Source organism: Maribacter aurantiacus (genome assembly GCF_005780245.1).
Taxonomy (GTDB): Bacteria; Bacteroidota; Bacteroidia; order Flavobacteriales; family Flavobacteriaceae; genus Maribacter; species Maribacter flavus.
Window position 1 is genome coordinate 1 of sequence record NZ_VBUK01000016.1, and the last position, 55340, is coordinate 55340.

The 55340-nt window shown below is 42.5% G+C and carries 52 protein-coding genes and 1 other RNA gene; 22 read left to right on the forward strand and 31 right to left on the reverse strand.

What is annotated here, in order from left to right:
- Positions 1 to 214: 214 nt before the first annotated feature.
- The 3 genes from FEK29_RS17185 to FEK29_RS17195 all read left to right on the forward strand — a co-directional run bounded on the left by FEK29_RS17185 (position 215) and on the right by FEK29_RS17195 (position 4469).
- A complete protein-coding gene (locus tag FEK29_RS17185) occupies positions 215 to 1552 on the forward strand; it encodes an amidohydrolase family protein (RefSeq protein ID WP_138259670.1) in 1338 nt (445 codons plus the stop codon).
- Positions 1549 to 2196, forward strand: a complete 648-nt coding sequence (gene trhA / locus FEK29_RS17190) for a PAQR family membrane homeostasis protein TrhA (protein ID WP_138259671.1) — start codon at positions 1549 to 1551, stop codon at positions 2194 to 2196. The genes FEK29_RS17185 and trhA overlap by 4 nt, the downstream gene beginning before the upstream one ends.
- Before the next feature lie 113 nt (positions 2197 to 2309).
- Positions 2310 to 4469 carry a DUF7133 domain-containing protein gene (locus tag FEK29_RS17195; protein ID WP_240042782.1) on the forward strand — a complete coding sequence of 720 codons (2160 nt, stop codon included), beginning with the start codon at positions 2310 to 2312 and terminating at the stop codon, positions 4467 to 4469.
- Positions 4470 to 4473: 4 nt separating this feature from the next.
- On the opposite strand, the gene FEK29_RS17200 is transcribed toward FEK29_RS17195, so the two are convergent.
- Positions 4474 to 5382: a ThuA domain-containing protein gene (locus FEK29_RS17200; RefSeq protein WP_138259672.1), complete on the reverse strand. Its 909-nt coding sequence runs from the start codon at positions 5380 to 5382 to the stop codon at positions 4474 to 4476.
- A gap of 272 nt (positions 5383 to 5654) precedes the next feature.
- Between FEK29_RS17200 and FEK29_RS17205 the strand changes: the two genes are divergently transcribed.
- Both FEK29_RS17205 and uxuA read left to right on the forward strand, forming a co-directional pair.
- Positions 5655 to 6473, forward strand: coding sequence for an SDR family oxidoreductase (locus FEK29_RS17205; RefSeq protein ID WP_138259673.1), 819 nt, complete (start codon positions 5655 to 5657; stop codon positions 6471 to 6473).
- Entirely contained in the window at positions 6473 to 7663 is a 1191-nt protein-coding gene (uxuA, locus tag FEK29_RS17210; protein WP_138259674.1) for a mannonate dehydratase, read from the forward strand. Before FEK29_RS17205 ends, uxuA begins: the two co-directional genes overlap by 1 nt.
- Positions 7664 to 7747: 84 nt before the next feature.
- On the opposite strand, the gene FEK29_RS17215 is transcribed toward uxuA, so the two are convergent.
- A complete protein-coding gene (locus FEK29_RS17215) occupies positions 7748 to 8173 on the reverse strand; it encodes a DUF4268 domain-containing protein (protein WP_138259675.1) in 426 nt (141 codons plus the stop codon).
- Positions 8173 to 8844 (reverse strand): ZIP family metal transporter, encoded by a 672-nt coding sequence (locus tag FEK29_RS17220; RefSeq protein ID WP_138259676.1) that lies wholly within the window; start codon positions 8842 to 8844, stop codon positions 8173 to 8175. The genes FEK29_RS17215 and FEK29_RS17220 overlap by 1 nt, the downstream gene beginning before the upstream one ends.
- A gap of 88 nt (positions 8845 to 8932) precedes the next feature.
- Here FEK29_RS17220 and FEK29_RS17225 point away from each other — a divergent pair, with 88 nt between their 5' ends.
- The gene (locus FEK29_RS17225) at positions 8933 to 10108 is read left to right on the forward strand and encodes a THUMP domain-containing class I SAM-dependent RNA methyltransferase (RefSeq protein WP_138259677.1); all 1176 of its coding nucleotides are present in this window, start codon (positions 8933 to 8935) and stop codon (positions 10106 to 10108) included.
- Positions 10105 to 10335 (forward strand): hypothetical protein, encoded by a 231-nt coding sequence (locus tag FEK29_RS17230; RefSeq protein WP_138259678.1) that lies wholly within the window; start codon positions 10105 to 10107, stop codon positions 10333 to 10335. The genes FEK29_RS17225 and FEK29_RS17230 overlap by 4 nt, the downstream gene beginning before the upstream one ends.
- Here the strand turns inward: FEK29_RS17230 and FEK29_RS17235 are convergent, their stop codons facing one another.
- The 3 genes from FEK29_RS17235 to rlmD are packed head-to-tail and all read right to left on the reverse strand — an operon-like array spanning position 10336 to position 12989.
- On the reverse strand, positions 10336 to 11088 hold the full coding sequence (locus tag FEK29_RS17235; RefSeq protein ID WP_138259679.1) for a DUF6048 family protein: 753 nt from the start codon (positions 11086 to 11088) through the stop codon (positions 10336 to 10338).
- Positions 11069 to 11575, reverse strand: coding sequence for a DUF6452 family protein (locus tag FEK29_RS17240; RefSeq protein ID WP_138259680.1), 507 nt, complete (start codon positions 11573 to 11575; stop codon positions 11069 to 11071). The genes FEK29_RS17235 and FEK29_RS17240 overlap by 20 nt, the downstream gene beginning before the upstream one ends.
- A 1-nt stretch (position 11576) precedes the next feature.
- Positions 11577 to 12989, reverse strand: a complete 1413-nt coding sequence (gene rlmD / locus FEK29_RS17245; protein WP_138259681.1) for a 23S rRNA (uracil(1939)-C(5))-methyltransferase RlmD — start codon at positions 12987 to 12989, stop codon at positions 11577 to 11579.
- Between the two features lie 232 nt (positions 12990 to 13221).
- Between rlmD and rocD the strand changes: the two genes are divergently transcribed.
- The gene (rocD, locus tag FEK29_RS17250) at positions 13222 to 14502 is read left to right on the forward strand and encodes an ornithine--oxo-acid transaminase (protein ID WP_138259682.1); all 1281 of its coding nucleotides are present in this window, start codon (positions 13222 to 13224) and stop codon (positions 14500 to 14502) included.
- A 49-nt stretch (positions 14503 to 14551) separates the two neighbouring features.
- Here rocD and FEK29_RS17255 read toward each other — a convergent pair whose 3' ends face one another.
- Genes FEK29_RS17255 through FEK29_RS17265 form a run of 3 tightly spaced genes read right to left on the reverse strand, consistent with a single transcriptional unit; the run spans position 14552 to position 15514 of the window.
- Positions 14552 to 14851 carry a CCC motif membrane protein gene (locus FEK29_RS17255; protein WP_317129193.1) on the reverse strand — a complete coding sequence of 100 codons (300 nt, stop codon included), beginning with the start codon at positions 14849 to 14851 and terminating at the stop codon, positions 14552 to 14554.
- Positions 14852 to 14863: 12 nt separating this feature from the next.
- Positions 14864 to 15190 carry a CCC motif membrane protein gene (locus tag FEK29_RS17260; protein WP_138259684.1) on the reverse strand — a complete coding sequence of 109 codons (327 nt, stop codon included), beginning with the start codon at positions 15188 to 15190 and terminating at the stop codon, positions 14864 to 14866.
- 18 nt (positions 15191 to 15208) lie between these two features.
- Positions 15209 to 15514 (reverse strand): DUF2752 domain-containing protein, encoded by a 306-nt coding sequence (locus FEK29_RS17265; protein ID WP_138259685.1) that lies wholly within the window; start codon positions 15512 to 15514, stop codon positions 15209 to 15211.
- A 58-nt stretch (positions 15515 to 15572) separates the two neighbouring features.
- Between FEK29_RS17265 and FEK29_RS17270 the strand changes: the two genes are divergently transcribed.
- Positions 15573 to 16115, forward strand: a complete 543-nt coding sequence (locus FEK29_RS17270) for a Smr/MutS family protein (protein WP_138259686.1) — start codon at positions 15573 to 15575, stop codon at positions 16113 to 16115.
- Positions 16116 to 16118: 3 nt separating this feature from the next.
- Here the strand turns inward: FEK29_RS17270 and FEK29_RS17275 are convergent, their stop codons facing one another.
- Positions 16119 to 16622 carry a hypothetical protein gene (locus FEK29_RS17275; protein WP_138259687.1) on the reverse strand — a complete coding sequence of 168 codons (504 nt, stop codon included), beginning with the start codon at positions 16620 to 16622 and terminating at the stop codon, positions 16119 to 16121.
- 204 nt (positions 16623 to 16826) lie between these two features.
- Between FEK29_RS17275 and FEK29_RS17280 the strand changes: the two genes are divergently transcribed.
- On the forward strand, positions 16827 to 17975 hold the full coding sequence (locus FEK29_RS17280; RefSeq protein WP_138259688.1) for a cysteine desulfurase family protein: 1149 nt from the start codon (positions 16827 to 16829) through the stop codon (positions 17973 to 17975).
- A gap of 11 nt (positions 17976 to 17986) precedes the next feature.
- Here the strand turns inward: FEK29_RS17280 and FEK29_RS17285 are convergent, their stop codons facing one another.
- Genes FEK29_RS17285 through FEK29_RS17295 form a run of 3 tightly spaced genes read right to left on the reverse strand, consistent with a single transcriptional unit; the run spans position 17987 to position 22809 of the window.
- The gene (locus FEK29_RS17285; protein WP_138259689.1) at positions 17987 to 18637 is read right to left on the reverse strand and encodes a hypothetical protein; all 651 of its coding nucleotides are present in this window, start codon (positions 18635 to 18637) and stop codon (positions 17987 to 17989) included.
- 9 nt (positions 18638 to 18646) lie between these two features.
- Complete coding sequence (locus tag FEK29_RS17290; protein ID WP_138259690.1) at positions 18647 to 21112, reverse strand: TonB-dependent receptor; 2466 nt, start codon at positions 21110 to 21112, stop codon at positions 18647 to 18649.
- 5 nt (positions 21113 to 21117) lie between these two features.
- Positions 21118 to 22809, reverse strand: a complete 1692-nt coding sequence (locus FEK29_RS17295; protein ID WP_138259691.1) for a M23 family metallopeptidase — start codon at positions 22807 to 22809, stop codon at positions 21118 to 21120.
- 190 nt (positions 22810 to 22999) lie between these two features.
- On the opposite strand from FEK29_RS17295, the gene FEK29_RS17300 reads away from it, so the two are divergent.
- From FEK29_RS17300 to rny, 4 genes are all read left to right on the forward strand, one after another.
- Positions 23000 to 23290: a hypothetical protein gene (locus tag FEK29_RS17300; RefSeq protein ID WP_138259692.1), complete on the forward strand. Its 291-nt coding sequence runs from the start codon at positions 23000 to 23002 to the stop codon at positions 23288 to 23290.
- Positions 23291 to 23301: 11 nt separating this feature from the next.
- Positions 23302 to 23598 (forward strand): cell division protein ZapA, encoded by a 297-nt coding sequence (locus tag FEK29_RS17305; RefSeq protein ID WP_138259693.1) that lies wholly within the window; start codon positions 23302 to 23304, stop codon positions 23596 to 23598.
- A 56-nt stretch (positions 23599 to 23654) separates the two neighbouring features.
- Positions 23655 to 23764, forward strand: a non-coding RNA gene (gene ssrS, locus FEK29_RS17310) — 6S RNA.
- A gap of 45 nt (positions 23765 to 23809) precedes the next feature.
- Positions 23810 to 25378 (forward strand): ribonuclease Y, encoded by a 1569-nt coding sequence (gene rny, locus FEK29_RS17315; RefSeq protein WP_138259694.1) that lies wholly within the window; start codon positions 23810 to 23812, stop codon positions 25376 to 25378.
- A 400-nt stretch (positions 25379 to 25778) separates the two neighbouring features.
- Here the strand turns inward: rny and FEK29_RS17320 are convergent, their stop codons facing one another.
- The 18 genes from FEK29_RS17320 to FEK29_RS17405 all read right to left on the reverse strand — a co-directional run bounded on the left by FEK29_RS17320 (position 25779) and on the right by FEK29_RS17405 (position 49443).
- Positions 25779 to 26384, reverse strand: coding sequence for a MarC family protein (locus FEK29_RS17320; protein ID WP_138259695.1), 606 nt, complete (start codon positions 26382 to 26384; stop codon positions 25779 to 25781).
- Position 26385: 1 nt separating this feature from the next.
- Positions 26386 to 26907 carry a DUF3124 domain-containing protein gene (locus FEK29_RS17325; RefSeq protein ID WP_138259696.1) on the reverse strand — a complete coding sequence of 174 codons (522 nt, stop codon included), beginning with the start codon at positions 26905 to 26907 and terminating at the stop codon, positions 26386 to 26388.
- Positions 26908 to 26976: 69 nt separating this feature from the next.
- Positions 26977 to 29022, reverse strand: coding sequence for a DUF349 domain-containing protein (locus tag FEK29_RS17330; RefSeq protein ID WP_138259721.1), 2046 nt, complete (start codon positions 29020 to 29022; stop codon positions 26977 to 26979).
- A gap of 150 nt (positions 29023 to 29172) precedes the next feature.
- Positions 29173 to 29934, reverse strand: a complete 762-nt coding sequence (locus FEK29_RS17335) for a shikimate dehydrogenase family protein (RefSeq protein WP_138259697.1) — start codon at positions 29932 to 29934, stop codon at positions 29173 to 29175.
- The gene (locus FEK29_RS17340) at positions 29906 to 30925 is read right to left on the reverse strand and encodes a DUF368 domain-containing protein (protein WP_138259698.1); all 1020 of its coding nucleotides are present in this window, start codon (positions 30923 to 30925) and stop codon (positions 29906 to 29908) included. Before FEK29_RS17340 ends, FEK29_RS17335 begins: the two co-directional genes overlap by 29 nt.
- A gap of 12 nt (positions 30926 to 30937) precedes the next feature.
- Positions 30938 to 31852: a DUF368 domain-containing protein gene (locus FEK29_RS17345; protein WP_138259699.1), complete on the reverse strand. Its 915-nt coding sequence runs from the start codon at positions 31850 to 31852 to the stop codon at positions 30938 to 30940.
- 19 nt (positions 31853 to 31871) lie between these two features.
- The gene (locus tag FEK29_RS17350; protein ID WP_138259700.1) at positions 31872 to 33275 is read right to left on the reverse strand and encodes a tetratricopeptide repeat protein; all 1404 of its coding nucleotides are present in this window, start codon (positions 33273 to 33275) and stop codon (positions 31872 to 31874) included.
- A 103-nt stretch (positions 33276 to 33378) separates the two neighbouring features.
- Positions 33379 to 34554, reverse strand: coding sequence for an aspartate aminotransferase family protein (locus FEK29_RS17355; protein WP_138259701.1), 1176 nt, complete (start codon positions 34552 to 34554; stop codon positions 33379 to 33381).
- Positions 34555 to 34566: 12 nt separating this feature from the next.
- Positions 34567 to 36255 carry an OstA-like protein gene (locus tag FEK29_RS17360; protein ID WP_138259702.1) on the reverse strand — a complete coding sequence of 563 codons (1689 nt, stop codon included), beginning with the start codon at positions 36253 to 36255 and terminating at the stop codon, positions 34567 to 34569.
- Positions 36256 to 36410: 155 nt separating this feature from the next.
- Positions 36411 to 37400 carry a ThuA domain-containing protein gene (locus FEK29_RS17365; protein WP_138259703.1) on the reverse strand — a complete coding sequence of 330 codons (990 nt, stop codon included), beginning with the start codon at positions 37398 to 37400 and terminating at the stop codon, positions 36411 to 36413.
- A gap of 110 nt (positions 37401 to 37510) precedes the next feature.
- The gene (locus FEK29_RS17370; RefSeq protein WP_138259704.1) at positions 37511 to 40654 is read right to left on the reverse strand and encodes a PVC-type heme-binding CxxCH protein; all 3144 of its coding nucleotides are present in this window, start codon (positions 40652 to 40654) and stop codon (positions 37511 to 37513) included.
- 165 nt (positions 40655 to 40819) lie between these two features.
- Positions 40820 to 42280 carry a Gfo/Idh/MocA family protein gene (locus tag FEK29_RS17375; RefSeq protein WP_138259705.1) on the reverse strand — a complete coding sequence of 487 codons (1461 nt, stop codon included), beginning with the start codon at positions 42278 to 42280 and terminating at the stop codon, positions 40820 to 40822.
- A 9-nt stretch (positions 42281 to 42289) separates the two neighbouring features.
- Positions 42290 to 43078, reverse strand: a complete 789-nt coding sequence (locus FEK29_RS17380; protein WP_138259706.1) for a 3-keto-disaccharide hydrolase — start codon at positions 43076 to 43078, stop codon at positions 42290 to 42292.
- Positions 43079 to 43186: 108 nt separating this feature from the next.
- Positions 43187 to 44458, reverse strand: coding sequence for an adenylosuccinate synthase (locus FEK29_RS17385; RefSeq protein WP_138259707.1), 1272 nt, complete (start codon positions 44456 to 44458; stop codon positions 43187 to 43189).
- 19 nt (positions 44459 to 44477) lie between these two features.
- Positions 44478 to 44933, reverse strand: a complete 456-nt coding sequence (locus tag FEK29_RS17390; RefSeq protein ID WP_138259708.1) for a Fur family transcriptional regulator — start codon at positions 44931 to 44933, stop codon at positions 44478 to 44480.
- A 187-nt stretch (positions 44934 to 45120) separates the two neighbouring features.
- Complete coding sequence (locus FEK29_RS17395) at positions 45121 to 47325, reverse strand: RelA/SpoT family protein (protein WP_138259709.1); 2205 nt, start codon at positions 47323 to 47325, stop codon at positions 45121 to 45123.
- Positions 47326 to 47369: 44 nt separating this feature from the next.
- Complete coding sequence (locus tag FEK29_RS17400) at positions 47370 to 48602, reverse strand: M48 family metallopeptidase (protein ID WP_138259710.1); 1233 nt, start codon at positions 48600 to 48602, stop codon at positions 47370 to 47372.
- Positions 48603 to 48639: 37 nt separating this feature from the next.
- A complete protein-coding gene (locus FEK29_RS17405; RefSeq protein ID WP_138259711.1) occupies positions 48640 to 49443 on the reverse strand; it encodes a TrmH family RNA methyltransferase in 804 nt (267 codons plus the stop codon).
- Positions 49444 to 49515: 72 nt separating this feature from the next.
- On the opposite strand from FEK29_RS17405, the gene FEK29_RS17410 reads away from it, so the two are divergent.
- The 8 genes from FEK29_RS17410 (at position 49516) to FEK29_RS17445 (ending at position 55050) form a co-directional block, all read left to right on the forward strand.
- On the forward strand, positions 49516 to 50331 hold the full coding sequence (locus FEK29_RS17410; protein ID WP_138259712.1) for a DUF6503 family protein: 816 nt from the start codon (positions 49516 to 49518) through the stop codon (positions 50329 to 50331).
- Positions 50332 to 50454: 123 nt separating this feature from the next.
- Complete coding sequence (locus FEK29_RS17415; protein ID WP_138259713.1) at positions 50455 to 50697, forward strand: MoaD/ThiS family protein; 243 nt, start codon at positions 50455 to 50457, stop codon at positions 50695 to 50697.
- The gene (locus tag FEK29_RS17420) at positions 50697 to 51113 is read left to right on the forward strand and encodes a molybdenum cofactor biosynthesis protein MoaE (RefSeq protein ID WP_138259714.1); all 417 of its coding nucleotides are present in this window, start codon (positions 50697 to 50699) and stop codon (positions 51111 to 51113) included. The genes FEK29_RS17415 and FEK29_RS17420 overlap by 1 nt, the downstream gene beginning before the upstream one ends.
- A 69-nt stretch (positions 51114 to 51182) precedes the next feature.
- Positions 51183 to 52166: a GTP 3',8-cyclase MoaA gene (moaA, locus tag FEK29_RS17425; RefSeq protein ID WP_138259715.1), complete on the forward strand. Its 984-nt coding sequence runs from the start codon at positions 51183 to 51185 to the stop codon at positions 52164 to 52166.
- A 3-nt stretch (positions 52167 to 52169) separates the two neighbouring features.
- Complete coding sequence (gene moaC, locus FEK29_RS17430; RefSeq protein ID WP_138259716.1) at positions 52170 to 52643, forward strand: cyclic pyranopterin monophosphate synthase MoaC; 474 nt, start codon at positions 52170 to 52172, stop codon at positions 52641 to 52643.
- The gene (gene mobA, locus FEK29_RS17435; protein ID WP_138259717.1) at positions 52627 to 53220 is read left to right on the forward strand and encodes a molybdenum cofactor guanylyltransferase; all 594 of its coding nucleotides are present in this window, start codon (positions 52627 to 52629) and stop codon (positions 53218 to 53220) included. The genes moaC and mobA overlap by 17 nt, the downstream gene beginning before the upstream one ends.
- Positions 53220 to 54290: a HesA/MoeB/ThiF family protein gene (locus FEK29_RS17440; RefSeq protein WP_138259718.1), complete on the forward strand. Its 1071-nt coding sequence runs from the start codon at positions 53220 to 53222 to the stop codon at positions 54288 to 54290. Before mobA ends, FEK29_RS17440 begins: the two co-directional genes overlap by 1 nt.
- The gene (locus FEK29_RS17445; RefSeq protein WP_138259719.1) at positions 54274 to 55050 is read left to right on the forward strand and encodes a sulfite exporter TauE/SafE family protein; all 777 of its coding nucleotides are present in this window, start codon (positions 54274 to 54276) and stop codon (positions 55048 to 55050) included. Before FEK29_RS17440 ends, FEK29_RS17445 begins: the two co-directional genes overlap by 17 nt.
- The last annotated feature ends 290 nt before the right edge of the window (positions 55051 to 55340 follow it).

A 55340-nucleotide genomic window follows, 5' to 3' on the forward strand; every position in this document is an offset into this window, starting at 1 on the left:
CGCCGATGGTACTGCTATACCAAGTGGGAGAGTAGGTAGCCGCCTTCCTCAAAGCCCCCTTACATAACGTAAGGGGGTTTTTTTTATGCCCAAAAATTTATACTATTTCCTAAGGTCATTACAAATTCTTTTACATTTTTGATTGAACAATCCTGTGTCTTGGATATATGTTTTATATTCCCTATTTAGTATCTTTCTTTTAAAATTAATATTCATGCGAAAATTTCAGTTTTTGTTCGTTGTCGTTCTGGTATTCATGAATTCCGTTAACGCTCAAAATACCAAGATTGCCCTAGTAGGAGGAACTCTTATAGATGGATTTGGGGGCATACCTATTAAGAACAGCGTAATCCTTATTGAAGGAGAATATATTAAGGAGATTGGCAGTGTTGCCACTTTAGAAATTCCTTCTGACTACACTGTGATATCTACTGAAGGAATGAGTGTATTACCAGGACTTTGGGATATGCATGTACATACCATGATCAATGGTCATGCAGATTACACCTATTGGGATAGAACATACCCGCCATTACTGGAGGATGTAATAATGCCTTCATCAGCAGAACAATTACTATTAGCCGGTGTGACAAGTGCCAGGGATTTAGGTGGTCCATTGCAAGAAAGTATTAATGTTAGGGATGCTATCAATAACGGAGAAATACCAGGTGCCACATTATATGTTTCAGGTCCTTTTATCCAGCATGAACCCTATCCCGGCACAGAAGCATTTCGATGGGGAGTAAATGGAATTGAGGATGGTAGAAAAAAGATCAAAAAATTGGCTGATGCCGGTGTGGATGTCATAAAGCTAATCGATCATGATAAAATGACGATGGAAGAAGTAAGGGCAATCGTTGATGAGGCACATAAGCAAGAACTTAAAGTAGTTGCACATGCCCACAGACCGGAAGAAATCAGGAGGGCACTTTTGGCTGGTGCAGATTGCTTTGAACACACTGGTTTATCCTCGGCCCCGGAATATCCGGATGATATCATGCAAATGATCAGGGAACGTACCGCAGATATGAGCCAAGGTCCTTTATTCTGGTGTCCAACTGTGGAAGGATTGTATAACTATGAATACGTCAGGGACAATCAGGAGGAACTTGATAATGACTCTTGGCACCGTGGTTTGCCTGACAGTGTAATTACCGATATCAGAAACAGTTTTGCACATCCCGATCGACTTCCCTATTTTCAATTGACGCCTTCCAGGAAGCCTACCTTGGAAACAAAAATCAAGCAACTCTTGGATGCAGGGGTCGTATTGTTAATAGGAACGGATAGTGGCATCCCCATGAAGTTCCATAGTCAATCAACATGGCATGAATTTGATGTTTGGGTAAATGAGTTTGGAATCGACCCAATGTATGCCATTAGGGCAGCTACCTATTGGCCCGCGTTATGGATGGGCGTTGCCGATAAGGTTGGGACCGTAACTCCTGGTAAATACGCTGATATCATTGCGGTAAAAGGTGATGTTCTTCGTCATATAAACATTTTGCAGGACGTTGACATCGTATTTAAAAAGGGCAAGCAGTACAAATGAATTTGAATCAACTCTTCAAAATAGGAAATCAAGTTACAGAAGAACGTTTAAACTCCTTGTCTCACTTTTGCGGTGTTATTGCCGCTTGTATAGGTCTTATTTTTTTATGGAAAGATAATAATCATAGGTCGGTCTATTCGGAATTTAGTATTGGGGTATATGGTATAAGTCTAATAGTACTTTTTGCGTCTTCGACATCGTATCATTTTGTTGACAATCCTAGTTGGAAAAAACGCCTTCGAATTCTTGACCACATCAATATCTATTATTTGATTGCTGGTACCTATACCCCGGTAGCCTTGATAACTTTGGTAAATGGAAACGGTTGGACCTTATTTTACATTGTATGGGCAATTGCAGCATTGGGAACAGCATTAAAAATTTTTTATACGGGGCGATTTGAATTTATTTCTCTGTTGCTATATCTGGTAATGGGATGGTTGATCGTCTTCGACCTTAAAAATCTTCTTGCAAATTCTACTTCCCTTGGTCTGACTCTTTTGTTTCTTGGAGGCATATTTTATAGTGTTGGAATTATATTTTACGCAATACAAAGAATTCCCTACAATCATTTTATTTGGCATTTGTTCGTTTTGGCTGGTGCCTTTTGTCATTGGTTCTTTTTATATACCGATGTAATCTAATTTTTTAAATAATTGTCTAACTTGAATATTCGATGATTATTCGAAACTATTTTATACTTCTCCTAATTCTTTTTGTCTCATGTAAGAAAGATTATCCTGAAACAGATGTCGACTTGACAGATTACATTTTACAGGATGGATTTAAATTAAAACCCATTGCCTCAGAACCTTTACTCATAGCCCCTGTAGCTATGGATTTTGACAATCGAGGAAGAATTTGGGTCGCCGAAATGAACGGTTATATGAATACTATGGAGGGCAAAGGGGAGGAGTTACCACTGGGAACGATTAAAATTTTGGAGGATAGGGATGGTGATGGCGTTATGGACCATGCCAAAAAGTTTTTGGATAGTTTGAGATTGCCCAGGGCCATCGCCCTTGTATACGGAGGCTTATTATATGCGGACCCCCCCAATCTTTGGTACGTTGAAATACAGAACGACAGACCGATAAATCGCATTTTGGTCGATTCTATGTATGCTCCGGATGGTAATCCGGAACATCAGCCCAATGGACTAATGATGAATGTGGATAACTGGATTTATAATGCTAAATCGCATTTTAGGTATCGTCAAAAAAATGGCAAATGGTTGAAGGAGCCCACTACATTCAGAGGGCAATGGGGAATTACCCATGACAACTTTGGGCGTTTATACTACAATGATAATTCCAGACAATTATTGGGGGATTATGTTTTGCCAAACAGAACTACCCGTAACAAGTTCTTGAAACCAGCCCATAGCGTACATAAATTGCTAACGGAAGACCAGAGGGTGTACCCATTACACGCCAGTTTGGTCAATAGGGGATATGCCGAAGGTATTTTGGATAAGGACAGTTTGTTGGTAGATGTAACCGCAGCTTGTGGACCACTGGTATACAGGGGAGGAATGTTTCCATTGGAATATGACCAGAACGTTTTTGTCTGCGTGCCCGAGGCAAACCTGGTCAAGCGTAATATTTTGGAACTTCATGGCGATAGTACTAGTGCCTATCAGGCTTGGCAAGGAAAGGAGTTTTTAGCGTCGACCGATGAAGGCTTTAGACCCGTAAGCCTATCCAATGGTCCGGATGGGTCTTTGTATATCGTGGATATGCACAGGGGCGTAATTGGTCATCATGCGTATTTGAGTCCATACTTCAAAAAGAAGGCTAAAGAAAAGTCCTTGGATACCATCATCAACAGGGGTAGGATCCTAAAAGTAGAAAGTGAAAATATTTCAATTGCAACCCCAGTAAACCTCGAGACAACTACAGATGAGCAGCTTTTAGAATTTCTAAATCATTCGAACGGTTGGGTCAGGAATCGTGCCCAGCAACTTTTAATAGACCGAAACAAGAAAGGATTGGTGAACTCTTTAGTCAATTTGGTGAAAGAAAAGGAACCCAGTATTTCGCAAATTCATGCCTTATATACGTTGGAAGGAATGGACGCCTTGGATTTTGATCTTTTACTTCAAGTTGCTAAAAATGGCGAAGAACAACTGGTTGCCCATGCTATTGTTTTGCTCGAATCATTCGTAAATAGCAATAATACTGCCGATTTCCTTGAATTGGGGAATGGGATAATCAAGGAAAAAAGTCTATTTAAAGATATGTATTTGGCCAGTTCATTGGGTATTTGGGCGCATGGATCCAAAGAATTGCTAGCGCCTTTGCTTGTGGAGTATAGTATTTTATATAAGGGAAATCCTATCATATCCGAGGCTTTGGTAAGCGGTGCCGAGACGATACTGGAAGATTATAAGGTGATTTTGGACCAAATTGACTTTGATAGGTCATCGGTTTTGTACGAAATGCTAATGGAAAGCATACAAAATAAAGCCGATGCTATTCTAAATCCAATTTACGTAAGTAAGGGATTGAAAGAAGATCCTAGAACCAAGGGTGCAAAAATCTTCAGGCAGATTTGCGCTGCATGTCATGGCATCAACGGAGAGGGAAATGAGGGGCTTGCTCCGCCATTGGTACATTCAGAGTATGTTTCCAAGCCTATTGAGCGCTTGGCATTGATAATTTTAAATGGATTGAAGGGACCCATCCATGTAAATGGAAATCGGTATGAGATGAATCAGGCTATGCCAGGGTTAAAGAATAACGAAACGTTATCGGATAAGGACATAGCAGATGTAATTACCTATGTGAGCAACGCATTTGCGGATAACCCTCAGTGGATTTCGGAAGAAAGTGTAGGTGAATTAAGGAAAATTGAATCCCAGGATGGGAATGAATTTACCGAGGCTGAACTGTTGGAACTCGATTTTGAAAATTAGATGGCTAGGACTTGATTGGACTATCGTCACATTCTAAATCTCCCGTTGCATATAACAATCCATTGAGCAGAAATGAAAGTATGCTAGGGTTTTCATAACTCTGTGGATTATGTGAAGGGGCGGAGTAAAAGACCCTTCCTTTTCCAAACTTTTTTATCCAAGCCAAATAACTTATGTTTTTGGAAACTTCTTTATTTTTTCCTTCTATTTTTTCCGCCTCCATATATAGCAAAGGCTTAAAATCATACTCAAAATAGGCGTTGTCAAAAAAATAGGGTTCGTCCACATGTGCAAAGCCTTCCCCATCAAAGGCTCTTAGAATAGGATGGTCTTTATCCGCCAGTTTGACTTGGATCAACTGCTGTTTGGGATGATAATCAAAACTTCCACCCACCAATTCACTGAATTTTTTGGATTTGTTCAGCATGGTAATGCCACCGTGAAGTACCACCAAACCGTTACCTTGCCGGATGTATTGCAGGAGATTGGTTTCATATTGCTCGGCTTTTGACCAAGCGGCATCGGCATTCAATTCTTTCTTAAAAACGTCGTAGAAAAGATTTCTAAAATCTCTTTCGGAACAATTGTTATTCAATACGATCGCATCAAATTGCTGGATATTTTCCTTGTTGAACATGGCAACATCCTTGGAAGTTGTGATATCAAAATTTTCACTTTTTTCCGCTATACCTTTGATTACGGCCTCGGTGTGTGGAACCGTCCAATGGTCAAACCCGGTGAATAGGCTAAAAATCAACACCTTTTTCCTTTCTTTCAATTTTGGATAATCATTCGGTAATTTGGATACGATGGAATTTGTCCATTCCTGGGTTAAATCGAAAGCTTCCAGATCTTGTGAAGAAACCTCAAGACACAGAAATAGCAAAATAAGGGAATAGACTAAAGTTCTCATACGTTTAAAACTAGGTTAATAACTTGATTCTTAAACATTTCCTATTGTAGAGGCATTTAACTTACCATAACAAATCCCTCTTTGAGGGTTTCATTTATTTATTTGAAATGTATTGGAATATACGTTTGTTTTTTACGAATGTAAGTAATTAAAATTTCTTTATTGAGGCCGCATGATGGGATATGAATTTCGAATATCTTATTTTTAGCGCGAAAAACGTTCGTCCCCGGATTACTGGATTCCGGTGTGTCGTTAAAACTTAATTTACTTAAATGACCGATTTATTTTCCCTAAAAAATAAGATTGTTGCACTTTCTGGAGGAACGGGAACCTTGGGCGGATCTATCGCCAAATACTTGATCGAGCAAGAGGCTCGGGTAATTTTACTGGGAAGGTCAACAAAAAAATTAAGGGATAAAAAAAATGAACTCGATAGCATTTCCCCGGATCGCACATTTACTTTTGAAGTGGATGTTTTAAATGAGGAAGCACTTAACGAAGTTCGGGAGGAGATTGCCCAAAAGTTCGAAACCTTGGATGGGTTGATTAATCTTGCCGGGGGAAATATCCCTGGAGCTACTTTAAGTGCCAATCAGAGTATCTACGACATCGCGATTTCGGATACACAAAAGGTCTTGGATATCAACCTGTTCGGAACGGTCATACCTACCATTGTGTTGAGCGGACTTATGGCTAGACAAGGATACGGTTCCATTATAAATATTTCTTCTATGGCCTCAAAGCAGGCTATTTCAAGGGTTTTGGGCTACTCGATGGCCAAAGCGGGCGTGGATACCTTTACCCAATGGATGGCCAATGAAATGGCTTCCAAATTCACGAACAGGATTCGCGTAAATGCCATCGCTCCTGGTTTTTTTATCGGAAATCAAAATAGAAGCCTTTTGACCAATGAAGATGGCACCTACACGGAGCGCGGAAACAAAATAATCAACAATACGCCCATGGCCCGTTTTGGGGATGCTTCGGAATTAAATGGTATGGTCCATTATTTATTGAGCGAGGCTTCCAGTTTTGTAACGGGTGTGTGTTATGATGTGGATGGTGGTTTTAATTCTTTTTCAGGAGTTTAATGGAATATTTAAAAAAGACATTTAGGTGGTTTGGACCCTCTTTTGGGGTTCGATTGAGCGATATTAGGCAAATAGGTGTAGAAGGTATTGTGGCTGCCTGTCAGGATATACCTTTGGGAGAGGTTTGGCCAATTGAAACCGTAGCATCCCTGAAATCTGAAATTGAAAGTGCCGGATTGGAATGGTCCGTGGTGGAAAGTGTGAACATCCATACTTCCATTAAATATGGTCTTCCGGATAGGGACCGATATATTTCCAATTACATTGAAACGCTTAAGAATTTGGCAAAGAACGATATAAAAGTCGTTTGCTATAATTTTATGCAACTGATCGATTGGACACGTACCAACTTGGATTATAAATTGCCCAATGGGGCATCGGCGTTGCAATACGATCCACTGGCCGCAGCAGCTTTCGATTTGTATATCCTTAAACGCGGAAATGCGGAAAAGGACTATGACGAAGGTTTTTTAAAGGAGGTAGCCTCCTTTTTCAAAAATTTATCGACCGAGGAGATTTCCAAACTCGAAAAGTCCATCCTCGCCGGAATGCCGGGTTCAAGAAAGCTTATCGATTTGAACGAGTTCAAAAAGAACCATGAAATCGTTTTGGGAATCAGTAAACAACAACTTCAGGATAATTTGGCCTATTTTCTAAAAGCTGTGATTCCCGAGGCAGAAAAATTGGGTGTAAAAATGGCCATCCATCCAGACGACCCACCATTTTCGGTATTTGGGGTTCCTAGGATAGTATCTAATTATGAGGAACTCAAGTTTTTGTTGGATGCCTGTCCATCGCCCAGTAATGGATTAACATTTTGTTCCGGTTCCTTGGGGGCCTCTTCCAATAATGATTTGGTGAAGATCATCAAGGATTTTGGGGATAAGATTCACTTTATCCATTTGAGAAACGTTCAAAGAAACGAGAATGGAAGCTTTTATGAGGCCGAACACCTAAACGGTTCCGTTCCTATGCAAAAGGTGATGAAAGCTATTGTTGAGGAACAGTTTAAAAGAAATGAAAAGGGTGGTATAGTTAATATTCCCATGCGACCCGATCACGGCCATGTGCTTTTGGACGATATCCAGAGACAGGACGAGTTTTATTCCGGATATTCCTTAATAGGAAGGGCTATGGGACTTGCCCAATTATCAGGACTTGAAATGGGTATTCGGGAAAGCCTTCTTTAACAAAGGGGTTTGTTTGGGCTAGGGAAACACGGGGTGCTACTTTTCTATCAATGCCTTTTCAAAATAGAACCCTAAAAAAGGAATTCAAGGTTTTAGTATATCCCTAAAATCTTCAAAAAATGCCTCCACATGATTCATGTTTTCATTAAAAAATAACATGGTCTGCAGCCAGGTATTTTTGTTGTGGATGGATACACCTTTAATTTCAACATAAATTCTGGAAATTTCCTTATGGTTTTCCAGCAAGTGGTATTCTTCGAATATTGCACTGGGCCAGTAGTCCTCCAAAAGAACGGATTTCAAGGATAGGAGTTTTTCCCATAACAATATACGTTGTTCAAGGCCTCCCTCTACATCAATGGATACCAAGGCTTTTTTGGAGTCAAAAGTGAATTTAAAGGTCAGCCCCTTTATTTTGGTTTTATAGAGTATCCATTTTTTGGGATATGATTTACCAAAGGAAATCCAGAATTCCTCCCTGAGTCTTCGTGATTCCTCTTTGCTGAACATTAAATAAAATAGGCTATGGTTATTCCAAGTACAATGACCAATAGTTTTCTTAGGTTGAATTTATGTCCTTCTGAACTTTCAAATAGGATTACCGTAGAAATATGGAGTAAAACCCCAATGACAATGGCATTAATGAACATCAGGTTGTCCATTATAAAACCAAAGGATTGCGATAGATAGGTTCCCAAAGGTGTCATCATCGAGAAAAGTAGTATGAACAATGCCGATGCAATTGTTTTCATTTTGGAGTTCAATAAAAAGAAGCTCAGAATTACGGCGATGGCTATCTTGTGGATCAGGATTCCATAGATAATACTGTTGTTTTCGGAAATGGGAATACCCTCCAACAACGAATGTATGGAGAGACTTCCAAAAAGCAACCATGGAAAGTTAGTATCGGTTTTGGACAAATGAACGTGTCCATGCTCCGCACCCTTGGAAAAGAACTCCAGGAATATCTGTAGTAATATCCCCAACATGATAAATATTCCTATACTTTTGGTATTGGAATGCTCGTACACTTCCGGCAGCAATTCAAAAATGGTCAATGCGAGCAAGAACGCCCCGCTAAAGGCCAGTAATAATCTAAAATGCTCCTTTTTTTTGGGTTTGGTAAAGAAAACAAAAACAAAACTTAGCAGTACACCAAGAATTGGCAGAATATAAATCATGTAAAGCAGGGTTTGTTGCCTAATTGAGAATGGCGAATCTTTGCTGCATCAAAATTAACGTATTTTTGTTGTATGCTAAACAATGGGTATGGGGAATAATTTTAGGATGGTAGCCAAAACACTTTTTGGCTTTGAAGAAATATTGGCCAAGGAACTTAGGAACCTTGGTGCAGGAAATGTTGAAATTGGGATTCGCAATGTGGCCTTTGACGGCGATACCGGATTCATGTACAAGGCCAATCTATGCTTGCGGACCGCTATTAAAATTATAAAACCCATCGCCACCTTCTCCGTATTAGGGGAGGATGATCTTTATAAAAAGATTTTTCGGATGGACTGGGCCGAATATTTGTCCGTGGACGATACGTTTGCCATTGATGCCACTGTTTTTTCCGATAATTTCACCCATTCGCTCTATGTTTCCCAAAAGACCAAGGATGCCATTGCCGATAAATTCCGAGAAACGGATGGCAAACGTCCCAATGTGGATGTCAAGAACCCGGACCTAAGAATCAACGTTCATATTCACAAAGATCAATGCAATGTTTCCTTGGATAGTTCCGGGGCCTCCCTGCACCATAGAGGCTACAGGACAGCGACCAATATAGCCCCCATTAATGAAGTCCTTGCTGCCGGAATTCTATTGTTGAGCGGGTGGGACGGCCAGTGTGATTTTATGGATCCTATGTGCGGCAGTGGAACCATGCTGGCGGAGGCGGCCATGATTGCCTGCAATATTCCGGCGAACATCAACCGGAAAGGTTTTGCATTTGAAAAATGGCCCGACTTTGATGCAGATCTTTATGAAAAAATTATCGAGGCAAGTCTCAAAAAGACCAGGGAATTCCATCATAAAATCATCGGAATGGACAAAGCTCCCTCAGCGGTAAGAAAGGCAACGGAGAATATTGAGAATGCAAACCTATCGGATTATATAGAAGTAAAAAGGGATAACTTTTTCAAGACGGAAAAGGAGACGGAAGGACCCTTACACATGTGTTTCAATCCGCCGTACGGCGAACGTTTGGACATCGACATGCAAAACTTTTATGCCTCCATTGGTGATACCTTAAAACAGGGATATCCCGGCACCAACGCATGGATGATTACTTCAAATCTGGATGCCCTGAAATTTGTTGGGCTAAGACCCTCACGCAAAATAAAGGTATTCAACAGTCATTTGGAGTCCCGTTTGGTACATTATGAAATGTATGAGGGAAGTAAGAAGGCGAAATATAATAAAACTGGAAATACAGAGGCATGAGTTTGAAGCAAAAGGCATTGTTGTTCAATTTTTTGGGATTTGCCGTTATTTTCCTCCTATTCCGGTTTGGACTTTCTTATTTATTGGCCATCAAACCGGTATACATTTCGGTACTTTCCGCAGTTTTGGCAATGGTTATTGCCCCAAAATTTGCCGTCGCTAGCATTGAGGGTGTTCCAAAATTGTTGATGAAGTGGATTTTCCTGAAGGGTTTTAAGGAATTGTGATTATTGCTCAGGCTCCAGTTCCTTGGGCTGTTTTTTCTTTTTGTAGAGGGGTAGGAAATAGGAAATGGAATAATTATAGCCTACACCAAACCGGGTACCGTCCGTGACCTTGTTAAAACCTGGAATCCAAAGGTTGGGAAACCGATCGTCCCCACCGTCAGAATTGGAAACCAAAATTCCCAAACGAACACTCGCTCCCAAAAATATATTTGCGAAAAGTTCCACTTTGGTACCAAAAAGTGCCTCTACCCATACGGCGGACCTTCCGGAAAATTCCTCCGCTATGTTGGAGCCTTCTGCAAAATCCGTCGGATTCCAGTACCTGTTGGAATTGAAATATTGATAGTTGTTCAAGGTCTGACTAAAACTGCTAAAAGCCAATCGGCCTCCATAATAGAGCAAATTTTGTTCCCCGTACCAGTTTTCATAGGTATTGTTGTCAAACCCCAATTTGAGGTAGCTTCCGGTTGTGGTGAAATTATATAGGTCTTCCTGTTTTGTCTTGTCTTCCGTACCTAGTTCAGCGGCCAGGTACAGTTTTTCCGTAAGTCTATAATCGGCTACAATTTCAAACCCCGTATAGTTCTCGTCCAAAGTGCTGATCAAGGGCCTACTAAGGTCGATTCCCGCACGCAGTCCGTAAGCCTGTTTATATTCCACGGTATCCTTGGGCTGGGTATCAATGGGTTTGCTTTGGGCAAAACCAAACATCAATCCGGATAGAAATAAGGTATTAATGAAATATTTTAACATGGGTGGAGTCTGAGTTTGTAATATTGGCCCTAACGATTTCTATATCCAAGATCCAATTACCGGAGCCGGATTGTAGGTTGGTCGTAAGACTGTCATAATTGACAATAAATCCGCAGGCACGGGATGTAAAGTCCTCTAGGCGTTCATAATTGAAGGTCAGGGTATCGATATTGCCAGTTTCTTGTCCGCCATCGTTGGTAGCGGAATTGGAAATAATTAAAAATGTGGTTGCATCCGTTTCCGTTCTTAGGGGAATTTGGACGTTGTTCACATTGGACCGATCTGTAAATGTATTTACCGCAGTACTTTGCCCTTCGCCCAAAATGCGCAGGGCGGTGACATTTTTGTTTGCGGTGGGGTTGGCCGCATCAAAAAATTCCAGAACAAGCAACGGGGTATCGCCCTCAACACAAATGTCATCCTTCTCACAGGAAGCCATAAAGACGATACACAATACCGCGAACAAGACCCAACATAACTTCTGCATGCTAATTTTTCTTTTTCAAAAGTACGACATTTTCAACGTGGTGCGTCTGTGGGAACATGTCCACGGGCTGAACCTTCACAACCTCATACCTATCTTTCATCAGCTCAAGGTCCCTGGCCTGGGTAGCACTGTTACAGCTTACATAAACAATACGTTGTGGGGAAATGTTGAGAATTTGTTGCACCACATCTTTGTGCATGCCGTCTCTTGGGGGGTCGGTTATGATGACATCCGGTTTTCCATGTTGTGCAATGAAACTATCGTTGAAGACATTTTTCATATCCCCCACGAAGAAAGCCACATTATCAATATTATTTCGTTTCGCATTTGCTTTGGCATCCAGAATAGCGTCCGGAACGGATTCGATCCCAACGACTTTTTTGGCCTTTTTGGCAACGAATTGGGCTATGGTTCCTGTTCCTGTATAAAGATCATACACAAGTTCGTCACCGGTAAGCATGGCGAAATCCCGGGTTACTTTATAAAGTTCGTAAGCCTGCTCAGAATTTGTCTGATAGAAGGATTTTGCCGTAATCTTAAAGGAAAGGCCTTCCATCTCTTCAAAAATATGGTCCCTTCCTGCAAAACAAATCACTTCTTGGTCGTAAATGGTGTCGTTTTGTTTTGTGTTGACTACGTAGAGCAAGGAAGTAATTTCAGGGAATGTTTCCTTTAAATGATTTAGCAGTAGTTCTGTTTTAGGTTTGTCTTCCTCAAAAAACTGTATCAATACCATCAATTCCCCCGTCGAAGCGGTGCGTATCATGAGGGTCCGCAGCAAACCATATTGATTTCTTGGATTGAAAAAAGTCAGTCCGTTTTTCTGGGCAAATCGTTTGGTTTCTAACCGTATGGCATTGGATGGATCTCGTTGTAGATGGCATTTTTTTATGTCCAGGATCTTGTCCCACATGCCCGGTATATGAAAACCCAGGGCGTTTTTGTTATCGATGTCCTTGTTGGATTGGATTTCATCCATGGTAAGCCACCTGCTGTCCGAAAATGAAAACTCCATTTTGTTCCTATAAAAATAGATGTCCTTGGAGCCTAGAATGGGTTGAATTTCGGGTAGATCCAAATGGCCTATTCGCTTTAAATTGTTCTCAACCTCTTTTTGTTTATAATAAAGCTGGTAATCATAGCCCATATTTTGCCACTTGCATCCGCCACAAACACCAAAATGTTCGCATTCAGGTGCGACCCGCTTTTCCGAGAGGGAGTGGAACGCAACGGCAGTACCCTCAAAATAGCTTTTTCGCTTCTTGTGCGTTTGCACGTCCACCACATCGCCCGGTACGGCGTTATCCAAAAATACGATTCTTCCATCTGAGGCCTTCCCCACGGTTTTCCCCTTGGCACCGGCGTCCACGACTGCTACATTTTCAAAAATGAGTCTCCTTCTGTTCTTTCGCATGCGGCAAAAATAATAGGTTTCTTTGGATTGAAGGTTAGGATAGGCATACTATTAACAAGTGTGTTGACACCCTTCAAAAAAGCTTTAAAATGAATTGGAATATTTGTACTTTTGGAGCTCTACAGGGATGATTTCTCTCCCACGCTGAATTTTCGTTCCGATGCCCATCGGGATAGCGAAAGGATAAAGGTACAGAAGGAATTGCTAAAGTCTTATTTAAAGTAATTTTATCATGTCAGTTTTAGAAAAAATCACTTCTGAAGATGCCATTGCATTGGAGGATAAGTACGGGGCCCACAATTACCATCCGTTACCCGTAGTTTTGAGCAAGGGAGCCGGTGTATATGTGTGGGATGTGGAAGGTAAAAAGTATTACGATTTTCTTTCGGCCTATTCTGCAGTAAACCAAGGGCATTGCCATCCCAAGATTGTTGGGGCCATGATGGAGCAGGCCCAAACCTTAACGCTCACTTCCAGGGCATTTTATAATGACAAATTGGGCGCGTTTGAAAAGTATGCAACGGAAACTTTTGGGTTTGATAAACTCCTGCCCATGAATACAGGTGCCGAAGCCGTAGAGACCGCCTTGAAGATCTCTAGAAAGTGGGGGTATGAGAAGAAACGGATTCCGGAGAACGAAGCTGAAATCATTGTGTGTGAAAACAATTTCCATGGACGGACCACCACGATCATTTCCTTTTCCAATGATCCTATTGCACGAAGGAACTTTGGACCTTATACCAAGGGCTTTCTAAAAATAGCATACGATAACCTGCAGGCCTTGGAGGAAGCTTTGAAAGACAACCCCAATGTAACCGGATTCTTGGTGGAACCTATCCAAGGTGAGGCCGGGGTGTATGTTCCGTCCGATGGGTATTTAAAAAAGGCGAAGGAACTTTGCGAAAGATATAATGTGCTTTTCATTGCCGATGAGGTACAGACAGGCATTGCGCGTACGGGCCGACTTTTGGCCACCTGCGGTAATTGCTCCTGTTCAGATAAGCATTGTAGCGGTACTCCAGAGGTAAAACCCGATATTTTAATTTTAGGGAAGGCATTGTCCGGTGGGGCCTATCCTGTTTCCGCTGTATTGGCTAATAACGATATTATGGAGGTCATTAGACCTGGTAATCATGGTAGTACCTTTGGGGGCAACCCAGTGGCCGCTTCCGTTGCCATGGCCGCATTAAATGTCATTAAAGAGGAGCGATTGGCAGAAAATGCCCAAGAACTTGGGGAACTGTTCCGTGCAAAACTGAATGAATTCATCCCCAATTGCGATTTGGTTACTGCGGTGCGGGGTAAGGGCCTTTTGAACGCTATTTTAATCAATGATACCGAAGAAAGCTCCACGGCATGGGATATTTGTATGGCCTTGAAGGAAAACGGTTTATTGGCGAAACCTACGCATGGTAACATCATCCGATTTGCGCCACCACTGGTAATGACCAAAGAACAGCTACTGGATTGTGTCGGCATAATCATCAGAACGTTGTCCGAGTTTAAGAAATAAAAAAATCCCCGAAATTCTTCGGGGATTTTTTTCTCTCGATTCCTATTATTTAAAAATTACCTGATGACATTACAAGGGCTATGATTGCCCCAAAATAAATAATGGTAAAAATCAAATAGATCAAGGCGAGGCCCAATCCAATATAGGAAAGGATCCTTCCTGTTTTTGCATTTTCATATCCGCTGTACGAATTGCCGACTTCAGACCGATATATGTTCTCGGCTTTTTTGGCATTGCTCAGTCCTATAAAACTGAAAATAGCACCAAAAGGACCACAACAGAAAATGGTCAAAACAATGGACAGAATGCCAAAAGTTAGGGCATTACTTGCGCCGGGTAGTGGTTGCATATTCATAGTTGACTACTCTTCAATTCCCCACTGTTCCATCATTTCCCTTTGTTGTTCCATAATGCCGTCCCAACCGATAGTGCTTATTTGGTATATCACGCTACCTATGTAATATACGCTTAAAACAATTCCTATAATGGCCAGAATCTTGCCAATGTTGATGGTCTTAAAGTTGGAGTACAGTTCAGGGTTTTCCTTATAAATCCTTTGTGATTTAAGGGCCAATACCAAGGCTATCACCGCTGGGATGATCCCAAGACCAAAACACCAGCAACAGATAATTCCAAAGATTGATAAAACGATGATCGCTATTTCATTAGGTAATTTTTGTTGTTCCATAATTTTTAAAAGGTTTGGTTAGATAAATTTAAAAAAAAAGTTAATGAATACGGCCGCAGTGCTTATAAACATGAGTGAAAACGTAATATTGGACTCGTGTTTAAAGTTAAACCTATTTCTCACTAGTAAAAACGCGAACAGGGCAATCAAAGGATATATGGCAGGATACATTTTAAAGGCCTCCACAAATTCGCCCTTAAACAAAAACAACAGGGACCGTTGTAATCCGCATCCCGGACAGTCCACACCCAGAAATTGCTTCGTAAAACAGGGAAGCATGTACTTCTCAATGTTGAGTATATATAACAATGCCGATAGTTGCATGGTACGCTTTATTCACAAGCAGAAAATTACCACTATTTTTGGGTAAACAAAATAAAAAATGACGCAATTTGAAATAGGGGATAGGGTAGAGGCAATTGACGATGTCATATCGGGAACCGTGACACAAGTAAGCGGTCATATGGTTACGCTCATGACCAAGGACGGATTCCCCATGCAATTTCAGGACACGGAATTGGTGCTGGTCTCCAATGACATAAGGGTAAGTAATTTTGAGGTGGCCCAGGTAAAGAAGGAAAAAGAGCTTCCCAAAAAAAGAACTAATAAAAAGGTCAAGCCCAAGGAAAGAAACCTACCAAAGATGGAAGTGGACCTACATATTAATCAGTTGGTGAAAAACCCAAAGCCCTTGAGCAATTTTGAAATGTTGAACCTACAACTGGACACTGCGAAAAGGCAGCTTGATTTTGCCATTGGCAAACGCATACAAAAAGTAGTGTTTATACACGGGGTGGGCGAGGGAGTCTTAAAGGAGGAATTGTACTCCTTATTTAGAAAATACGAAAATGTAAAATATTATGATGCCGACTACCAGAAATATGGATTAGGAGCCACCGAAGTATATATCTTTCAGAACTACTGAAAACTACAATTTGGTCGTAACCGTACCGAAATCATTGATGCGTAAGTCTGTAATCCTACTTTCATCTTCGGTTACCAAAGAAATGCCGCTTAGACGTATGGTGTGTTCAAAGGTAACGGAATCCACGGGCGCTGTAGTTATAAAAACGACCCCATCCTGAGCAATGATTTCCTTGGTGACCACAGGTTCAACAGGTGGCACATCGTCACAGAAATAGTTCGAGGAGACCGTGCCCGAGAAGATTCGGTAGGTCACGGAACCCGATTCCGTAATGTTCACGGTAATGTCCTCCGTAGTAGCCTCGTTTTTTATCGCCCCATTGGGCAATTCAAGAATCAGGGCCTCATCCCCATTGATCTTGAACAGCACATTGGCCGAAGTTACAGAGACCCCACCGCAACTTTGCACGGAAGTAATACTATCGAAATCCAGGGTTTCTATTTCCAAATCCCCATCGTCACACGAAAGGAAAAGCGCAAACAGCGCTAAGACAACATACTTTTTCATCCCTCAAATTTAATTGAATTATTGGATATGGCTCAATCGACCCAACACCAATTATGTTTAAATTAACAGGGCCAAGGTTTGGAACCTGGTGTAGAAATAGCATTGATATGATTTATAGTTTTGGCATATCCTCCCCTTATATCAAGGCATTTTCCTTTATTTCAATTATTTTTGCGGCTCTAAAGAAATCTGATTCAGGAAGTCATGAAGCACGTATATCTTGACAATGCCGCTACTACCAAGGTTCGGGACGAAGTAATATCTAAAATGCAGGATGCCTTGGCCAACAATTATGGTAATCCATCCTCTACGCACAGTTACGGTAGAACGGCGAAAACGGCTATTGAAAGCGCCCGTAAAACCATTGCCAAATATATGAATGCGCTACCTTCTGAAATTATATTTACGTCCGGGGGCACGGAGGCGGACAACATGATTTTACGAAGCGCCGTGAAGGACTGCGGGGTAAAGACCATTATCACCTCAAAAATTGAACACCATGCCGTACTGCATACCGTGGAGGAAATGGAACAGTCCGGCTTACTTGATGTTTTGTACGTTCGTTTGGACCAGGTTGGAAATCCAGATTTGGAACATCTACAGGAACTATTGCAAAAGGACTCGGGCAAAAAACTTGTAAGTCTTATGCATGTAAACAATGAAATAGGAAACTTGTTGAATATTAAACAGGTCGCCAAAATGTGTAAGGAACACGGGGCCTTGTTCCATTCGGATTCCGTGCAGTCCATTGGACATTACCCTTGGGATGTAAAAGAAGTCCCGGTCGATTTTCTAGCTGCCGCCGCGCATAAATTTCACGGCCCAAAAGGGATTGGTTTTGCCTTTATTCGCAAGAATTCTGGTCTTAAATGTTTGATATCCGGAGGTTCCCAAGAGCGGGGTTTTAGGGCGGGAACGGAATCCTTCCATAACATCGTAGGCTTGGAAGAGGCATTTGTTTTGGCCTATGATAATCTTGAAAAAGAGCAGTCGTACGTAAAGGAATTAAAAGGGTATTTTGTGGAAAAGATTAAAACCGAGATTCCGGGAGCCAAGTTCAATGGTCTTTCCGGAAGCCTGGAAGAAAGTACCTATACCCTTGCCAATGTCTGTTTGCCCGTATCTCCAGAAAAGGGTTTAATGCTTCTTTTTCATTTGGATATTAAGGGAATTGCCTGTTCCAAGGGAAGCGCTTGCCAGTCCGGAAGTGATTCCGGTTCCCATGTGCTCAACGAAATTTTAAGCGGCGAGGACCTAAAAAAACCTTCTCTAAGGTTCTCGTTTTCAAAGTACAACACCAAAGAGGAAATCGATTACACGATTGGGGTGCTTAAGGAATTTACCCTCCAATAGGCGAAAACCCTTTATTGGCCTCTGTCCCTTTTACGTTCCCGTTCGTACGGGAATTTTCGAATGGCAAGCTTCATCATCCGATCGATCAGGTCATCGGTATTTTTGCCGGTCTTTTTGTTGATTTCCTTTTCGTATTTCCAGAGAAGTTTGCCCGTATCGCCATCACTTATCTTAACTCCGATCCTTCCATAGTCCGCAGCTCCGGAGAAATAATCGGTTATGCTAAAATCCGTGGAAACTCCCTTGGACAATAATACGTTCAAGTCAAGCGTGCCACTGATTATGGCATCTACGCCCAGGATCTCGCTCAGTTGTTTGGTGGTATAGACATCGATATTGCGGTAATCAATATTGTGCTGGGCAAGAATCGCCTTGGTATCCTTAATATTCTGGAAGTCCACCGGAAATTTCTTTTTTTTCTTTCTTTTGGAGAAATAGGTTTCAAAGGCATCCTGAACGGCATATCCCTCTTTTTCCTCCAGGGATTGGATATCTTCTTCGGATGCGTTTTCCCTCAGGTCCAAATTGGTAAGGAAGGGTAGAATGGCCAGCATTTTATGGTCATCGCTCATTTCATCGAAACGAGGGTTTTCATAGATGTTTTTTTGGGCGTTTAAGGCAAAGGCGCAAAACAGGGAAACGTAAAGTATGAATTTCTGCATTTTTCTATATCACAGTCGCATTTGTAATTTCAAGTTAAGAACCCTGGATGTGAGATAGTTGGGTACGGCAAACTCATTTTTACTATCCACGTCCCTTACCCATGTATTGGTTATCGAATTTTGATTGTTGAACAGATTGAAAATTTCAAAACCGACACTCAAATTCTTGAAAGCGTGTAACCAATGGCTTTCGGAAAAGGATTTGTTCTTATCGGCAAAAATATAGGAAATTCCTAAATCGGCACGTTTATAATCTCTTAATCTATTCTGAAAAATATAGGGGTCCGCATAACTGGGGGAACCCCCTGGTACGCCCGTGCTGTACACCAGGTTCAAATACATTTTCAGCTCTGGAATGTTGGGAATGTAATCTTGGAACAGGATCCCCAGTTTCAGCCTTTGGTCCGTTGGTCTTGAAATATAGCCTCTATTGTTCCTATTTTCCTTGGTTTCCATATAGCCCAAGCTTACCCAGGATTCGGTTCCGGGAACAAAGGCGCCGTTGAGCCTTACTTCAGCTCCATACACATAGGCCTTCGCATCGTTATTTGCGCGATATCGAATACGAACATCCTCCAATGTGTAGGGATTCACATCGGTCAATTTTTTAAAATATCCCTCGCTGATCATGGTAAACGGCCGTTCCCAAAGCAAGAAACTATATTCATTCCCAGCAACGATATGAAAGGATTTCTGGGCTTCCACATAGGGATTGATAGTACCCGTGCTATCCCTTAACTCCCTGTAGAAAGGAGGTTGTTGGTAAAGGCCCGTGGCAATTCTGAACAGCATGTCTCGCTTCCAATTCGGTTTTATGGCAATTTGGGCCCTAGGGCTTACAACGGTATGCGATACTTTTTCTACATTCTGTCCACTGACCGTCCAGTGATGGGCGCGTATGCCTAGATTGTAATACAATACGTTGGAGTTCCACGCTGTTTGGGTGCCCATTTGTACAAAACCGGAAAACCGATTAGTCTTAACAAAATTTAGGGCATTAATACTTTGATAGGCCTCCAAAGGCACTAAAAACGGTTCCTCTGGTTGGTTGTTCACAAAAGATGGTCCGGGAGGTCGTACCGAAAACCCTAAGGAATCGATGAATTCAGATTCCCGCAGTTGGTCCCTGATATCCTCATGGGTATATTTTACGCCCCATTCCACATTTGTTTTATCCTTCCAATGGCTGCCCCTGTGGGAAAGATTGACTATGAGTGCGTCCAAATCGTTTCTGGCACGGTTAAACTGGGAACCCACACCGCGACTGTTGGTGGGCTGTCCAAAATTGTCGCTCCCCAAATTACTATCCACTTGGCCCAATAAATAACTCGCAATAACATCCGAGTATTCTTCCTCCGTGGTATGATAAATGGAGCCTAACAATTTTAAGGTGGTATTTTCATTTATAAAGTAGTTTCCCTTAAGGGCTCCCAATGCCGTTGCAAAGCGGTTGTTTTCCCTTCCTTCATAAAAAATGGTCAATGCCCGGGGGTCCGTAATGGTTCCAAAGTTGGTCTGTCTCTGTCTCGGTTCATTTCTATAATTGTTGACCGATATGTTTCCTAAAAAATTTATATTGAACTTGTTGGAAACCTGATAGGTGATAAAACTTTGTAAATCCGTAAAGTTGGGTTGAAGACTTGCCTGAGTCTGGAGACTGTTCAGTAATAGAGAATTGTTTCGATACCGGAAACCCGATGTGCTACTCAGTTTCTTGTTTTTGGAACGTGTGTCCATGGAAACATTGGCCCCTAAAAAGCTAAAGTCACCCGTGAGGTTAAAACTGGTTGGGATTTTGTATTTGATATCCAGTACGGAAGAGAGTTTGTCCCCATATTTCGCCTGAAAACCTCCAGCGGAAAACATGACCTCCTGCACAAGGTCGCTGTTTACAAAACTAAGTCCTTCCTGTTGTGCTGAACGAATTAAAAAAGGTCTATATACCTCAATATCATTGATGTAGACTAGATTCTCATCATAATTTCCCCCACGAACGGAATATTGGGTACTCAATTCATTGTTTGACGTTACGCCAGGCAACAGCTTTAGGATATTCTCCACGCCGGCATTGGCACCAGGTATTTTTCTGATCTTTTCGGGCGAGATGTTCAGGATTTCCATAGGCTTTCTATTGCCAGTGGAAGTAACGGTAACCTCGTCCACTTGCAGCACATCCATTTTTAGAACCGGGTGAAACTCAAAGGTCTCATTCGTATTCAACAATAAATTTTCAAGAATGACCTTTTGGTGGCCAATATGTGAAAAAGTTACGGACGTTTCTAAATCTGAAACCAGTTCCAGAAGATAGAAGCCCGTTTCGTCCGAGAAGGTTCTGGAACTGCCCGATGTAATCTCGACATTGGGCAAGGGGGTGTTCTCCTCATCCAACACAATTCCCGTTATGGAGGCAGTTTGGGCGGCCACAACAGTCCAAAAAAGGACTATTGGGACGAAAATGATGTTCCTAAGCTTCAAAGACTTTAATTTCTGTAAAAAGGTGTGGCCAAGGTACTGGTATTACCCACATTATCAGTAACGGTAACTTCCAGTACACATTGCTTTTTATCCAAAATTGTATCGTCAAAATTATAGGTAAGCGTATTCGTTTTTGGCTCATACTCCATCAATATCCATTCCCCGTTGAGCGTGGCGGAATAACTGTCCACCCCGCTGAGGTCGTCCGAAATATGGACACTGAGATATCTGTAATTGTTCAGCCATTGTTTTTCCTTGAAGTTCTTTGTACGTATGGTAGGAGGAACGGTATCCTTTGCCAAGGTATAGGTGCCCAGGTTTCTAGTCCTTGCCGTAAATGTATTTCCCCGTTTATAGGTGTTCAAATAACTGGGGTTCAACCGTTCATCCAATCTGGCTATGAACAATTGTTTTCGTTCTTCTTCCGGATATTTGTCCACGTCGAAAGTGATGGTAAAGTTTCTGTGCGCTGGAACGGTGTTTCTATGGATGGTAACCGTATCCTGGCCTTTTTTCAAGTCGATGTAAAAATCCTCGTAAAAAGTATTCTCGGGGAAATAGACTTTAGCCCCGCCAAGGTCATAGTTGTTGGGTTTCTTGGCGATAACATAATAATCCGTCCGGTCATCCTCCTTTTCAATTTTTATTTCTTCCTTTTTCCCTTCCACGGGAATGTTGAGGGTAACCTTGTTCCCTTTGAAGTCGGAAATCAGTAGTTGCAGGTTATAGCTCAAACCCTCGCCCACCTCAATAATGCCATTATTATAGAGTTCCTCGTAAATGCTAAGGTAATTTCCAGGCGATTTGAATAATTTTTGGATTCGCTCCCTATAGCGTCCAAGGTGGTCATAGTCGATGAGTGTATTGATATACCTAGTTTCGCCAAAGGAAAAGGATTCAAAATCGTAGGAGCAGTACGTTTTACCGTTTACCGAAAGCGATACGGCGTAGACCCCATTCTTGTTCGCGGCCATATCCAGACGGTCATATCCCACAAAACCGACGCCTATTTTTCCCAGGGCGTTTACGGTGCTCGCCAAAAAGGTGCCGTCCGGTTGCCGACTAAAATTGACCTGGACCTTTTCCCTACTCTGGTTCACTTGCGAATTATCGGAAAGTGGATAAACAAAAAGTTTTTCCAAGGTTGGGTTTGTGGCATCGGGAATATCGATTCCGTAAAGCATTGGATTGGTGGGTTTTTCCGAAATACTGCTGCGAATTTCAAAATGCAGGTGCGGACCAGCGGAACCTCCCGTATTTCCACTGTATGCGATAAGCTCTCCCTTTTCGATTTTTAGTTCGCCATAATCAGGGAAGGCCTCCACTTCAAAGGATTTTTTATCGTACTGTAGTTTTTTTACATATTCCTCTATTCTTGGGGAAAATTTCTGAAGGTGACCGTAAACCGAGGTGTATCCGTTGGGATGCGCTACATACAGCACCTTGCCATAGCCCCAGATGGAAACCTTTATCCTCGTGATAGTACCATCGGCTATACCATATACTGGCAGCCCTTCACGTTGTTGTGTCTTGATATCGATACCCCCATGAAAATGATTGGAGCGAAGTTCACCAAAAGTACCGGCCAAAATAAGCGGGATATCCAACGGGGACCTAAAAGCGTCCTGGGGATAGTTTTCTTGGGTGAAACCAAAAGTGGAAAATAATGATAGGAGTCCAAGGGTAAATTTCTTCATAGCAATGTTACGTTGCTACGAAAATAAATAATAGGCTTCAATTGGAGAAAGCTCCGTATGCCAAAAATGAAATTGGCCCCAATGCTCCTATTTATTGAGGTTGTCCAAATGGCCCCAAGAATATTTCTGAAAAGTATTGCTAAGTCAGCGAACGAATGTTAACTTTGTGTAAATCGCATCGAATTATTGTATGGGCGAATTAATTCAAATCGTTGATTCCTTAGAGAATAAGATTAGCAAGTTGCTCCATAGATTGGAGGTTTTGGACAGGGCTAACAAAACGTTGGAGAATGAATTAAAAAATGTACGGTCCAATCAGGAAAATGCCCGTAAAACGGTGTCTGAATGGGAGGAGAAGTACAATTCGCTCAAACTGGCAAATTCAATGCTTGGCAGTAATACAAACAAAACAGAAGCTAAGCTTAAAATAAATACATTGATAAGGGAGTTGGACTATTGTATAGCACAGCTTTCTGAATAATGTAACATACTATGTCTGAAAAGCTCAAAATAAAGCTCTCCATTGCTGACAGGGTCTATCCATTGACCATTGACCCAAGTCAGGAGGAAGGTTTGAGAAAGGCGGCCAAAAATATTGAACAATTGGCCAAAAAATTTGAGCAGAACTATGCCGTGCGGGATAAGCAGGATGTATTGGCCATGTGCGCCTTGCAGTTTGCCTCCAAAATTGAGCAGAAGGGGATAGAACAGACAAAGGGCACCAAGGAAGCAGAGGAGCGTTTAAAGGCGCTCGCGGAACTGGTAAATTTGCAGCTTGCATCAAAATAAAAACGTTCTTTTAAATACATTAAGTTACTGCCCACATTGGTAATACCTTTTGACGAACTCAACATTAATTAAGTTAAAAAGGGTGAGTTTAGATTGTAAAAGCAGGCCTTACTCGTATAAGGATCCTTGATCAGTCTGTTAGCCCTAAACCTGTTTATCGGAGTTTGTACAAAACTTCTCCAATGTGGGCTTTTTTTTTAAATATAACACTATGGATAGTACAATGATTATTATAGCGGCCATTGTTGGTTTGGCCATCGGTTTTGCCATCGCCAAGTTTATGGAAAAGGGCAAGGCCTCCAAAACCATCGCCAACGCCAAGAAGGATGCTGCCCAAATTTTGAAAGAGGCCAAGATAGAGGGAGAAAACATTAAAAAGGATAAGATACTACAGGCCAAGGAGAAATTCTTGGAGCTTAAGGCGGAACATGAGAAGGTCATCATTGGGAAGGACAAGAAAATAGGGGAGGCGGAAAAAAGGACACGAGACAAGGAGTCTCAAGTGAGTAGCGAACTTGCCAAGAACAAACAGCTCAATTCCCAACTTGAAAACAAGATGAAGGAAGTTGAGCATGCCAAGGAGTTTTTTGAAAAGAAGCAGGCCGAAGTGGATAAGCTCCATAAGAGCCAAGTGCAGCAATTGGAGGTCATTTCCGGTCTTTCCGCTGATGAGGCCAAAAGTCAATTGATCGAGAGTTTGAGGGATACGGCCAAGTCCGATGCTATGGGCTATATACAGACCACGTTGGAAGAGGCCAAACTTACCGCCCAGCAGGAAGCTAGAAAAATTGTTATCAATACCATACAGAGGATTGGAACAGAGGAAGCGGTGGAAAACTGTGTATCCGTTTTCAATATTGAATCGGACGATGTTAAAGGTCGTATCATTGGTAGGGAAGGAAGGAATATACGGGCATTGGAATCAGCTACCGGAGTTGAGATTATTGTAGATGATACACCGGAGGCAATTATTCTATCTTGTTTTGATTCCGTACGAAGGGAAGTGGCCAGATTGTCCTTGCACAAGTTGGTTACCGATGGAAGGATACATCCGGCAAGGATAGAGGAAGTAGTTAAAAAGACGGAGAAGCAGATAGAGGCCGAAATTGTTGAAATTGGGAAACGTACGGTTATCGATTTGGGTATCCATGGGCTACATCCAGAATTGATCAAAGCCGTGGGAAGGATGAAATATCGTTCCTCTTACGGGCAGAACTTGTTGCAGCATTCCCGCGAGGTTGCGAAACTTTGTGGCGTTATGGCATCCGAATTGGGCTTAAACCCAAAAATTGCCAAAAGGGCCGGTTTGTTGCATGACATTGGAAAGGTGCCCAACACGGAGGCCGAAGTTGAAACGCCTCATGCTATATTGGGTATGCAGTGGGCCGAGAAATACGGTGAAAAACCAGAGGTATGTAATGCTATTGGCGCCCACCATGATGAAATTGAAATGAAGACCCTTATATCGCCGATCGTTCAGGTATGCGATGCCATTAGTGGTGCGCGTCCAGGAGCAAGAAGACAGGTCCTGGATTCCTACATTCAACGTTTGAAGGATTTAGAGGAGATAGCCTTTGGTTTTGGCGGTGTTCAGAAAGCTTATGCCATCCAGGCCGGGCGTGAGCTACGGGTAATTGTGGAGAGTGAAAAGGTCAGCGATGAAAAGGCCGCACAATTGTCCTTTGAAATTTCACAGAAAATACAAACGGATATGACCTATCCAGGTCAGGTAAAGGTAACGGTGATACGGGAAACAAGGGCCGTGAACGTTGCCAAATAAATCGGCAAGGAGGCTATAATGCCTCCTTTTTACTTTTGTGATTCCCTGTTAATCCATAGCAATAGGGAATTTTTTTCTTCAAGTGTGAGGACGTTATTTTTTCCTTTGGGCATTTTGTTTTTTACAAAGACCTGCTCATTGATTTTAGACACCAGACCGTTCATGTTATCCAATGTAAAGTGATCAAGCCTTTTCCTAGTCATATGGCAGAAATTACATTTGGAATCCAAAACGTAAAAGGCCTTGTTTTGAATGGGATCCTGTGGCTCAACCGAAATGGGTAATTCCGAGGGTCCGGTTAGAGCATCAAAACTAAAATGTATTCGGTCGTTGTAGAAAAAGTGAACCCAAATTAACAATGGAAAAATAAAAACCTTGCTTTTCACCATTATGTATAATTCTAATGGAAAAAATCCTTGAGGCCGTCCAAAATGCTTTGCACGGCATAAGAGGCCAAAATTAGTCCCATAATCTTACTGATTACCGTAATGCCATATTCACCGATTCTTCTTTGTACTATGTTGGCGGCAAGTAACAACAAGCAGGTTAAAAATATGACTACCAAAACCAAAACGGTAGTTATTACTTGCTGATTCAGAGCGTATTTGTGATTGTCAGTCATCAAAACAACGGCCATGATAGCACCAGGGGAAGCGATGCTTGGTATTGCCACCGGGAAGATAGTAACATGTTTGTAATCCGAGATTAAATGCTTTTCCGATTCTGGTTTACCGTCGCCAAAAATCATGGTCAAGGCAAAGAGAAACAAAATAACGCCACCCGAAACTTGAAAGGCATCTAGTGAAATCTCCATGCCTTCAAGAATAAGTTGGCCAATGACGATGAAGAACAATAATATGAAGAAGGCGACAATGCAGGCTCTTACTGCAATCTTTCTCTTATGAAGCCTGTCAAAGTGTTTGGTGGCCTCCAAATAGACGGGAACTGAACCTATTGGGTCAATTACTGCAAAAAGAAAAAGGATGGTAGTGATTATTTCCTTCACATCATTTTATTTGGTGTCCTTGGGTAGTAAATGATAAACCTTGCTGTCCATAGGTTGAAATCATTACTGCTTCAAAAATAGGGTAGGTGCTCTCAGGTTCAATTGCCCAATCGAAAATAAAATTAGCTCCAGTGCCCCCCTTTTTATCAAATTCCGCAATGACTATTTCCAACGTTTCCAATTCGGAAATTTCTATAGGTTTGTTGATATAGGAATGTATTTTATTTCCGTGGGTGTCAAAATAGTCGGCTTTTAAAAGATAGAGCTTCCTTTTGTCATCTGTATTGCGCATGCTTACGGTCGCCGTTAAATCAATGGAGGTATGCTCCGTGTAACTGTATATCTGTGAATAAACGGATAAGTAAGTGCTTCCGGTAAGCAATGAATCTTTTTGGACAAGATTTACTTCCTTACTGCTCCAATCAATTTTGGACAAAGGTTCCTCGGTTCTTTCCTTACCGGAATTACAGCTGATAAGTCCAACGAAAAAAAGAAGCATTAAACTAACTATTCGGATTTTCATATCCCGTATTTTTTTGGTGGAACAGTGAAGTGTATAACCATAAAGAACTGTAAAACAGGAAGTATTGGATTATTCCTCTTCAGGGGCGTCGTTAGCTTCTTCGGCATCCTCCTTTTCCAAGTTGTTCCTTAAGATATTCAACTTCTTAAGTTTCGTTTTCCAGGAGTCCAAGGCTTCCTTATGTTTTTCAACCCGGTTGATTACATCTTGGACCAATGGATTGTTTTCGGAATCGTCTGAAAAAAACTGTAGGTTATTCTCAAGCTGTATTATTTCGTTTTTGCTTTCCTCGATTTTTTTCTTGATAAAGCTACGTTCCTTTTGAATGGCTATTTCTTGGTTGTCCTCTTCCTTGAGCTTTTGAATTTTATTTCCATATTTCAACAACTCCGATTCTTGGGGGCTTACCTTTAATTTATTGAACAGGGCGTCGACTATTTTATGAAACTTTTGATTGATGTTTTTTTGTTTGAAGGGAACATGGCCAATGACCTTCCATTCCTCCAGCATTTTTTGGATTTCCTTTATGTCGCTTTCCTTTTTACCGCTCAGTTTGAAATCCTTTAGGCTTGCAAGGATGGCCTCTTTTTTATTGAGGTTCTCCATCTCCTCCTTATAGGAATCATTTTTGGAGGCATGTAATCTATCAAAATAATGGTTACAGGCAGTCTTGAAATCCTTCCAAAGTTTATCCGAATATTTTCTGGGGACATGACCAATTTTTTTCCACTCGCTTTGAATGCGTTTCATTTCATTGGTCGCGGTTTCAAAATCCTCACTGTCCTTGAGAGAAACCGCTATATCCAATAAGGCCCTCTTTTTGTCCAAATTGTCCTGTTGGTCCTTTTTAAGGTTTTTATAAAACGCGTTCTTGTTTCGGTTAAAGGAACGCACCGCATTCTTAAAGGAACTCCATGTCTTATCATTTTCTTTTTGGGGGACCTTTCCCGCCTTAAAGAAGAGTTCCCTAAGTTCTTCCAGATGCTTGATCTGCTTTTGGATGCCCCTGTGATTGTTGGCCACATTTTCCGAAAGCTTAACAATTTCCTGGATTATTTCGTTTTTCCTTTCCAGATTTTTCTCGCTTAGTTTGTCCAGTTCCTTAAAATACTCCTGCCTTCTTTCATGAATGGCCTTGGTAGCACCGCTAAAACGCTCCCATACTTCTTCCCTATGTTCCTTGCCCACGGGTCCAATGTCCTCTTTCCAAATCTTGTGCAGCACCTGTAGTTCCCTAAAGGCTTTGTTGAGGTCCGGCTCCACGGCAAGGGCTTCGGCACGCTCCACTATTTTTAGCTTTTCCTCCAGATTATGTTTGAAGTCCAGATCTCTGAGTTCCCGGTTCAGGTGAAGGAAATCATAAAAAATCTCGATATGGTGGTGGTAGGTGCGCCACACATTGTTGTACTCGGCTCTGGGGACCGGACCGGCATTTCGCCAATTTTCCTGAATCTCCTTAAAGGTTTTGTACGTGGTGTTCATATCCTCTTCCACGTTTACCAGACCTTTCAAGCTCTCTATAAGTTCCAATCTATACGCCAAATTTTCCTTATGGCTTTTCTCAAGGTTCTTGTAATACTGGTTTCGCTTTTCCTTGTAATCCGTATATACCTCGTTGAACTGACGCTTGGTAACGGAATTGTACCGAAAGTCGATTTCATTGCCTCCATTGGCCACGAAATCCTCTTTTTTCTGTTCGATAAAATCCTGAAACTTCAGATTGAATTCGTCCTTAATGGTGTCCACATGCTTCCTAATGGCCTGTACTTTCTCGTTCCTGACCAATTTTTGAAGTTCACCAACGAGATTTTCCATGGACATGGAATGGTAATCCAAAAACGGAATTTCATGTCGCTTTTGGGTTTCCGTATCCTCGGCATCTTCGGCGTTGCTTTCATCGATTTCGTCCTGGACATCCACCTCTTTTTCGGAGGCTTCCTCTACCGATTCGGTATGTGTCTCTTCCGATTCATTCGCTACAAGGGGTTCATTTTCAGCATTGTCGGTTCTTTCCTCGGTAGGTTCTTCTAGAATGGAATTATCGGCCTTTACAACTTCGGTCTTTTCCTCGGCTACGTTTTCTTCGGTTATTTTTTTCTCGTTTTCTTCAGACATCATGGAAAATTAGGTGTCTACAAGATAGTGACAACCTAAATAACTGCAAAGTTTATGGGTTTTCTTTTTGTGGGCCTAGAATACACCTATGGTTATGCTAAATGTAACATAGTTAAAACCATAGTGTTGGAAAACGATTATGGAAACCAATCAATAGTCCTTTGCGTTCCAGATTTCCCAAGCGCGTTCGGCCTGTAGTTCCAACATTTTCAATCCGTTCAATATGACAGCGCCTTGGGCTTCCCCCAATCGTAGAAATTCCGTTTTTTCCGGATTGTAGATTAAATCGAACAGGAGGTGTTTTGGTCCCAAATAGGCATAGGGTAGGGCAGGTTTGTCCGTTATATTGGGGAAAGTACCCAAAGGAGTACAGTTTATGATCAACAAATGCTCTTTTATAATTTCTTCCGATAGCTCTTCGTAGGTAAAATCACCCGACTTTGATTTTCGTGAAACAAATGAAAACTGGATGCCTAATTGCTTAAGCACAAAGGCAATGGCCTTGGATGCGCCACCTGTTCCCAATATCAATGCTTTTTTGTGGTAGGTTTTGAGAAAAGGTTCCAAGGATCTTTGAAAACCATAGGCATCGGTATTGTATCCCTTTAAATGATTTCCCCGGATTTTTATGGTATTTACCGCGCCTATTTCCGCTGCCGATGCATCAAGGGCATCCAAAAATGGAAGCACTTCCCGCTTGTAGGGAATGGTAACATTTAAGCCGATGAGATTTTCGGTGTTGGAAATGACCGATTCAAAGTCCGCTATCGACGGGATATCGAAGTTTTCATACCGATGGCTGTCCAGACCAAGGGCCTCGAACTTTTTTGAAAAATAACCTCTTGAAAAGGAATAGGAGATATTTCTACCCACCAACCCGAATCTATGCAAACCGTTTCCTGTTTTTTCCATACCAATCCAAAAGTAACAAAATACCAACACCCACAACTATGAAGAAGAAGGCCCACCAGGTTTCGGTCAACCCAAGATCTGGAAGATAGCGTTCGTAGTTCATGATGATTTCTTTTCCGTTAGAGTCCAAAAGAATAGTACCATCTGCATCCTCCTTAAAAATTGTTTTTTTCCAAGGCCATACTACGCCCAAAGACCCCGTTATAAACCCTAGAATTACGGCGGTTGAAATATGTTTGTAATGTTTGAGCACATAACTGAGAATATGGGACAAGGTTACCAATCCGGCCGCGGAGCCCAAGGTGAATACCGCAAGAATCTTCAATGTCCTAAGGCGTTCCGCATTGGAAACGAAACTAAAATCCCCCACAAACACCTCTGAAAAAGTGTCGTAGAGAGCGTTTACGGAATCTACCAGAAGCAAAACGTAATTACCTAGCAAAATCAGGATGAACGAACCCGATAATCCGGGAAGTGTCATACCCGATACACTGATCATGCCACAGAAAAAAATGAACAACAGATTGTCGTTTTCCTTTGCGGGACTCAAAAAACTAATGGCCACGCCTACGGCAAGCCCCAATAGGGCGGCTGGAACCGTTTTTTTTGTCCAATGCCCAAAATCCTTTCCAATGTAATAAATGGACCCTATGATCATCCCGAAGAAAGCCGCCCAAACATAAAGTTCCTTTTTGACCAAAAAATAATCGAGCACTTTTGAAACACTGAAATAGCTCACTAACATCCCGAAAATTAGGAGCGAAAGGAAAGAGCCGTTTATATATCTGTAAAAACTTTTGAACCTACCAGCGATCAGAAGCTTAAAAGCCTTGATATTTACCTTTTGGAGGGAATAAATGAATTCTTCGTAGAATCCGGCAACGAAGGCCACAATACCGCCGGACACTCCGGGCACTTTATTGGCGGCGCCCATACATAGTCCTTTGACCACTAAAAATAGTTTGTCCAGTAAAGTTCTAGTATCGCTCATTTGGGACCTTGCCTATTTTTTGGAAGCTGTTCTTTCCAAGATAAAAATAAGGGAAAATCCTATGAGGGCCGCAAGGATGGCATATAATATTTGGGGATCACCCTCATAGTTGAAAGGGGAAGTATTGGTGTCGATAACCACGGTTTTTTCTCCAAAAACCCTAGTTTCCAAGATGCGCTTCCATGGCCAAATTTTATTGAGGGATCCTAGAATGAAACCCGTTAATATTGCCAAGGTCAAATTCTTATAATGGGTGAACATCCACTTTAGCAATCTTGCAAAACTCAACAGCCCGAAGACAGCCCCCAGACCCACAGTGATGATTATTGCAAAATCTTTTTCATGTACCGCATCCAATATGGTTTTGTAGGACCCTAAAAGCACTAAAATGAAGGCTCCTGAAATTCCGGGTAAAATCATTGCACATACGGCCAAAGCTCCAGAAAGAAAAAGATACGGAAGGCTGTCAATATTATCGCTTGGTGGGAGGGTGGTAATGTAAAATGCAACAAAGGCTCCCAATATCATGGCAAAAACGATTCCAAGATTCCATCGTTTGATTTCCTTGCCCACAAAAAAAACACTGGCCAGCACCAATCCAAAAAAGAAGGACCATAGCAAAATGGGCTCGTTTTCCAATAACCAACTTACCAAGGTCGCCAGTGAAAAAAGGCTTATAAAAATGCCGATGAATAGTGCCAATAGAAAATTTCCGTTCATGGATTTCCAAACGGCCTTAAAACCATCCTCTTTCCACGTATTTAATAATCCAAGATTAATATTGTTGATGGCTGTAATCAACTCTTCGTAAATCCCTGAAATAAAGGCAATGGTGCCGCCGGAAACGCCGGGTACTACATCGGCCGCCCCCATGGCCATTCCCTTAAGTGTTATGAATAGGTAGTCTATTAAATTTCTATTTCCCATACAATTTTGGAGTGAAACGTCAAGAAGCTTTTTTGTAGTTCGCTAAAATAGTATTAATCCACTCTGAATTGCTGTATTGGGGAAATTGTTTGTTAAAAAGTTGGAGTTGTTTTCGTTTTTTGTCCAGTTTCAGGGCATCCAGAAGGCATATTCTGGCATTGATAAAATCTTTAATGATTAGGTTAAACCCAACCGATTTATAAATAATTTTCAAATTTTTTGGATAAAACTCCCTTCCTTGCGCCAGGATTTGCAAGGCGGACAGTGTGTCTCCGTTAAAATGCGCTACATCGGCCCATTTCAACCACGTGTCCAATTCATAATTTCCCAGATCTACCACCTGCTTGTAAGCGAAATCTGCTTGGTCGTAATTTTCCAAGGCGTAGTTGATATTGGCACATTTCTTCCAATACAAAGGATTTTCCCCGTCAATGTTCAACGCCTTGTTTATGTAATAAAGGGCCTTCTCGTAATTCTTATTGTTGTAATAAAAATTGGTAATTGCCAACCAGCCTTTATCCAACAAAGGATCTTCGTGTACGGTTTGGTAGAAATAGTATTTGGCCATTTCCTTGTTCTTCAACTTTTCATAGCACTTACCAATACGTAGGAATGCATGGGAAGTGGGATCCTCAATATTGATGGTGGTCTCGTAATTCTCTATGGCCTCCTTGTATTTCCCTAGTTTCTCCAGCACTTTTCCTTTTTCAAAGTAGGCCCCTATGAAGGTGTCATCGGAGATTATGGCAAAATCGAATGCCGTTAGGGCCTCGGGGAACATACGCTTTTCGTAGTACTGCTTGCCCAATTGGTGCCAAGCAACTTGACAATATGGGTTTTTGTCCAGGTATTCGTTGAGGTAATAAATAGCCCCGTCGTAGTCTTCCAAAAATTCAAAGCAATAAATGACATTGTAGAGCGACGAATAATCCTCGTTATCGAATTCAACACAGCGCATAAAGCTTTCCTTCGCCAATTTAAAATCGTCCATGAACAAATATTCCATGCCTAAGAGGGAATAAATGTCAAAAGAATCGGTCGTTAGTTCCAAAGCCTTTTGCAATAGGGAAACCGCTGCCGCGTGATTGTCCTTTTTTGAAAAGATATTCGCCCTTTGGATGTAGATTTCCTCATTGTTCCTATCCAACATCTCCAGTTCGTCCAATAATTTTTCGGCGTTTTCCAAATGGTTTTCAAACACCATGACCTCCACTTGCAAAAGTTTCAGTTCAATGGAACATGGATGCTGTTGTAAACCTATTTTAATACCTTTTTTGGCTAGGGAAATCTTACCGTTGTTCAGGTAGTGGTGCACTATGTCCTCAAAGTCCTCCGCGTCAAAAAAATAGACGTCATCGGTCTTAAGCATAGATTCAAACTTGGTAATGGGCTTGTCAGGTCTTTCGTTAGATTCTAACGCCATAGGAACGTTTTGGTTAAACTATGGATTTAAAATTAAACTTTTGTTGATGCTTAGTACCCCAAATAGGCGGTATATTATTAACAAATTAGTTAACAAAATATTGTCAGATTCCGTCAAGAATGTCAAGAATAACCCTACATCCCTTGCGGATTTCATCCATGGAAATGGTCAATGGAGGAGAAATACGTACGGCCCTTTTTTCAAACAACAACCAAAATAAAATCAGGTTTTTCTCTTTGGCTTCTAGCACCAATTGATCGGCTATTTCCGGAGTTTTCATAATCAATGTCAACATGAGTCCCTTTCCGCGTATCTCCTTGATTTTGGGATGTTTTAAACATTCCCTGAACAGTTTTTCCTTTTCCAGGGTATCTTCGATCAAGGTCGTTTGCAAAAGGGTTTTGAGCGTCGCCAAACTTGCGGCGGCTATCACTGGATTTCCTCCAAAAGTGGTAATGTGTCCCATCTTGGGACCGTCGCTCAAGGTATCCATGATGGTCTTGCTTGCAATAAAGGCACCTACGGGCAAGCCCGATGCCATTCCCTTGCCTATTACTAGAATATCGGGTTCACAATCAAAATGTTCAAAAGCGAAAAGTTTGCCCGTCCGGCCAAAACCGGGCTGAATCTCGTCCAGAATCAATAAAGCTCCAACTTCTTTACATCGGTTTCTGATTTTTTTGAGATAGTTGTTTTTTGGCAAAATAAAACCCGCTCCTCCTTGGATGGTTTCCAGCACCACACAGGCCGTTTTTTCCGTGATGAGATCAATATCCTTCAAATTATTGAACCGGATATGGTGCACATCCGGTAACAAAGGTCTAAAAGGGGCCTTACGTTCCTCATAGTCCATTAGGCTAAGACTACCCATGGTATTGCCATGGTAGGCGTTATGGGCGGCAATAATCTGTGACCGACCCATATAGCGTCTGGCCAATTTAAGGGCTCCTTCCATAGCCTCAGTTCCGGAATTCACCAAATAGGTCACTTCCAGGTTCGCAGGTAGCTGTTGTTGCAATAATTTGACGTATTCCGTGGCAGGGGATTGGATATACTCCCCGTACACCATTACGTGCATATACTTCTGTGCCTGTTTTTGAATGGCCGCTACAACGGCTGGGTGGCAATGCCCCAGACTGCAGGCAGATACCCCGGCAACAAAATCCAGATGGGCATTTCCGGCAACATCGTAAATATAGCTCCCCTTGGCGTGTGAAATTTCAATCCCCAACGGATATAGGGAAGTCTGTGCCTGATATTTGAGAAAATCCTCTTTCATGAATGGGGTCGATTATTTTCTCGAAGCATCTTTTTGCCGGGGATCCGTAGCCTTGGTATTGGGAAGATTGTTCACGGGATCGCTCTCATTTTTGCTCCGCTCTTCTTCTTCGGCATCTATGTCAATGGGATTGTCAATTCCCCGAATCTTGACCAACTCAATGTTGTTATCGTCCTCATCAAAGATGTCGTCCTTGGTCATGATGCGTTCATCGCCGCGCCAAATAAAGCCTTGGAGTTTTCTACTGTTTTCGGGTAGTTCCGCTTCCGTGTAGATGGTTCCATCGGGATTGGTAAAAAACGTGAGGTCCTCCACATCGTTATTGGCCATGGTTATTCTGATGGCACTACAGACTGTTTTGTCAATGCCAATAAGCTCATCGTCATCGTTGTACATGTAATAGATAACTTCCGTGTTCTGTACCAGGTCAATGATCTTTAATTCGTTTTCCACAAACTGACCGTAAAGATTGATGCCCTTCGCCTGATTATACCCTTTTTTACTGATGCTGTCCAGAGAAATGACAAAGGCATTTTGTAAAACTTTTAATGAATCCAACTTTTCCGTTTCCAAGTTGGAAATAAGATGGATACTGTCGCCTGTCATCTGGTTGGCCCCGTTCCATAAAATGGGATTTTTAATCAGTTGGGTGATACCTGTTTTCTCTTCGGAATGGATGGAATCACACTTACCGCTAAGGTCTTTTTTGAAAAACTTGGCGTTCCTAAACGCACGTGTGATCCGTGCTTCCGGTTTCCCGGTAACCATCAAGGTATCGCCATGGACATACAGCGAATCCAGTTCTTGTACCAAAATAGAGACAGCCCTTTTTGTCGCAAAAACCGAATCTTTCGCTTTATGGACTTCCGCATAATGGGCCCTTATCACGCCATTGTTTATGGTATCCGTAACGGTGATGTTGTTGGTGGCTGATGCGAATTCCCTGGCCTTGTTAAAATAAACGCTATCCCCCTCTACGATGCGATTGTTATAATTGATTTTGGTATTTTTTATGCCGTAACCACTCTCCACCTTGGTGTCGTAAAACCCCCGTTCACAGTAAATTTTATAGGTTTCCCCAACAATGGTGGACGGCCCATACATATAGGCATTTTTGGAAGTCGTGTAATAATCCAGTTGCTCCGAATCCAAAATATATTCAGGATTGTCAATATGAACGCTGTCCAAGAACTGATACTTTTTCTGTTCCATGAAATACCGACCGATTCTGCTGGTTAGGGTATTGGCCGAATCTATTACCGTACCATTATCCTGATAGTAGGCCTCTTGCTTGATTCGGTCCAACCGAAGCGTATCGGTTCGAAGGGTCATATCGGCGTTTTTTAACACGACATTGCCCCAAGCCTTGGCCAATTTTTCATCACCCTGATAGTTGATTTTTTTGGCCGTCATTTCCACGGAATCGCCCTGTTTTAAAAGCACGTTTCCTATGGCTTCCAACCGATTTTCACGTTGAAAATAAATGGCCACGTCACACCATAGGTCGGCCCCTTGGTGTTCAAATTGGACCTGTCTTTCATCCTTGCTAAAAATAGAGGCACCGGGATATTCGGTTTCGTTTTTGGTGAAGTTGGCCCCATAAACAATATTGATTTGTTTAGGTTCCTCTGGGGGTTCCTGCGCAAAAACGCATATGCTTACAAAAAGGAACAAGGTTCCCAATACGGTACTACGCAACACAAATTTTTTTTCAAAAATAGGATTTTTAGCGGTGGCCGGCACATCCTTAGCATTCTTTTAGGAAACCTTGATGCCTATTCGTTTCCTTTGGGCACCAATTTCGAAACTCGGTTTTCCAATATTAGCTGGACTATTTTTGTACCGGTTTCTCGCCATTAGTGTATGAGTTTTGGCTTTTGGTTCAATTTGTACTTTTGGCCAAATCCGGAATTGTTGGGTTCATAGGGACTCGCCAAGGTAACGTTCACCCCATCCTCAGGAATCTTATCCTCTTTCCCCAATGCCCAAAAAATTCCGTTCATGGCAATTTTGCGCACCTGCGGAAGTTTAAAATCATAAGGGTGGCCCAAGGTGGTAAAAAATACGCGCCCTGCTTTCCCACTGTTACCGGTATAACTTTTGGTCCAGGCTACGGGGTTGGTCAGTGGAAATTTATCCAAATTTCCATCTATTTCATGTTGGGACTTGGTGGAGTATCCTTTTAGAATAGGTTTTGAGTCGCCATATAAACTCCAATCCCCACCATCCACATGATAGAGCCAGGAATATGCCTCAAAAGGTTTAAACCCGTTGAGGATGGCATTACTGGAATCGATGGCGGATATATTCGTAACGGGAAATTTGCCGTCGTCAAAATGACCGTGGTGGGTAATCCATTGCTGACCGAATACTTTGGTAGGCCATTCATTGTTCCAGTATTCCAAGGTTGGATCATCGTATTTGAAGGCGTGGGTCGATGTTCTAAAGCCTACGATCGGCTTTCCGGATTCCACATAGTTTGAAATGTAATCCCGTTCTTCTTTGGGCAATTGCCTGTATCGGGTAAAGATCACCATTAAATCTGCATCTTCCAATGCTTCCAAATTTGAAATATGGTCCAATCTGTTGGGGTCTATAGTCCCAGTGGAGTCCAAAGCATAACAAACAGTGACCTTGGCGTTCAATTCCCTTTTAGCTATGGCCGCCAGCATGGGCATGGATTCTTCGGAGCGATATTCCTCGTCCCCGGTTACGAACACGATATGTGGGGGATTTTCAGTTTTCTTTTGTGCCAATTGGGGCTCCTTTTTTTCCTCCTTGCAGGCGAAGGCCAGTATCACAAAAGCAAATACCATTAAGTGTCTGAAATTGAATCGTTCTTTCATACTTTTAAAATTAGGTTTAGAGCTTCATTTTTAAACATTTCCTTTTGTAGAGGTATTTAACTTACCATAACAAATCCCTCGATGAGGGTTTCATGGTCTTCATTTAAATACTATTTCATAGGATGTTCCTTCAACAATTCATCCGGGGTGTAAAAATCGTTTCGGTCTTTGGTGGCTTCCCTGACACGTTGTACCGTTTCGGGTTGCACGACAGACGCTTTGTTTCCAAATGCATTGCGAACATAGGTCAGTACCGCCGCGATTTCCTCATCGTTCAATAGACCTTTAAAAGGCATCATAGGAACCTGACCGTCATAGTGATTGCCCATGACGTCCATGGGCCCGTACAGGCCATGTAAAGCCAATTTAATAAGTCTTTCTTCATCGCCGGTAACCCATTGTTGATTTACCAAAGTTGGATAGCCAGCCTGTTGAAGACCGGTACCACTTTCTTGGTGGCAGGTAATGCAATAGCCCTCCGTTTCATAAATTTTCTTTCCTTGGGCAAACACCTTTAAATCCTCCCCTTCAAGCGTAGTGATGAGGTTTTCTTCTTCTGTGGTGTCCAAGAAGTTACCGGTAAGTCTTGTTTCGGCGAACTTATAGGAATCTTCCATCCATGTGTCTAAAGGATGTTGACCCGCAATTTCCAGAATTTCCAATCCTTTCTCTTTTGGTAACCAGGAGGCGGCCGTTATCGCTTCCAAGCGTACACGGCCATGTGCATCGGCAGCCGCTGTCTTTAAAAGTTCCTGTGCATTGTCCAGTTGATGTCCCATATATCTGAGAACGCGTACCGAGGCTGCCCTGACCCTATGGTCCTGCGATTGCAGCAGGCTTTCAAGCAGGCTTTTGTCCACCTTGTTCAGTCCCCAGGTTACCCACAAGGCTTCCAATCTGTGGTGTTCAAAATTTTCCTCCGATGCATCTAGGTTGTTTACCCACGTTTTTAATTTTTCCAAAACTTCATCAGTATTTCTGGCCCTAATTTCGCGTCGGGTTCTGTATCGGGTCCTATATTCTGGCAGTTTTAGGTTTTCCAATAAGGTCTCTATGGATGCCCCGTCGATTTTGGCCGGTTCAACTAAAGGTCTGGAAGGATAGGTGATCCGGTAAATCCTGCCGTGGACATGGTCCCTCAAAGGGTCGCGTGCATTGTGCTGCATGTGGCCGATGAGTACATTGTGCCAGTCTACCACATACAGGGAACCATCCGGGGCGAATTCCATTTCTACGGGCCTAAAGTTTTTGTCCGTACTGCTGATGAGGTCCAGCCGATGTTTTGTTTTATATCCCGTACCATCTTCCATCACTTGATGTTGCTTCATTCCCAAAAACCCGATGGAACTTGCCAGAAGCATATCGCCCTGGACTTCGTCCGGAAAATGCCTGCTGGAGATAAATTCCATGCCGGAGGTAGGCCGTACCCGATGCGCTTCCTCGATAAGGTCCTCTGTCAACGGAGATGCTACACCATAAATCGATTTTAAGGTGCTGGGCATCATCCAGTTTACCGTAGGCCCCGAAGTATGTAGGAAAAAGTCCTGTCCCCAGTCGTCAAAAGCGATTCCCCACGGATTGGGAATGCTCACTTGAACGGCTCGCTCCAATTTTTTTCGCTGTGGATTGTATCGGTAAAAGCCTCCATTGGTGCCTCGTACGGGACCGTAGGAAGTCTCCACGTTGGTGTGGAGAAACACTCCTTCGGCCATATAAAAAGCCCCGGAAGGATCCGCACAAAAAGCGGAAATGGCATGATGGGTGTCATGGTCATCAAAACCGCTGAGCAGGATTTCGATATTATCCGCCTTGTCATCGCCATCGGTATCGGTTAAAAGTTTAAGGTTCGTTCCCTGACTCAGGTACACACCCTCTGGGGCAAACTCAAAACCTATGGGCAAATGAAGGCTGTCCGCAAAAACCGTTTGCTTATCCGCTTTTCCATCGTTATCGGTATCCTCAAGAATGATCAGTTTATCGTTCGGTTTGGCATCGCCTACACGATAATGTGGATAGGAGGGCAGGGTAGCCACCCATAATCGGCCTTTATTATCGAAGGAGATTTGTGCGGGGTTGGCCAAATCCGGAAACTCCTTTTCGGAAGCGAACAACTCCACTTTATATCCCTCCGGGACCGTGAGTGTTTCCAATGCGTCCTCCCCGTATTTGTAACTGATCATTTCTCCTTCGTCCGCTAGATTGTAATTTGTTTCTACTTCGGGGAGTACCGTGGTCCTGGCATCGGCCATAGAAATATCATAATTCTTATTTTGAAGGATGGACCAGATGGCGGTATCCCGGATTGCGGTCATTTCCCTGATCTTCAATTTTTCATAGGGATAATTATCGGGTCCAAACGGGTCGTACCTCCTTCCATAGGCGTGCACCCCGTTGGGAATTTTATAGTCATTATGCCAATAGAAATTCTTTTCGTTAACCATTTTGTTGATGGCCGTTCGTTTGGAGGCGCTACCGGCTTCGGGGATTCCTGTAAGCTGTTCCACAAGGTAGGCAGCAAATTTTTGATACCCTTTTTCATTTAACTGCGAACCATCTATCGTGTAGTCATCGCTATCTACAAACCACTTCAAGGTTGGCGTATATACATCCAAAAAGGGCACTTGGTTCTTTAGACTTACCTCTTTGATGGCATCTGTATACAACTTAAGATTTTCATTCTCCTTTTGACCGTTGGGTAGGTCCATCTTTTGGGAAAGGTCCTCAAAAGCGATGGGTGAGATAAGGACCAGTTTTGGACTCGTTTTTCCATTATAGGCCTGATTCTTGGTGTGTTGGATAAAGGCCTCCAATTCACCTTTAAAATTATCCAACCCCTCCGGACCTTCAAAGGATTCGTTGTAGCCAAAGAATCCAAGAACGATATCCGCCTCCAATTGTGTCAACCATTCATCCGGTGAGGGGAAGAATCCTTCGCTTCCGGAATTTTGGGCCAGTTCCGTTTGGAATTTCTCCGCGCCCGGAAACGCCCATGGATTGTTTCTGGACGAATGTGGCCTGAACCCGGGGGTGTTTCCGCCATCGCACATGTTCCGTATCCGCAGGGAGTCCTCTGGGAATCTCAATTGCATTTCGGTCTCAAAAAAACCGTAATTCAGCATTCTGGAACCTAGGTTGTTGCCAATAAGAACGATGCTGCTTTTAGGATTTATTTCGACTAAAGGCTCTTTTTGATTTTTACAGGCGGCAAGGAAAATCAATAAAAATACTAACGGGTAGGTAAACTGGCGTTTCATTGGTTGAATATAAGTGCAATTAAATATAGTCATTATGTTGAACTACCTCAAAAAGAACAACAACTAACAGTTGCGTATAGAAACAAATAGACCTGACAGGTTTTAAAACCTGTCAGGTCCAGTTTTTCAAATTTTAGTCGTGTTTCAAGGTGGGCACTGGATGAATTAAAAATCCCGGTAATCCCCAGCCAAATATTGATTGGCCTCCTCTTCGGCGAATTTTGCGTTTTGGGCATCCCAATGTAGGGTTTGGTTGGGAAACCTTCCGGCAATCACGCCCAAAAGGATAGTTTCCGTAAGCCTTGAGGCATAGGAAAAGGGTGCACTACATTCCGCTTCGCCCAAACAGGCATCCACAAATTGGTGGTAATGTTTTGGCCCCTCCGAAGCATAATCCCTAATGGGTTTCCCCATATTGTTCGCTTGCTCCACTTGCGCAATTTCTTCGGAAATATCCACATATTCCCCATCCACTATTTTCTGTGGAAGCTGCATGAAGTGCGGCAGTAGGAGTCGGCCCTTATCGCCAACGAACATAGCCCCCTGCTCAGGGAGTTGTCCCGCTTCGGCAATTCCGGCATCCAAGGAAATTTTATTTTCTTCGGATTCTTCTTGGTTCGCATTGGAACTTTCTCCCGTACTAGCAACGCTATTCGGTAGTTTTAGGTCCTCGTGCATTTCCGGTGCTCCAGGTCCGTCATACCATATCCATTTTAAGGATTCCGCCGTATGCTTGGTGCCGGGGAATTCGTAGGTAACGATATTTTTTTCAGGGAACCCAAAACCGTTCGGTTCCCTACATTCATTTTTGATGGTTCTGGGAACGCCCAATTCCAGTGCGTTATATGGGGTATCAAAAATGTGAACACCCATATCGCCCAAGGTTCCACACCCATAGTCTACCAACTTTCTCCAGTTTCCGGGGTGATAGACTCCTTCCTTATAAGGCCTTTTTGCCGATGTTCCCAGCCAAAGGTTCCAGTTGAGCGTTTCGGGTACCGGGTCAAAACCTTCGGGTTCCGGTCCGTCATATCCCCAGTTTTTGGGCGACCAGGCATGTACCGTATGAACCTTTCCAATGATGCCCGACTGTATCAAAAGCGTAGCCAGTTTATAATCGTAAAAGGAATGTACCTGTATTCCCATTTGAGTGACAAGGCCTTTTTCGGCTGCCAATTTGTTCATCGCCCTGGCTTCGGAAACATAATGGGTCAAGGGTTTTTGGCAATACACGGCCTTATCCATGTTCATGGCCATCATGGATGCGGGTGCATGGGTATGGTCTGGCGTACTTACGATTACGGCATCTATCTCATTACCAATTTCTTCCAACATAACCCTATAATCCGTATAGGTCTTTGCATTGGGATGCAACTTTTTGGCTGCTGCCAGATTGTTGGCATCCACATCGCATAGGGCGGTAACATCCACTTTGGGGTGCGAGGAAATATCCCTCAAATCCTCTCCTCCCATATTGCCTACACCAATATGCGCGGTTCTGAGTCGGGTTAATGGAGCTTTTACCACCTCTTTTTGTTCTTCCTTGCAGGCGATTAAAATTGATGGCATGATAGCCGTGGAGGAGGCCAGTATAGCCGATTTTTTTAAAAATTCCCTTTTTTTCATTTTGTTGGTCTATAATTTTTTGATTTTGATATTTCGAAACCAGATCGGACTGGAATGGTCTTGAAGGCCGATATATCCCGTTTTGTATTTTCCGTAGTCCTCGCTATTTTTCCATTTGTCCGAATTCTTGCGTTCGTACCAATCTTCGGACCATGGAACGAAGGACAATACCATTTGGCCGTTCAGCCAGTGCTCCACTTTTTCCGGGGTGAAGACAATCTTGGTAGCGTTCCATTCCCCTACGGGATGCAGTATTTTTTTGCTAGCATCTGCGGCGTGCATGGCATAGTCCGAAGCTGTTTGTTGTAGCGGCTTTAGTTCTTCCGGTTTTTCCGTGTAGCCCAGGCTCTTGTTGTATTCGGTAAGGTCGTGGATTTTGGCGTAGTTTTCATCATCGATCAATTGATATTCCGGAGCAACTTCCGGGGGACCGCCATAGCCTTCCTTTAGGTGGTAAAAAATTCCGCTATTACCGCCTTCCGGTAACTTCCATTCTAGATACAGTTCAAAATTTTCGAACTCTTCCGCACCATAAATTATATCCTTTCCCCCAGTGTAATCCTGTTCCAATCCCAATTCCGTATCAAAAGTGAGTGCGCCATCCTTCGCGATCCAGCCTGGTGGGAGTTCCTCCCCGTTATAGGCCCGCCATCCTTCGGTACTTTCACCATCGAACAGTACAATCCATTCGTCCGATGTTTCCTGTTCAACGGTTTTCTGGGGGCCGTCATCTTTTTTTTCTGTTTTACAGGAGATGATTAAAATAAAAAGCAGTGGGAGAAACTTGAGCTTATTCATTTCTTGGTTTTGTAAGTTATTTGGTTTGATTGGTAATTTAATAAAAAAAGGATAGCGATACTGACATTTGTCAATATCGCTATCCTAAAATTTATGAATTCTATGTTCTTACCTATGTATCGTTTGGGTCCTGTCCGGTCCCACGGAAACGATCTTAATTGGTACTTCCAATTCTTTTTCCAAAAATGAGATGTATTCTTTTAATGCTTTAGGGAATTGCTCTTCTGTTTCCATTTTGGTTAAATCCTCTGCCCAACCGTCCATTTCAGTGTAAATAGGCTTCACGTTTTCGGCTTCAATATTGAATGGAAGATGCTCGATTTTTTTTCCTTTGTAATTGTAGGCGGTGCATACCTTTAGTTTTTCGAATCCGCTAAGGACATCCCCCTTCATCATCATCAACTCCGTAACACCGTTAATTCGAACGGCATATTTAAGGGCCACCAAATCCAACCAACCACACCTTCTAGGCCTTCCCGTAGTTGCCCCAAATTCATTACCGACACGTCCCATGGTTTCACCAACTTCGTCGAACAGTTCCGTTGGGAAGGGGCCACTTCCAACCCTTGTTGTATACGCCTTGAAAATTCCCTTGACCTCCCCAATTTGGTTGGGAGCAATTCCCAATCCCGTACAGGCTCCTGCCGCCGTAGTGTTGGAAGAAGTTACAAAGGGATAGGTTCCAAAGTCAATGTCCAGTAAGGACCCTTGAGCGCCTTCGGCCAATATCTTTTTACCGGCTTTTTGGGCCTGGTACAGATATTCCTCACTATCAATGAAGGTCAGTTCCTTAAGTTCCTTGACCGCCATAAAAAATTCTGCTTCCAACTCTGCCAGGTCATATTGAATGTCCACATCGTAGAAATTGATCATGGCCTCGTGCTTGTTGGCCAAGCTACGGTATTTTTCCTTCCAATCGTCCAGTTCCAAATCGCCAACGCGCATACCGTTCCTGCCCGTTTTGTCCATATATGTAGGACCGATTCCCTTCAAGGTAGAGCCAATTTTGGCCTTGCCTTTGGCCGCTTCGGATGCTGCGTCCAACAACCGGTGCGTGGGTAATATTAGATGGGCCTTCCTGGAAATCAACAGGATGGACTTTATGTCCAGGTTGAATTTATTTAGGTTGTCCAATTCCTTTTTAAAGATGACAGGGTCAATGACGACGCCGTTTCCAACCACATTTATGGCATTTTCATGGAAAATTCCGGAGGGGATGGTATGTAGAACGTGTTTGATACCGTCGAATTCCAAGGTGTGCCCGGCATTGGGACCTCCTTGAAATCGGGCGATTATGTCATAATTTTTTGTGAGTACATCAACAATTTTTCCTTTTCCTTCGTCCCCCCATTGTAGGCCCAACAATAAATCTACTGCCATTTAAAATAAACTTGCTTGGTTAGTTATTTGTGTTTTCTGAATTATTTTTTACTCCATAAAAATAGAGCGAATGTGTATTTATCTTAATATCGAATACTTCCTCTATCGTTTTTTTGATGGACTGTATCCGTGGATCGCAAAACTCCATGACTTCACCCGTATCCGTTAGTATTACATGATCGTGCTGCCTGTCAAAGTAGGACTTTTCATATTGTGCCTGGTTTTTTCCAAATTGATGTTTGCGCACCAATTTACAGTCCAACAAAAGCTCAATGGTATTGTACAAAGTGGCCCTGCTAACACGATAGTTTTTGTTCTTCATTTTTATGTAGAGCGATTCAATGTCAAAATGATCCTCACTATCATAAATTTCTTGAAGGATCGCGTAGCGTTCAGGCGTTTTTCTATGTCCGTTTTCCTCCAAAAAAGTGGTAAAGACATTTTTCACTATTTCCTGATTCTTCTCGGAAGCCATACAAATAAAGTTAATGTACAAAGGTACAGTTAAATTTTTATTCCTTTCCAAGAGCCCATTCAAGAATTTATCAAATGTTATCCATGCCCTTGTTAGCGGTCAAAATCGAAATCCAAAGGACTAAAATGCTCTTTTCCGACTATGCAAATAGGATGTCAAATTCCAAATTTAAAATGACTGTAAAACTCTATAGTCGGGTTACTTTGTCTATGCCGTTTATTTGCTGAAGGTTCTCGGTGAGCTTGTTCAGGATACCCTTGTTTTTTACGACTACGGTAATTCTTCCGGTGAAGGTGCCGCCGTCCGTGCTAAAGTTGAGGTTGCGCATGTTTACGTGCATGTTGTCCGATATTACTTCGGTAATCTCACTGACCAGTCCAAGATTGTCGATGCCGGTTAACTGAATATCGGCCTTGAATTCTTCCTGCGTGGAATCTACCCATTTCGCGCTGATGATGCGGTAGGCATAATTCGACTGTAAGGAAATGGCATTGGGACAATTCTTTTTATGCACCTTGATGCCTTCGGATACGCTCACAAACCCAAAAACGTCGTCACCGGGAATGGGGTTGCAGCATTGTGACAGCTTGTAATCCAATTTTTCCTCTTCCTTGCCAAAGACCAAAAGATCGTATTTGGAGGTAATCTCCTCCTTGTCGATATCCTCCGGTGCCGGCGTCCTTCTGATCCTGTTTTTGAAGAAACTGATAAAGGCATTGCTGTAGGAAGATGCAAAATCACGAATCATTTGATTGTCTATGGAACCGATACCCACCCTGTAGAACAGGTCCAAACTCGTCTTCAGCTTGAAAAAAGTCACCATCTTATTGATGGAATCCTCGTTCAAGGTAATTTTTTGCGACTTTAATTTTCTTCGGAGTATCTCCTTGCCTTCCTCCGCAACTGATTTTTTCTCTTCCCGTAAAACCGATTTGATCTTTGCCCTGGCCCTCGCAGTGGTGGCGTAATCCAACCAGTTCTGGTTGGGTTTCGCCTGTTCCGATGTAATGATTTCTACTTGGTCTCCACTATGCAGCGTCGTATTTAGCGGTACCAATTTACCATTGACTTTGGCACCACGGGTGCGCATGCCCACTTCTGTGTGGATGTTGAACGAAAAGTCCAGTGGTGTAGCTCCTTTGGGGAGCGATTTTAATTCGCCTTTTGGAGTAAATACAAAGATTTCTTTGGAATAAAGGTTCAGTTTGAACTCCTCCACAAAATCCACCGCGTTTGAATTGGAATTTTCCAAGGCCTCCTGAAGTTTGTTCAGCCAGACCTCGATTCCCTGTTCCTTTTGGTCGCCGTGCTTGTACTTGAAATGTGCGGCATACCCTTTTTCGGCAATCTCGTGCATGCGCTCGCTTCGTATCTGTACTTCTACCCATTTTCCTTTAGGCCCCATCACGGTGATGTGCAAAGCTTCATAACCTGTTGATTTTGGAGAGGATATCCAATCCCGCAAGCGAACCGGGTTGGGTGTAAAATGATCGGTTACGATGGAGTATATCTTCCAGGCCAAAAACTTTTCGTTCTTGGCATCGGATTTATAAATGATACGGATGGCGAACTTGTCATAGATTTCATCAAAACCTACATTTTGGGTCTTCATTTTACGCCGCATGGAGAAAATGGATTTCATACGGCCTTTGATGTAATAATTGAGCCCTTCCTGTTTCAGGGAATTGTCTATGATATCAGAAAACGCATCTATGTATGCCTGTTGCTCCTCTTTGCTTTCCTCTATTTTACTTTTGATATCATAATAAACCTCAGGTTCCGTATACTTTAGACTCAGGTCCTCCAGTTCCGTTTTGATGTTGTAAAGCCCAATTCTATGCGCCAAAGGGGCATAGATGTACAAGGTCTCGGAGGCTATCTTCACCTGTTTGTGCTCTGGCATGGAATCCATGGTGAGCATGTTATGGTAGCGATCGGCAATCTTTATGATGATGACCCTAACATCGTCGTTCAGGGTCAATAACATTTTTCTAAAGTTCTCCGCCTGTTGGGAGATGTTCATGTCCTTTTTTAGGTGGGATATCTTGGTGAGGCCGTCCACAATACGTGCCACCGTTTCCCCGAACATCCTGTCAATATCGTCCAGTGTGTACGGTGTGTCCTCCACAACGTCGTGCAAAAGGGCTGAGGCAATACTTACAGCATCCAAACCAATTTCCGAAGCAACGATCTTGGCCACGGCAATGGGGTGAAACACATAAGCTTCACCGGATTTTCTCCGTTGTTCCTTATGTGCGTCCACTGCAACTTCAAAGGCACTTCGAATCAATTTCTTATCGTCATCCGTTAAGGTTTGGTAACTGATACGAAGAAGTTCCTTGTACTCTTGTGCGATTAACTTGTTCTCATGTTCTAATGCAGCCTGTGTCATACTTGATTAAAATTAGCACAATCCTAGCTGTTAGACAACAAAAATTATGCCTTTAAATTTCGGATTCTTTCCACCAAAGGTGGATGCGAGTAATGGACAAAAACATAGGTAGGGTGGGGGGTGAGGTTGCTCAAGCTGTTTTTTGAAAGCTTTTTTAGGGAAGTGATCAAGGGAGGTGCCGCAAAGGTGTTTTTTGCAAAATCGTCCGCCTGATATTCGAATTTCCGAGAAAAATAATTCATCAAAAGACCGGTAAGCTCAGAGATGGGACTATACAGGATTCCAAAACCGATCAGCGCCGCGTGAAAACTGGGTCGGTCAACCCCAACGGCCAAGGAAATACTAGGGTTGTTTATGAATAATGAAAGGATAAAGAGCATAAAGCCCGTAAGTAAAACCGATGTTATCAAATTAAAGATGATGTGGTTCTTTTTGTAATGCCCAATTTCATGCGCCAAAACGGCCACAATCTCGTCCTCTTCCAAATCATTGATGAGGGTGTCGTAGAGCGTTATCCTTTTTTCCTTTCCAAACCCGGAAAAGTAGGCGTTCGCCTTGGTCGATCTTTTTGATCCATTGATTACGAAAATATTTTTAAGCTCGAAGCCCACCTTGCTCGCATAAGCCTCTATTTTTTCCTTTAACGAACCGGTCTCCAGGGGTTCCTGTTTGTTGAACAATGGAACAATCAATTTGCTGTAAAACAAATTCATGAAGAAGGTAAAGACGGCGATCAATGCCCAAGTGTAAAGCCAAAAGCCTTTGCCGGCGAACTGAAAAAACCAAATGACCAGGGATAAAAGAATGCCGCCAATGACAATTGTCATCAACCAACTTTTAAGCTTGTCCAAAAGAAAGGTTTTTACCGTTGTTTTGTTAAAACCGAATTTCTCTTCTATTACAAAAGTCTGGTAATAAGATAGGGGCGTACCCAGAAAATCACTGCCGATCATAATGATTCCGAAGAACAGCAGGGCCTGTAGGATTTGGTCGTTGGTAAGATCCCTAACGATGGTATCCACAAAACCGAAACCTCCAAAAACCAAAAAGCCTACAATCAATACAAGTGAAAACACCGAGGTTACAATGCCAAACCTGTAATTGGCCAATTTATATTCCTGTGATTTTTTGTACTCTTCCGGATTGTAGACATCATGTACATCCGCAGGTATGGGATCCCTAAATTTCTTGGCATTGAGATAGTTTAATATTGTGGTAAGAACAAATTCCCCTAAGAGAATTCCCAGAATACAATAAAAAACAACGGTGTGGTCCATAAAGACTTTTGAAATTAACGAACGAATTTTGGTTTTGTTATTCCAATCGTTGACGTTTCGCCTCAAAGATAAGTATTGCCGCGGATACGGAAACATTCATGGAATCGATGGTGCCTTCCATGGGAATGATAATGTTTTGAGTGGAATTTGAAAGCCATTCATCACTGAGGCCACTGTGCTCGGTTCCCACTACAATGGCTGTGGGCCCCTTGTAGTCAATCTCCGTGTAAGGTTTGGAAGCGGATAGTGCGGCACAATATAGGGCAATGTCATTTTCCTTTAAAACTGAAATGATGGTAGCGGTATCGGCCATAAAAATCTTTCTTGAAAAAACACATCCTACACTTGACCGAATGATATTGGGATTGTAAAGATCCGTTTTAGGATTAGCGATAAAGACGGCATCCAGGTTTGCGGCGTCGGCCGTTCTTAAGAGAGCCCCAATATTCCCTGGTTTTTCTGGGGCCTCGGCTACAAGGATCAAGGGGTTTTTGGTTTGAAACGAAACCCCTTCCATGTTGTGGTTCTTGGCTTGGGCTATGGCGATAACGCCTTCCGTCGTATTTCTATACGCCAATTTTCCATAAACCTCGGGACTAACCGAAATCAAAGAAGCCTTCTCTATTTCTAAGGAAGTCTCCAACGTCTCATATGAGATTAGTTCCGGACAAAATAATAAGGTGTCCATGGTATAGTTTCCATGGATCGCGAGTTCAATTTCCTTTCTTCCTTCTAGTACGAAAAGTCCGGATTTCTTTCGTTCCCTGGATTTTTCCTTTAGTGAAAGGGCCTTTTTTATCAGTGGGTTTTGTAGGCTGCTAATGTGTTTTATGTCCTTCATCGGCAACAAAAATAATTTAATCTGTTAACTAAACATGGTATGACCGACCAACTTAAAAACTAATTCCTGAAAATGATAAAACAACTAGTATCAATCTGTATGCTTCTTTTGCTAATCGGCTGTAAAGAGGCTGCCAAAGAGAAGAAGACCAATGAAACCATAGGTAAAACTACCGAGACAAGTAACGAGGTAAGCAGGTATCCGGAAGCGCTAGAACGCATATTTGAAGCCCATGGGACGTACGGGGCATGGAAGGAATACAAAACGCTTTCCTATGAGATAGGGAAAGAAAAAACCCATGAAATCCATGTTGTGGATCTACCTAAAAGAATGGATTTGGTTACCATGGGTGCTGTTCAAATGGGATTCGATGGTACCAAGGTTTGGCTGGCTGACCCGGAAAGAAACTATCAAGGAGATCCCGTATTTTACCACAACCTTATGTTCTATTTTTATGCAATGCCCTTTGTTTTGGGCGATGAAGGTATAAACTATGGGGACACAGCTGATTTAATGGTGGATGGCAAATCCTTTCCCGGGATAAGCGTCACCTATAATTCAGGTGTTGGTACGTCACCCAAGGACGAGTATTACCTTCATTACGACCCGGAGACTTTTCAAATGGCTTGGTTGGGCTATACGGTGACCTATAGAACTGGTGAGGATTCGGATACTATAAAATGGATTCGGTATGATGACTGGCAGAAAGTGGACGACCTTGTTTTGCCTAAATCGATTTCTTGGGTTGCCTATGAAGGCAGGGAGATGGGCGAAATACGAAATACCGTGCAGTTTGAGAATGTGGAATTAAGCAAGGAACCCAAGCCCAATGAATATTATGCAAAGCCCGAAGCCGGGGTTTTTGTCGAAGGAAAATCCCAAGATTGATTTTGTGTTTTTCAAACTTAATGAAAGGTTAAATAGGCCTTTGATTCGTTAGGTTCTTCCAGAATAATAAGTAATTTAGAGGTTCAGGTAAAATGGGCATGCCCATTGGACAAATTGGGTCAAATGGATTTACTTTTTTTTGGAATTGCAAAGGATATTGTTGGAACATCCCAATTGGACATGGATTTTGGGGAAGATGCCCCGAATTCTGTGGCGGAGCTAAAACAAGCCTTAAAAAAAAGATATCCCGAATTTTCGAAGTTGACCTCCTTGGCAATAGCCGTTAACAGCGAATATGCATCCGATGATGTTCAGCTTAAATCAAATGATGAGGTGGCGATAATTCCGCCCGTAAGTGGAGGCTAATGAATAAGATCATTGAAATAGTACAAGATTTGGATACCAACAAAGTGTATCAGGAATTATCCCATCCAAACAGTGGTGGCATCTGCGTCTTTGTAGGTTCTGTCAGGGAGTTTACCAATAACGAGCAAGTGATGGCGCTGGAGTTTGAGACCTACGAATCCATGGCTTTGAAGGAGATGGATAAATTGGCGGATAAAGCTTTTGAGCAATGGAAGTTGAACAAAGTGGTCATCAAACATGCGGTCGGGAAGAAAGAGGTCCAAGATGCGGTGGTCATTGTAGGAGCCTCATCGGCACACAGGTCGGAATGCTTCGAAGCATGTCGGTTCTTAATCGACACCTTAAAGGAAACGGTTCCCATATGGAAAAAGGAACTGTTCAAAAATAAATCGGTCTGGGTTTCTGCCCACCCATGAAAAGGAAGAGAAACCAACCGACTGTTGGCCATTTTGCATTGGCAACGCTAAAGCGTATATTGAAGGAATATGTTGATAGACAATCATAATAGAACAATAAATTACCTAAGATTGGCGGTTACGGACCGTTGTAATCTCAGATGCAACTATTGCATGCCCGCGGAAGGCATCAACTTTGCCAAAAACGATAAACTGCTCACCATTGAAGAATTGAAAAAACTGAGCAGTATTTTGGTAGGTCAGGGAATAGATAAAATCAGGATTACCGGGGGCGAACCTTTTGTGCGAAAGGATTTGATGGAATTGCTAAGATACTTGGCAAAGTTGGATGGTTTAAAGGATATTTCGGCAACCACGAACGCAACCTTGATAGGGCCGTATATCGATGAGCTAAAATCCTTGGGCATCAAAAATATCAATGTGAGCCTGGATGCCATCAACAAAGCAACTTTTGAGAGAATCACTCGCAGGGACCAATACGATACGGTCCATAACAACCTGATTCGTTTGATCAGTGAAGGATTCAACGTACGCATAAATTTTATCGCCCTTGACGGACAAAATACACAGGACATTCTGCCCATTTTGGAGCTGGCGAAGCACTATCCGGTATCGGTTCGGTTTTTGGAGGAAATGCCCTTTAATGGAGGTTCAAAAACCTTCCAAAAAATAACTTGGGACTACAAAAAAATACTGGAGCATATTAGGGAAGCACATCCCGATTTCTACAAACTGGAATCACCAAGCACTTCCACTTCCATAAATTACAAGATACCCGGTCATATGGGAACTTTTGGGGTGATACCTTCGTTTAGCAGGACTTTCTGTGGTACCTGTAACCGACTTAGGGTTTCGGCCACGGGCGATGTTATTACCTGTTTGTATGCAAAACCCAGCGCAAACCTAAGGGACATTATGAGAAGTGAAAATGCGAAATCCAAAGTGGAAGAACAAATTTTGAAAGCTGTTGGCAGTAGGGCAAAAACCGGTTTTGAGGCCCAAGAAAAATATCGGGAAGTCTTTTCCAATTCCATGACATCGATTGGAGGGTAAGCCATGGAGAAAAAATTATCACATATCAATGCATCCGGTAATGCCGAAATGGTAGATGTTTCGGAAAAACAGGTAAGTTCAAGAATTGCCATTGCTTCTGGTAGGGTACTATTTCCTACGGAAGTTTATAAAGAATTGCGGCAGCAGGACTTTTTGGGAAAAAAGGGAAGCATCGTGCAGACTGCAGTGATTGCGGGTATACAGGGTGTCAAGAAAACATCGGAATTGATTCCATTGTGCCATCAGATCAACCTGACAAAAATAGATGTGGACATCGTTCCGGGCGATAATCAATTTCTGATTACCTGTACCGTAAAGTGTGATGGAAAAACTGGTGTGGAGATGGAGGCACTTACCGGCGTTTCCGTGGCCGCCTTAACCTTATATGACATGTGCAAGGCATTGTCCCAGGATATTGTGATTTCTACGATACAGTTGGAAAGAAAATCAGGAGGTAAAAATGACTACGAACGTTAAGATGTATGGATTGGTGCTTTCCGGAGGGAAAAGCACCCGGATGGGTCAGGACAAAGGATTGATTTCCTATCACGGCGTGCCACAAAGGGAATATTTATATCGCCTTTTGGAGGATGTTTGCGACAAAACCTTTATGAGTGTTCGGCACGATCAGCAAGGAGACATTCCGCCCACGCTCAATACCATTTTGGATAAAGACGAATTTCGAGGTCCCTACAATGGATTGTTATCGGCACATAAGGAATACCCAGGTGTTGCATGGTTGGTTTTGGCATGTGACCTTCCTTTGATAGACAAGGAATCCCTCATGGAATTGATAGGAAAAAGGGACACCAAAAAGATGGCCACCGCCTTTGCACAAAGGGAAAATCCGCTACCCGAACCTTTGTGCGCCATTTGGGAGCCCGAAGCCTTACGAACTTCGATTGCATATTTGGAAGCGGGCAATGGTACCTGTCCCCGAAAGTTTTTGATCAATAATGATGTACTGCTCGTATTTCCTAAAAGACCGGAAGTGTTGTTGAATGCCAACTCCCAAGAGGAGTATAAGGAAGCGGTACAAAAACTGGAAGCCTAATGGAAGGTAGGTACCATAGACAGACCATTTTGCCCGGTTTCGGGGAAAGGGGGCAAGCGGCTTTGGCAAAGGCCAGGATTCTTGTGGTAGGAGCCGGAGGCCTAGGCGTGCCCGTAATGACCTATCTGAATGCCATGGGAGTGGGCACCTTGGGAATAGTGGATGCCGATCTGGTTTCCAAGTCCAATTTACACAGACAAGTACTCTACACGGAGGCCATGAAAGGTAAGTCAAAAGTGGAAATGGCAAAAGAACGATTATCGGCACAGAATACAACCACTTCAATCCATATCTATAAAACCTTTTTAGCACCGGATAATGCCGAAAAAATTATTGAAAATTATGATGTGGTAGTTGATGCTACCGATAATTTCCCTACTCGATATCTCATAAATGACGTTTGCGTACTTCAAAAAAAGCCTTTTGTATATGGTGCTTTGCACGGTTTTGAGGGACAGGTAAGTGTTTTTAATTACAACAATGGTCCTACATATCGATGTTTGTTCCCAAATATGCCAAAGGCCGATGAGGTTCCCAATTGCAACGAACATGGTGTCCTGGGAATTCTTCCTGGGATTATTGGCAATTTACAGGCCTTGGAAGTTGTAAAGATTGTCTGCGGACTGGGCGGTGTACTAGCAGGGGTTTTGTTACTCTATGATGCGCTGTCGCAACGTATGCAACGCATGAAATTCGGACTAAATCCTGACAATCTAAAAATAAACGGGGTCCAGGATTCTTATAATTTTGATTGCGAAGTAGTATTGGAGTCCGTTGAGGCAGTTGGAATCCAAAACCTTATAAAGGATAAAAAAGTGTTGCTTTTGGATGTTAGGACGGAGCGGGAATTCCATAGGAAGCATATTGACGGTGCTAAAAATATTCCATTGGATGAATTGGAAAAAAGAGCAGGGGAGGTGGCCATTGAAAAACCGGTGTATGTTATTTGTCAGTCGGGTATACGTAGTAGGAAGGCCGTTTTAATGTTGCAGGAATTGTCTCCGGAAGGAAAATATATCAACGTGGCCGGAGGTATGAACCAATTGAACTCCTATGCAACTACCTATTGAGCAATTCGCACTCTTATGTTGCGGTTTTTTTGTGGTGGCAGCCTTATACTCTTCCGTGGGATTTGGAGGTGGATCCAGTTACCTGGCCCTCTTAACCCTATTTTTAGGAAGTTTTTTTGCAATACGATCCATTGCACTTATTTGTAATCTGGTGGTGGTTTCTGGGAGCACCTATCTTTATTTTAAGAACGGACACGCCAAGTTGAAGGATTTTCTCCCTTTTATAATTACTAGTATTCCTTTGGCCTTTCTTGGAGCGTCGTTCCGCTTAAAGGAAAATATATTCTTTATTATTCTGGGTATCTCCTTGATTCTTTCGGCAACCTTTTTGGTATTGCAAACCTTTAATTGGGCAAAGTCGGTACCGGAGACCAAAAAATATCCGGGTTACCTGAGCTATTTTTTAGGGGCCGGAATAGGTTTTCTATCGGGTTTGGTAGGAATTGGCGGGGGTATATTCCTGGCACCGATCTTAAACCATTTACGTTGGGACAAGGCCATTAAAATAGCGGCCTTGGCCAGTTTCTTTATTTTGGTCAATTCGGTATCGGGACTCATGGGATTGGTAACAAGTGATTCCTTGTTCCTCCCTTGGTTGGAAACCCTATGTCTTGGAATTGCCGTGCTATTGGGAGGTCAGTTGGGAATACGTATCAGTTTGAAGCGACTTTCCGCGAACGGTATCAAACGGGTAACGGCACTATTGGTCCTGATTGTGGGAATTAGGGTGCTTTTGGTAAATGGATTCGGTGTCCTTTAAAATGAAAAGTGAAAAGTGAAAAATGGAAATTTAGAAGTAAGAATATAGATTTTAGAATGAAGTTAAACCTCAAATCTGAACCTTGAATTCTAGTGAAATAGTTGGATAGTGAAATAGTGAAATGTCACTTGAACTAAAAGCGAACAACCACCAACTAACAACGAAAAACGAACAACGAAAAGTGAAAAATTGAAATGAAAAATAATTTTTTTTGCTAAAGGCTAAAGGCTAAAGGCTAAAGGCTAAAGGCTAAAGGCTAAAGGCTAAAGGCTAAAGGCTAAAGGCTAAAG

What these genes read in the sequence shown, in the direction of transcription:
- FEK29_RS17185 (WP_138259670.1), top strand. Translation starts at nt 215, where the DNA reads ATGCGAAAATTTCAGTTTTTGTTCGTTGTCGTTCTGGTATTCATGAAT.
- trhA (WP_138259671.1), top strand. Translation starts at nt 1,549, where the DNA reads ATGAATTTGAATCAACTCTTCAAAATAGGAAATCAAGTTACAGAAGAA.
- FEK29_RS17200 (WP_138259672.1), bottom strand. Translation starts at nt 5,382, where the DNA reads ATGAGAACTTTAGTCTATTCCCTTATTTTGCTATTTCTGTGTCTTGAG.
- FEK29_RS17205 (WP_138259673.1), top strand. Translation starts at nt 5,655, where the DNA reads ATGACCGATTTATTTTCCCTAAAAAATAAGATTGTTGCACTTTCTGGA.
- uxuA (WP_138259674.1), top strand. Translation starts at nt 6,473, where the DNA reads ATGGAATATTTAAAAAAGACATTTAGGTGGTTTGGACCCTCTTTTGGG.
- FEK29_RS17215 (WP_138259675.1), bottom strand. Translation starts at nt 8,173, where the DNA reads ATGTTCAGCAAAGAGGAATCACGAAGACTCAGGGAGGAATTCTGGATT.
- FEK29_RS17220 (WP_138259676.1), bottom strand. Translation starts at nt 8,844, where the DNA reads ATGATTTATATTCTGCCAATTCTTGGTGTACTGCTAAGTTTTGTTTTT.
- FEK29_RS17225 (WP_138259677.1), top strand. Translation starts at nt 8,933, where the DNA reads ATGGGGAATAATTTTAGGATGGTAGCCAAAACACTTTTTGGCTTTGAA.
- FEK29_RS17230 (WP_138259678.1), top strand. Translation starts at nt 10,105, where the DNA reads ATGAGTTTGAAGCAAAAGGCATTGTTGTTCAATTTTTTGGGATTTGCC.
- FEK29_RS17235 (WP_138259679.1), bottom strand. Translation starts at nt 11,088, where the DNA reads ATGTTAAAATATTTCATTAATACCTTATTTCTATCCGGATTGATGTTT.
- FEK29_RS17240 (WP_138259680.1), bottom strand. Translation starts at nt 11,575, where the DNA reads ATGCAGAAGTTATGTTGGGTCTTGTTCGCGGTATTGTGTATCGTCTTT.
- rlmD (WP_138259681.1), bottom strand. Translation starts at nt 12,989, where the DNA reads ATGCGAAAGAACAGAAGGAGACTCATTTTTGAAAATGTAGCAGTCGTG.
- rocD (WP_138259682.1), top strand. Translation starts at nt 13,222, where the DNA reads ATGTCAGTTTTAGAAAAAATCACTTCTGAAGATGCCATTGCATTGGAG.
- FEK29_RS17255 (WP_317129193.1), bottom strand. Translation starts at nt 14,851, where the DNA reads ATGCAACCACTACCCGGCGCAAGTAATGCCCTAACTTTTGGCATTCTG.
- FEK29_RS17260 (WP_138259684.1), bottom strand. Translation starts at nt 15,190, where the DNA reads ATGGAACAACAAAAATTACCTAATGAAATAGCGATCATCGTTTTATCA.
- FEK29_RS17265 (WP_138259685.1), bottom strand. Translation starts at nt 15,514, where the DNA reads ATGCAACTATCGGCATTGTTATATATACTCAACATTGAGAAGTACATG.
- FEK29_RS17270 (WP_138259686.1), top strand. Translation starts at nt 15,573, where the DNA reads ATGACGCAATTTGAAATAGGGGATAGGGTAGAGGCAATTGACGATGTC.
- FEK29_RS17275 (WP_138259687.1), bottom strand. Translation starts at nt 16,622, where the DNA reads ATGAAAAAGTATGTTGTCTTAGCGCTGTTTGCGCTTTTCCTTTCGTGT.
- FEK29_RS17280 (WP_138259688.1), top strand. Translation starts at nt 16,827, where the DNA reads ATGAAGCACGTATATCTTGACAATGCCGCTACTACCAAGGTTCGGGAC.
- FEK29_RS17285 (WP_138259689.1), bottom strand. Translation starts at nt 18,637, where the DNA reads ATGCAGAAATTCATACTTTACGTTTCCCTGTTTTGCGCCTTTGCCTTA.
- FEK29_RS17295 (WP_138259691.1), bottom strand. Translation starts at nt 22,809, where the DNA reads ATGAAGAAATTTACCCTTGGACTCCTATCATTATTTTCCACTTTTGGT.
- FEK29_RS17300 (WP_138259692.1), top strand. Translation starts at nt 23,000, where the DNA reads ATGGGCGAATTAATTCAAATCGTTGATTCCTTAGAGAATAAGATTAGC.
- FEK29_RS17305 (WP_138259693.1), top strand. Translation starts at nt 23,302, where the DNA reads ATGTCTGAAAAGCTCAAAATAAAGCTCTCCATTGCTGACAGGGTCTAT.
- rny (WP_138259694.1), top strand. Translation starts at nt 23,810, where the DNA reads ATGGATAGTACAATGATTATTATAGCGGCCATTGTTGGTTTGGCCATC.
- FEK29_RS17325 (WP_138259696.1), bottom strand. Translation starts at nt 26,907, where the DNA reads ATGAAAATCCGAATAGTTAGTTTAATGCTTCTTTTTTTCGTTGGACTT.
- FEK29_RS17330 (WP_138259721.1), bottom strand. Translation starts at nt 29,022, where the DNA reads ATGTCTGAAGAAAACGAGAAAAAAATAACCGAAGAAAACGTAGCCGAG.
- FEK29_RS17335 (WP_138259697.1), bottom strand. Translation starts at nt 29,934, where the DNA reads ATGGAAAAAACAGGAAACGGTTTGCATAGATTCGGGTTGGTGGGTAGA.
- FEK29_RS17340 (WP_138259698.1), bottom strand. Translation starts at nt 30,925, where the DNA reads ATGAGCGATACTAGAACTTTACTGGACAAACTATTTTTAGTGGTCAAA.
- FEK29_RS17345 (WP_138259699.1), bottom strand. Translation starts at nt 31,852, where the DNA reads ATGGGAAATAGAAATTTAATAGACTACCTATTCATAACACTTAAGGGA.
- FEK29_RS17350 (WP_138259700.1), bottom strand. Translation starts at nt 33,275, where the DNA reads ATGGCGTTAGAATCTAACGAAAGACCTGACAAGCCCATTACCAAGTTT.
- FEK29_RS17355 (WP_138259701.1), bottom strand. Translation starts at nt 34,554, where the DNA reads ATGAAAGAGGATTTTCTCAAATATCAGGCACAGACTTCCCTATATCCG.
- FEK29_RS17365 (WP_138259703.1), bottom strand. Translation starts at nt 37,400, where the DNA reads ATGAAAGAACGATTCAATTTCAGACACTTAATGGTATTTGCTTTTGTG.
- FEK29_RS17370 (WP_138259704.1), bottom strand. Translation starts at nt 40,654, where the DNA reads ATGAAACGCCAGTTTACCTACCCGTTAGTATTTTTATTGATTTTCCTT.
- FEK29_RS17375 (WP_138259705.1), bottom strand. Translation starts at nt 42,280, where the DNA reads ATGAAAAAAAGGGAATTTTTAAAAAAATCGGCTATACTGGCCTCCTCC.
- FEK29_RS17380 (WP_138259706.1), bottom strand. Translation starts at nt 43,078, where the DNA reads ATGAATAAGCTCAAGTTTCTCCCACTGCTTTTTATTTTAATCATCTCC.
- FEK29_RS17385 (WP_138259707.1), bottom strand. Translation starts at nt 44,458, where the DNA reads ATGGCAGTAGATTTATTGTTGGGCCTACAATGGGGGGACGAAGGAAAA.
- FEK29_RS17390 (WP_138259708.1), bottom strand. Translation starts at nt 44,933, where the DNA reads ATGGCTTCCGAGAAGAATCAGGAAATAGTGAAAAATGTCTTTACCACT.
- FEK29_RS17395 (WP_138259709.1), bottom strand. Translation starts at nt 47,325, where the DNA reads ATGACACAGGCTGCATTAGAACATGAGAACAAGTTAATCGCACAAGAG.
- FEK29_RS17400 (WP_138259710.1), bottom strand. Translation starts at nt 48,602, where the DNA reads ATGGACCACACCGTTGTTTTTTATTGTATTCTGGGAATTCTCTTAGGG.
- FEK29_RS17405 (WP_138259711.1), bottom strand. Translation starts at nt 49,443, where the DNA reads ATGAAGGACATAAAACACATTAGCAGCCTACAAAACCCACTGATAAAA.
- FEK29_RS17410 (WP_138259712.1), top strand. Translation starts at nt 49,516, where the DNA reads ATGATAAAACAACTAGTATCAATCTGTATGCTTCTTTTGCTAATCGGC.
- FEK29_RS17415 (WP_138259713.1), top strand. Translation starts at nt 50,455, where the DNA reads ATGGATTTACTTTTTTTTGGAATTGCAAAGGATATTGTTGGAACATCC.
- FEK29_RS17420 (WP_138259714.1), top strand. Translation starts at nt 50,697, where the DNA reads ATGAATAAGATCATTGAAATAGTACAAGATTTGGATACCAACAAAGTG.
- moaA (WP_138259715.1), top strand. Translation starts at nt 51,183, where the DNA reads ATGTTGATAGACAATCATAATAGAACAATAAATTACCTAAGATTGGCG.
- moaC (WP_138259716.1), top strand. Translation starts at nt 52,170, where the DNA reads ATGGAGAAAAAATTATCACATATCAATGCATCCGGTAATGCCGAAATG.
- mobA (WP_138259717.1), top strand. Translation starts at nt 52,627, where the DNA reads ATGACTACGAACGTTAAGATGTATGGATTGGTGCTTTCCGGAGGGAAA.
- FEK29_RS17440 (WP_138259718.1), top strand. Translation starts at nt 53,220, where the DNA reads ATGGAAGGTAGGTACCATAGACAGACCATTTTGCCCGGTTTCGGGGAA.
- FEK29_RS17445 (WP_138259719.1), top strand. Translation starts at nt 54,274, where the DNA reads ATGCAACTACCTATTGAGCAATTCGCACTCTTATGTTGCGGTTTTTTT.